At 62.6% G+C, this 55890-nt stretch carries 52 protein-coding genes, 1 tRNA gene and 5 pseudogenes (2 of these 58 running past the window's edge); 26 read left to right on the top strand and 32 right to left on the bottom strand.

From position 1 onward, the window contains the following. The 4 genes from GA0071312_RS04130 to ribB form a co-directional block, all read left to right on the top strand. A protein-coding gene (locus GA0071312_RS04130) for an ArsJ-associated glyceraldehyde-3-phosphate dehydrogenase (protein WP_074444208.1) crosses the window boundary here: on the top strand, positions 1-270 show its 3' portion. It extends 777 nt beyond the left edge of the window; only the last 270 of its 1047 coding nucleotides appear in the window; its start codon lies off the left edge, out of view; its stop codon occupies positions 268-270. Positions 271-272: 2 nt separating this feature from the next. Further along, entirely contained in the window at positions 273-1517 is a 1245-nt protein-coding gene (arsJ, locus tag GA0071312_RS04135) for an organoarsenical effux MFS transporter ArsJ (RefSeq protein ID WP_074443718.1), read from the top strand. 108 nt (positions 1518-1625) lie between these two features. After that, positions 1626-2744, top strand: coding sequence for a chorismate synthase (aroC, locus tag GA0071312_RS04140; RefSeq protein WP_074443719.1), 1119 nt, complete (start codon positions 1626-1628; stop codon positions 2742-2744). Between the two features lie 31 nt (positions 2745-2775). After that, positions 2776-3849 (top strand): 3,4-dihydroxy-2-butanone-4-phosphate synthase, encoded by a 1074-nt coding sequence (gene ribB, locus GA0071312_RS04145; RefSeq protein ID WP_074443720.1) that lies wholly within the window; start codon positions 2776-2778, stop codon positions 3847-3849. A gap of 57 nt (positions 3850-3906) precedes the next feature. On the opposite strand, the gene GA0071312_RS04150 is transcribed toward ribB, so the two are convergent. Then, complete coding sequence (locus GA0071312_RS04150) at positions 3907-5910, bottom strand: acetyl-CoA carboxylase biotin carboxylase subunit (RefSeq protein WP_074443721.1); 2004 nt, start codon at positions 5908-5910, stop codon at positions 3907-3909. A gap of 344 nt (positions 5911-6254) precedes the next feature. Here GA0071312_RS04150 and GA0071312_RS04160 point away from each other — a divergent pair, with 344 nt between their 5' ends. The 4 genes from GA0071312_RS04160 to GA0071312_RS04175 all read left to right on the top strand — a co-directional run bounded on the left by GA0071312_RS04160 (position 6255) and on the right by GA0071312_RS04175 (position 10762). Next, complete coding sequence (locus tag GA0071312_RS04160; RefSeq protein ID WP_074443723.1) at positions 6255-7577, top strand: aspartate aminotransferase family protein; 1323 nt, start codon at positions 6255-6257, stop codon at positions 7575-7577. 75 nt (positions 7578-7652) lie between these two features. Then, positions 7653-8732: a GTPase family protein gene (locus GA0071312_RS04165; RefSeq protein ID WP_083204383.1), complete on the top strand. Its 1080-nt coding sequence runs from the start codon at positions 7653-7655 to the stop codon at positions 8730-8732. Then, positions 8719-10461 carry a GTPase gene (locus GA0071312_RS04170; protein ID WP_074443724.1) on the top strand — a complete coding sequence of 581 codons (1743 nt, stop codon included), beginning with the start codon at positions 8719-8721 and terminating at the stop codon, positions 10459-10461. Before GA0071312_RS04165 ends, GA0071312_RS04170 begins: the two co-directional genes overlap by 14 nt. A 109-nt stretch (positions 10462-10570) precedes the next feature. After that, the gene (locus GA0071312_RS04175; protein ID WP_074443725.1) at positions 10571-10762 is read left to right on the top strand and encodes a hypothetical protein; all 192 of its coding nucleotides are present in this window, start codon (positions 10571-10573) and stop codon (positions 10760-10762) included. A 29-nt stretch (positions 10763-10791) separates the two neighbouring features. Here GA0071312_RS04175 and hppD read toward each other — a convergent pair whose 3' ends face one another. After that, positions 10792-11907, bottom strand: coding sequence for a 4-hydroxyphenylpyruvate dioxygenase (gene hppD / locus GA0071312_RS04180; protein WP_074443726.1), 1116 nt, complete (start codon positions 11905-11907; stop codon positions 10792-10794). 33 nt (positions 11908-11940) lie between these two features. Then, positions 11941-12432, bottom strand: coding sequence for a MarR family winged helix-turn-helix transcriptional regulator (locus tag GA0071312_RS04185; RefSeq protein ID WP_074443727.1), 492 nt, complete (start codon positions 12430-12432; stop codon positions 11941-11943). 112 nt (positions 12433-12544) lie between these two features. Between GA0071312_RS04185 and hmgA the strand changes: the two genes are divergently transcribed. Further along, positions 12545-13861, top strand: coding sequence for a homogentisate 1,2-dioxygenase (hmgA, locus tag GA0071312_RS04190; protein WP_108721794.1), 1317 nt, complete (start codon positions 12545-12547; stop codon positions 13859-13861). An 83-nt stretch (positions 13862-13944) separates the two neighbouring features. Here the strand turns inward: hmgA and GA0071312_RS04195 are convergent, their stop codons facing one another. The 5 genes from GA0071312_RS04195 to GA0071312_RS04215 all read right to left on the bottom strand — a co-directional run bounded on the left by GA0071312_RS04195 (position 13945) and on the right by GA0071312_RS04215 (position 18997). Then, positions 13945-14406, bottom strand: a complete 462-nt coding sequence (locus tag GA0071312_RS04195; protein WP_074443729.1) for a Ros/MucR family transcriptional regulator — start codon at positions 14404-14406, stop codon at positions 13945-13947. A gap of 466 nt (positions 14407-14872) precedes the next feature. After that, complete coding sequence (locus GA0071312_RS04200) at positions 14873-15811, bottom strand: ring-cleaving dioxygenase (protein WP_074443730.1); 939 nt, start codon at positions 15809-15811, stop codon at positions 14873-14875. Positions 15812-15915: 104 nt separating this feature from the next. Further along, a complete protein-coding gene (locus GA0071312_RS04205) occupies positions 15916-17319 on the bottom strand; it encodes a sensor histidine kinase (protein WP_238947089.1) in 1404 nt (467 codons plus the stop codon). A 205-nt stretch (positions 17320-17524) separates the two neighbouring features. Continuing rightward, complete coding sequence (locus GA0071312_RS04210) at positions 17525-18070, bottom strand: adenine phosphoribosyltransferase (protein WP_074443731.1); 546 nt, start codon at positions 18068-18070, stop codon at positions 17525-17527. A gap of 51 nt (positions 18071-18121) precedes the next feature. Then, entirely contained in the window at positions 18122-18997 is an 876-nt protein-coding gene (locus GA0071312_RS04215) for an S-methyl-5'-thioadenosine phosphorylase (RefSeq protein ID WP_074443732.1), read from the bottom strand. Between the two features lie 188 nt (positions 18998-19185). Between GA0071312_RS04215 and gloB the strand changes: the two genes are divergently transcribed. The 3 genes from gloB to GA0071312_RS04230 are packed head-to-tail and all read left to right on the top strand — an operon-like array spanning position 19186 to position 21166. Beyond that, positions 19186-19953 (top strand): hydroxyacylglutathione hydrolase, encoded by a 768-nt coding sequence (gloB, locus tag GA0071312_RS04220; RefSeq protein WP_074444211.1) that lies wholly within the window; start codon positions 19186-19188, stop codon positions 19951-19953. A 5-nt stretch (positions 19954-19958) separates the two neighbouring features. Further along, positions 19959-20417 carry a cupin domain-containing protein gene (locus tag GA0071312_RS04225; protein ID WP_074444212.1) on the top strand — a complete coding sequence of 153 codons (459 nt, stop codon included), beginning with the start codon at positions 19959-19961 and terminating at the stop codon, positions 20415-20417. Then, on the top strand, positions 20414-21166 hold the full coding sequence (locus GA0071312_RS04230) for a GNAT family N-acetyltransferase (protein ID WP_074443733.1): 753 nt from the start codon (positions 20414-20416) through the stop codon (positions 21164-21166). The genes GA0071312_RS04225 and GA0071312_RS04230 overlap by 4 nt, the downstream gene beginning before the upstream one ends. Before the next feature lie 51 nt (positions 21167-21217). Here GA0071312_RS04230 and panC read toward each other — a convergent pair whose 3' ends face one another. Next, positions 21218-22081, bottom strand: coding sequence for a pantoate--beta-alanine ligase (gene panC, locus GA0071312_RS04235; RefSeq protein ID WP_074444213.1), 864 nt, complete (start codon positions 22079-22081; stop codon positions 21218-21220). 194 nt (positions 22082-22275) lie between these two features. Here panC and GA0071312_RS04240 point away from each other — a divergent pair. Next, positions 22276-22352 (top strand) — tRNA-Arg (locus GA0071312_RS04240). Positions 22353-22403: 51 nt separating this feature from the next. Here the strand turns inward: GA0071312_RS04240 and GA0071312_RS04245 are convergent. Further along, entirely contained in the window at positions 22404-23294 is an 891-nt protein-coding gene (locus tag GA0071312_RS04245) for a LysR family transcriptional regulator (protein ID WP_074444214.1), read from the bottom strand. A 59-nt stretch (positions 23295-23353) separates the two neighbouring features. On the opposite strand from GA0071312_RS04245, the gene GA0071312_RS04250 reads away from it, so the two are divergent. After that, complete coding sequence (locus GA0071312_RS04250) at positions 23354-24121, top strand: NAD(P)H-dependent oxidoreductase (RefSeq protein WP_238947090.1); 768 nt, start codon at positions 23354-23356, stop codon at positions 24119-24121. A gap of 15 nt (positions 24122-24136) precedes the next feature. On the opposite strand, the gene ectB is transcribed toward GA0071312_RS04250, so the two are convergent. From ectB to GA0071312_RS04280, 7 genes are all read right to left on the bottom strand, one after another. Further along, positions 24137-25426 (bottom strand): diaminobutyrate--2-oxoglutarate transaminase, encoded by a 1290-nt coding sequence (gene ectB, locus GA0071312_RS04255; protein WP_074443734.1) that lies wholly within the window; start codon positions 25424-25426, stop codon positions 24137-24139. Between the two features lie 123 nt (positions 25427-25549). Further along, positions 25550-25954 (bottom strand): ectoine synthase, encoded by a 405-nt coding sequence (locus GA0071312_RS04260; RefSeq protein ID WP_074443735.1) that lies wholly within the window; start codon positions 25952-25954, stop codon positions 25550-25552. Between the two features lie 38 nt (positions 25955-25992). After that, the gene (locus GA0071312_RS20235; protein WP_238947091.1) at positions 25993-26262 is read right to left on the bottom strand and encodes an acyl carrier protein; all 270 of its coding nucleotides are present in this window, start codon (positions 26260-26262) and stop codon (positions 25993-25995) included. After that, on the bottom strand, positions 26255-26656 hold the full coding sequence (locus GA0071312_RS20240; RefSeq protein ID WP_238947092.1) for an AMP-binding enzyme: 402 nt from the start codon (positions 26654-26656) through the stop codon (positions 26255-26257). Before GA0071312_RS20240 ends, GA0071312_RS20235 begins: the two co-directional genes overlap by 8 nt. Then, complete coding sequence (locus GA0071312_RS04270; protein WP_165603945.1) at positions 26616-27812, bottom strand: class I adenylate-forming enzyme family protein; 1197 nt, start codon at positions 27810-27812, stop codon at positions 26616-26618. Before GA0071312_RS04270 ends, GA0071312_RS20240 begins: the two co-directional genes overlap by 41 nt. Further along, entirely contained in the window at positions 27809-29566 is a 1758-nt protein-coding gene (locus tag GA0071312_RS04275; protein WP_074443736.1) for a hotdog domain-containing protein, read from the bottom strand. The genes GA0071312_RS04270 and GA0071312_RS04275 overlap by 4 nt, the downstream gene beginning before the upstream one ends. Next, a complete protein-coding gene (locus GA0071312_RS04280) occupies positions 29563-30084 on the bottom strand; it encodes a GNAT family N-acetyltransferase (RefSeq protein WP_083204297.1) in 522 nt (173 codons plus the stop codon). The genes GA0071312_RS04275 and GA0071312_RS04280 overlap by 4 nt, the downstream gene beginning before the upstream one ends. Positions 30085-30255: 171 nt before the next feature. On the opposite strand from GA0071312_RS04280, the gene GA0071312_RS04285 reads away from it, so the two are divergent. Beyond that, on the top strand, positions 30256-31905 hold the full coding sequence (locus GA0071312_RS04285) for an IS1634 family transposase (protein WP_074443290.1): 1650 nt from the start codon (positions 30256-30258) through the stop codon (positions 31903-31905). A 311-nt stretch (positions 31906-32216) separates the two neighbouring features. Next, positions 32217-33422 carry an IS256 family transposase gene (locus tag GA0071312_RS04295; protein ID WP_074444054.1) on the top strand — a complete coding sequence of 402 codons (1206 nt, stop codon included), beginning with the start codon at positions 32217-32219 and terminating at the stop codon, positions 33420-33422. A gap of 372 nt (positions 33423-33794) precedes the next feature. Here the strand turns inward: GA0071312_RS04295 and GA0071312_RS04300 are convergent. From GA0071312_RS04300 to GA0071312_RS04310, 3 genes and pseudogenes are all read right to left on the bottom strand, one after another. Then, positions 33795-34424 (bottom strand): annotated as a pseudogene (locus GA0071312_RS04300) (transposase); the annotation flags it as partial. Positions 34425-34688: 264 nt separating this feature from the next. Beyond that, positions 34689-35711, bottom strand: coding sequence for an IS110 family RNA-guided transposase (locus GA0071312_RS04305; protein ID WP_074444170.1), 1023 nt, complete (start codon positions 35709-35711; stop codon positions 34689-34691). An 84-nt stretch (positions 35712-35795) separates the two neighbouring features. Then, positions 35796-36500 (bottom strand): annotated as a pseudogene (locus tag GA0071312_RS04310) (IS1380 family transposase); the annotation flags it as partial. Between the two features lie 108 nt (positions 36501-36608). On the opposite strand from GA0071312_RS04310, the pseudogene GA0071312_RS04315 reads away from it, so the two are divergent. Beyond that, a pseudogene (locus GA0071312_RS04315) lies at positions 36609-36983 on the top strand (ATP-binding protein); the annotation flags it as partial. Between the two features lie 338 nt (positions 36984-37321). On the opposite strand, the gene GA0071312_RS04320 reads toward GA0071312_RS04315, so the two are convergent. The 3 genes from GA0071312_RS04320 to GA0071312_RS04330 form a co-directional block, all read right to left on the bottom strand. Next, positions 37322-38356 carry an MraY family glycosyltransferase gene (locus GA0071312_RS04320; protein ID WP_074443739.1) on the bottom strand — a complete coding sequence of 345 codons (1035 nt, stop codon included), beginning with the start codon at positions 38354-38356 and terminating at the stop codon, positions 37322-37324. Positions 38357-38529: 173 nt separating this feature from the next. Further along, the gene (locus tag GA0071312_RS04325) at positions 38530-39789 is read right to left on the bottom strand and encodes an O-antigen ligase family protein (RefSeq protein WP_083204298.1); all 1260 of its coding nucleotides are present in this window, start codon (positions 39787-39789) and stop codon (positions 38530-38532) included. A 114-nt stretch (positions 39790-39903) separates the two neighbouring features. Next, positions 39904-41055 (bottom strand): glycosyltransferase family 4 protein, encoded by a 1152-nt coding sequence (locus tag GA0071312_RS04330; protein WP_165603946.1) that lies wholly within the window; start codon positions 41053-41055, stop codon positions 39904-39906. A 213-nt stretch (positions 41056-41268) separates the two neighbouring features. On the opposite strand from GA0071312_RS04330, the gene GA0071312_RS04335 reads away from it, so the two are divergent. From GA0071312_RS04335 to GA0071312_RS04345, 3 genes are all read left to right on the top strand, one after another. Then, positions 41269-42549: a nucleotide sugar dehydrogenase gene (locus GA0071312_RS04335; RefSeq protein ID WP_074443742.1), complete on the top strand. Its 1281-nt coding sequence runs from the start codon at positions 41269-41271 to the stop codon at positions 42547-42549. Positions 42550-42615: 66 nt separating this feature from the next. After that, positions 42616-43815 carry an IS701 family transposase gene (locus GA0071312_RS04340; RefSeq protein WP_074443743.1) on the top strand — a complete coding sequence of 400 codons (1200 nt, stop codon included), beginning with the start codon at positions 42616-42618 and terminating at the stop codon, positions 43813-43815. After that, entirely contained in the window at positions 43812-43997 is a 186-nt protein-coding gene (locus tag GA0071312_RS04345; RefSeq protein ID WP_074443744.1) for a hypothetical protein, read from the top strand. Before GA0071312_RS04340 ends, GA0071312_RS04345 begins: the two co-directional genes overlap by 4 nt. Positions 43998-44041: 44 nt before the next feature. On the opposite strand, the gene GA0071312_RS04350 is transcribed toward GA0071312_RS04345, so the two are convergent. The 8 genes from GA0071312_RS04350 to GA0071312_RS04385 form a co-directional block, all read right to left on the bottom strand. After that, positions 44042-44668 (bottom strand): sulfotransferase domain-containing protein, encoded by a 627-nt coding sequence (locus tag GA0071312_RS04350; protein WP_074443745.1) that lies wholly within the window; start codon positions 44666-44668, stop codon positions 44042-44044. Positions 44669-44867: 199 nt separating this feature from the next. Then, complete coding sequence (locus GA0071312_RS04355) at positions 44868-45653, bottom strand: sulfotransferase family protein (protein WP_074443746.1); 786 nt, start codon at positions 45651-45653, stop codon at positions 44868-44870. Between the two features lie 81 nt (positions 45654-45734). Continuing rightward, complete coding sequence (cysQ, locus tag GA0071312_RS04360; protein WP_074444217.1) at positions 45735-46571, bottom strand: 3'(2'),5'-bisphosphate nucleotidase CysQ; 837 nt, start codon at positions 46569-46571, stop codon at positions 45735-45737. A gap of 5 nt (positions 46572-46576) precedes the next feature. Further along, complete coding sequence (locus tag GA0071312_RS04365; protein WP_074443747.1) at positions 46577-47449, bottom strand: SLC13 family permease; 873 nt, start codon at positions 47447-47449, stop codon at positions 46577-46579. Between the two features lie 39 nt (positions 47450-47488). Then, positions 47489-49423 (bottom strand): sulfate adenylyltransferase subunit CysN, encoded by a 1935-nt coding sequence (cysN, locus tag GA0071312_RS04370; protein WP_074443748.1) that lies wholly within the window; start codon positions 49421-49423, stop codon positions 47489-47491. Then, positions 49423-50322, bottom strand: a complete 900-nt coding sequence (gene cysD, locus GA0071312_RS04375; RefSeq protein ID WP_074443749.1) for a sulfate adenylyltransferase subunit CysD — start codon at positions 50320-50322, stop codon at positions 49423-49425. The genes cysN and cysD overlap by 1 nt, the downstream gene beginning before the upstream one ends. A gap of 191 nt (positions 50323-50513) precedes the next feature. Continuing rightward, positions 50514-50699 (bottom strand): hypothetical protein, encoded by a 186-nt coding sequence (locus tag GA0071312_RS04380; protein WP_074443750.1) that lies wholly within the window; start codon positions 50697-50699, stop codon positions 50514-50516. After that, positions 50696-51895, bottom strand: a complete 1200-nt coding sequence (locus GA0071312_RS04385) for an IS701 family transposase (RefSeq protein ID WP_074443751.1) — start codon at positions 51893-51895, stop codon at positions 50696-50698. Before GA0071312_RS04385 ends, GA0071312_RS04380 begins: the two co-directional genes overlap by 4 nt. A gap of 133 nt (positions 51896-52028) precedes the next feature. Between GA0071312_RS04385 and GA0071312_RS20245 the strand changes: the two are divergent. Continuing rightward, positions 52029-52720: pseudogene (locus tag GA0071312_RS20245) on the top strand (IS5 family transposase); the annotation flags it as partial. A gap of 51 nt (positions 52721-52771) precedes the next feature. Here the strand turns inward: GA0071312_RS20245 and GA0071312_RS20250 are convergent. Continuing rightward, positions 52772-52891: pseudogene (locus GA0071312_RS20250) on the bottom strand (IS630 family transposase); the annotation flags it as partial. A 74-nt stretch (positions 52892-52965) separates the two neighbouring features. Between GA0071312_RS20250 and GA0071312_RS19860 the strand changes: the two are divergent. From GA0071312_RS19860 to GA0071312_RS04415, 5 genes are all read left to right on the top strand, one after another. Next, positions 52966-53130: a hypothetical protein gene (locus tag GA0071312_RS19860; RefSeq protein WP_165603948.1), complete on the top strand. Its 165-nt coding sequence runs from the start codon at positions 52966-52968 to the stop codon at positions 53128-53130. Between the two features lie 144 nt (positions 53131-53274). After that, positions 53275-53589: a glycosyltransferase gene (locus GA0071312_RS20560; RefSeq protein ID WP_420819958.1), complete on the top strand. Its 315-nt coding sequence runs from the start codon at positions 53275-53277 to the stop codon at positions 53587-53589. 221 nt (positions 53590-53810) lie between these two features. Next, positions 53811-54848, top strand: coding sequence for a glycosyltransferase family 2 protein (locus GA0071312_RS04405; protein ID WP_083204300.1), 1038 nt, complete (start codon positions 53811-53813; stop codon positions 54846-54848). A gap of 31 nt (positions 54849-54879) precedes the next feature. After that, positions 54880-55452, top strand: coding sequence for a class I SAM-dependent methyltransferase (locus GA0071312_RS20565; protein WP_074443754.1), 573 nt, complete (start codon positions 54880-54882; stop codon positions 55450-55452). Positions 55453-55579: 127 nt separating this feature from the next. After that, positions 55580-55890, top strand: the start of a protein-coding gene (locus tag GA0071312_RS04415; protein WP_074443755.1) for a class I SAM-dependent methyltransferase. The gene runs 316 nt beyond the window's last position; the window shows 311 of its 627 coding nt (coding positions 1-311); its start codon is at positions 55580-55582; its stop codon lies off the right edge, out of view.

A 55890-nucleotide genomic window follows, 5' to 3' on the forward strand; every position in this document is an offset into this window, starting at 1 on the left:
GAGATGGCGCGCGAGACCAGCGCCGAGGAGATCAACGACCTGTTCGCCATCGCCGCTTCCGGCCCGCTCGCGGGGATTCTCGGCTTCGAGGCACGCCCGCTGGTCTCGATCGATTTCGCCGGTGACACCCGCTCCAGCATCATCGACGGGCCGTCCACGCTGGTCACCGACGGCACGCTGTTGAAGATCTATGCCTGGTACGACAACGAGATGGGCTTTTCCTGCCGCATGGTCGATCTCGCCTGCAAGATGCGTGAGGCCGGGATCTGAGCATGAAGACGGGCACCCGCAACTACGCCATCGTCACGGCCTCCTACTGGAGTTTCACGCTGACGGACGGCGCCCTGCGCATGCTGGTGCTGCTGCATTTCTTCAACCTCGGCTATTCTCCCTTCACCCTGGCCTTTCTCTTCCTGCTCTATGAAGCAGCCGGCGTCGTAGCGAATTTCGTCGGCGGCTGGCTCGCCACGCGATTCGGCATCACGCGGATGCTCAGCGTGGGGCTGGTGACGCAGATTACCGGCTTTCTCATCCTCTCCGCCGTCTCGCCGCAATGGAGTGTGGTGCTCTCCGTCGCCTGGGTGGTGGCGGCGCAGGGCGTGTGCGGTGTGGCCAAGGATCTGACCAAGACCGCCTCGAAATCCGCGATCAAGGTGGCGGAGGCCGAGGCCCGCGGTGAGGCGGGGGAGAGTCGGCTCTTCGCCTGGGTCGCCTGGTTCACCGGCTCCAAGAACGCCATGAAGGGTTTCGGTTTCTTCCTCGGCGGCCTGCTGCTCGAGACGCTGGGCTTCCGCCATGCGCTCTACGCCATGGCCGGCGCACTCGCCCTGGTGCTCGTCGCGGTGAGCCTGTCGCTTCCCGCCTTCATGGGCAAGGCGAAGGCGAGCGGGAGCGCCCGGGAGCTTTTCGGCAAGAGCCGCGCCATCAATCTGCTTGCGGCGGCGCGGGTGATGCTGTTTGGCGCGCGCGACGTCTGGTTCGTCGTCGGCTTGCCCGTCTTTCTCTATGCGTCCGGCTGGACCTTCACCATGGTTGGTGGATTCCTGGCTGTGTGGACGATCGGTTACGGCGCGGTGCAGGCGTTCGCGCCGCATCTCGTGCCGCGTTCCGCCGACGGGTTCAGCCGCGAGGTCGGTGCCGCGCGGATCTGGGCGGTGGCGCTCGCGGGTTTGCCCGTCATGATCGCGCTGGCGCTGATCGGCCTCGACCTGCGACCCGACCTGATCCTGGTGACGGGTCTCCTCGTCTTCGGTTTCGCCTTTGCCGTGAATTCCTCGCTGCATTCCTATCTGATCCTCGCCTATGCCGGTTCGAAGAAGGCGGCGGAGGATGTCGGGTTCTATTATGCGGCGAATGCGGCGGGCCGCTTCATGGGCACGCTGCTCTCGGGCCTGCTCTACCAGTATGGCGGAATCCACGCCTGCCTGATCGGCTCCGCCCTCATGCTGACTGCGTGTTTCGCCTTCACGCTCGGTCTGCCGCGCGGACAGGCCGGCCTCTCCGCGCCTGCGGAATGATCGGATTGCGCCTGTTTGCCGGCAGCGGGAGCGATGTTTGCGCGAAAGCGGTTTCTTCGCGGGAGAACATGCTCTAAATACCCCGTTTCGCAATGATCGGGCCCGTCCATGTCCCATAACAGTTTCGGCCATCTGTTTCGCGTCACCACCTTCGGCGAGAGCCACGGGCCGGCTCTCGGCTGCGTGGTTGACGGCTGTCCGCCGCAGATCCCGCTCACCGTCGCGGAAATCCAGGCCGAGCTCGACCGCAGGCGGCCGGGCCAGTCGCGCTTTACCACGCAGCGCCGCGAGCCGGATCAGGTGCGCATTCTCTCCGGCGTGTTCCAGGACGAGCGCATGCCGCAGCAGGTAACAACCGGCACGCCGATCGCGCTGATGATCGAGAATGTCGATCAGCGCTCGAAGGATTACTCCGATATCCGCGACAAGTATCGCCCCGGCCACGCGGACTACCCTTACGATATCAAGTATGGCGTGCGCGATTATCGCGGCGGCGGGCGCTCCTCGGCGCGTGAGACGGCGGCGCGGGTTGCCGCCGGTGCCATCGCCCGCAAGGTCGTGCCGGGTCTGCGCGTGCGCGGTGCGCTGGTGCAGATGGGTCCGCATGCGATCGATCGCGGCAACTGGGACTGGGACGAGATCGCGCGCAACCCGTTCTTCTGCCCCGATGCGCAGGCTGCCGCATTCTACGCCGATTATCTCGACGGCATCCGCAAATCCGGCTCCTCGGTCGGAGCCGTGATCGAGGTCGTGGCCGAGGGCGTGCCGCCGGGTCTGGGTGCGCCGGTCTATGGCAAGCTCGATACCGAAATCGCCGCGGCGCTGATGTCGATCAATGCGGTCAAGGGCGTCGAGATCGGCGCCGGTTTCGCCGCAGCCGCTTTGACCGGCGAGGAAAACGCGGATGAAATGCGCCCCGGCAACGGGGATGCGCCCACCTTCACCAGCAACCAGGCGGGCGGCATTCTCGGCGGCATCTCCACCGGCCAGCCGGTGGTGGCGCGCTTCGCCGTGAAGCCGACTTCCTCGATCCTGACCCCGCGCGCCACGGTGACGCGCGACAATGCCGAGGCCGATATCCTCACCAGGGGCCGTCACGACCCCTGTGTGGGGATTCGCGCCGTTCCCGTCGGCGAGGCCATGCTGGCCTGCATCATCGCCGATCACTATCTCAGACACAGGGGCCAGGTTGGCAAAAGCGCCCCCTGGCCCGCAGGCGGTTCCTGATCGCCCTTCCTCCATACCAATGTGAGCCACCATGCCCCAATCCGTCACAGAAGCCATCGAAGCCTTTGCCGCCGGCGAGATCGTCATCGTCACCGATGACGACGATCGCGAGAACGAAGGCGATCTGATCGTCGCGGCAACGCATTGCACGCCGGAGAAGATGGCCTTCATCATCCGTCATACCTGCGGCATCGTCTGCGCACCGTTGACCCAGAGCGAGGCCCGCCGGCTGCGCCTTGATCCGATGGTGCCTTCCAATGATGCACCGCTCGGCACGGCCTTCACCGTTTCCGTCGATACCCGTCACGGGTTGACCACCGGCATCTCCGCCGAGCAGCGCTGCAACACCGTGCGCGCGCTCGCCAACGGCAATATGGGTGCCGGTGACTTCGTGCGCCCCGGCCATGTCTTCCCGCTGATCGCCAAGGAAGGCGGCGTGCTGATGCGCTCCGGCCATACCGAAGCGGCGGTGGATCTGTGCAGGCTCGCCGGCCTTCCGGAAGTCGGTGTGATCTGCGAGCTCGCCAATGATGACGGCACCGTGATGAAGGGCGAGCAGATCACCGCCTTTGGCGAGAAACACGGCCTCAAGCGCGTCTCCGTGGCCGATCTGATTTCCTATCGGCAGGCGCGGGAGAAGCTCGTCGAGCGGCTCGGCAGTTTCCCGGTCGAGACCAGATATGGCGAGATGACGGCTTATGCCTATGCCACACCCTTCGACGAGGTACAGCATTTCGCACTGGTCCACGGCGCGATGGGCGATGGCGATAACGTGCTCGCGCGGCTGCATCGCGCCAATGTCGTGACGGATATCTTCCAGGGTGGCGCGGGGCTCGATGCGGCTTTGGCGCGGATCGCGCAGGAAGGGCGCGGCGTCGTGGTCTATCTGCGCGAGGGCACGGCGGGTGTGCCGATGACCTCCTTCAAGGAGGATACGACGGGCACCGAGGCGGAGCGCACGCGCACCTGGCGCGAAGTCGGTCTCGGCGCCCAGATCCTGCGTGATCTGGGCGTGAAGTCGATTCGCAATCTCTCGACATCGAAACGCGCCTTCGTCGGCCTCGGCGGGTTCGGGATCGAGATCAAGGGCGTCGAGACGCTCTGACGCCGGATATCGGGCGCGGCGCGGCGGGTTGCGAGACCCGCCGACCTCCCCGGATGCTCAGGCGAATTCCAGAATCACCGCATCGACGGCGAGGCTGTCGCCTTCCTTCGCGACGATCTTCGCGATCGTGCCTTCGCGCTCGGCGCGCAGCACGTTCTCCATCTTCATCGCCTCGACCATGACCAGCGGCTCGCCGATCTTGACCTCCTGGCCCTCGCTCACGAGAAGCGAGCGCACCAGCCCCGGCATCGGGCAGAGCAGCTGCTTGGTGGCGCCGCCATCGCGCTTTTCCGGCATGATCGCGGCAAGATCGGCCTCGCGGCGGGTATAGACCCGCACATCGGAAAAGGCGCCGGCATGCGAGAGCCGCACGCCGTTGAGGAGGGCGCGCACCTGCATCGCCACCGGCGTGCCGTCGATCGTGCCGGCCCAGACCGGATCACCCGGCTTCCAGCCGCTGGCGACGAGGATGCGGGTACCGTCTGCGAAATCCACGGCGAGCTGGCCTTCGGCCTCGCTGATCGTGATGTCGTGGCGTTCGCTGCCCAGCATGACAGAGCGTTCGCGGGTGAAGCGCACCGCCTCATCGGGGCGCATCTGGCCGCTGATGCGGCGCTTGCGCTCGTTGAGCAGGTGATCGATCTGTGCACCCACCGCCGCGATGCGCAGCGCGACGACACCCTCCGGCACGGGCAAGGCGAAACCGTCCGGGAATTCCTCGGCGATGAAGCCTGTCGAGAGCCGTGCCTCGCGCCAGCGCGGATGCGCCATCAGGGCGGAGAGGAAGGGAATGTTGTGGCGGATGCCGTCGATGGCAAACGCATCGAGCGCGCGGGCCTGGGCCTCGATCGCCTGTTCGCGGGTGGGGGCGTGGGTGACGAGCTTGGCGATCATCGGATCGTAATAGATCGAGATCTCACCGCCCTCGGTGACGCCGGTATCATTGCGCACGCTGACACCGTCCATGCCGGAATCCGCCGGCGGGCGGTAGAGCGTGAGCCGACCGGTCGAGGGCAGGAAGCCGCGGGTGGGATCCTCGGCATAGATGCGGCTTTCCACCGACCAGCCGTCGAGCCGGATATCCTCCTGCGCATGACGCAGCTTCTCGCCGGCGGCGACGCGGATCATCTCCTCGACGAGATCGATTCCGGTGATCATCTCGGTGACCGGATGCTCCACCTGCAGGCGGGTATTCATCTCGAGAAAGAAGAAGGACTTGTCCTGGCCGACGACGAATTCGACCGTGCCGGCGGAATCGTAATCCACGGCTTTGGCGAGCGCGACGGCCTGCTCGCCCATCTCGCGGCGGGTTTCCTCGTCGAGCAGCGGGCTCGGGGCCTCTTCGATGACCTTCTGGTTGCGGCGCTGGATCGAGCATTCGCGCTCCGAGACCCAGATCGCATTGCCGTGCTTGTCGCCCAGCACCTGGATCTCGATATGGCGCGGATCGACGATGAACTTTTCCACGAAGACCCGGTCGTCACCGAAGGAGGAGGCGGCTTCCGATTTGGCGCGGGCGAAGCCTTCCGCCACCTCGTCCGCCGAATGGGCGATCCGCATGCCCTTGCCGCCGCCGCCGGCGGAGGCCTTGATCATTACCGGATAGCCGATCTCGTCGGCGATCTGCACCGCGTGTTCGGGGCTCTCGATCACCCCGAGAAAGCCGGGAACCGTCGAGACATTGGCCGTGGCTGCCGCCTTCTTCGATTCGATCTTGTCGCCCATGGCGGCGATGGCGCGCGGATTGGGACCGATGAAGACGATGCCCGCCGCCTTCAGCGCCTCGGCGAAGGCCTCGCGCTCGGAGAGGAAGCCGTAGCCGGGATGTACGGCCTGGGCGCCGGTCTGCTTGCAGGCATCGATGATCTTCTCGATGACGAGATAGGATTCGGCTGCGGCTGCCGGCCCGATATGCACCGCCTCATCCGCCATCTCCACATGCAGCGCGTCGCGATCGGCATCGGAATAGACCGCGACGGTCGCAATGCCCATCCGCTTCGCAGTCTTGATGATCCGGCAGGCGATTTCGCCGCGATTGGCGATGAGAATCTTGTCGAACATGGGCAGACTGAACTCGTGCGGTTGGAACGGGCTGCAAAGGCGAAACTGTCAAGCGTTACGTCCATCATCTCCCGCGCGCTGTCAAGCATGGGTCCGGATCACGAGGCACATCTCCGGGTTGGTGAGCCATGGCGGCACGCATGAGGACCGTGCGTGCATGCGCGCCTGCGCGATCTGCGCGATTTCACGCATGCACCCGCGCGCCCGTCGGATTATGCTCAGGCCATCGCCGACGCGCATGCCATGCTGCCACGAGCCACGCGCAGGCACCCTGCAGCGATGCGGGCGACGAGACTGATACGAGCCGCATCCAACGATCTGCGTGAGATCATCGAGAGACCGACATGACCAGCGTCCTGCATCGCAGCCTGAAAGCCACCTATCCCAGGGCCGCCAGCGGCCACGGCATCCATATCCGCGACACGCAAGGCCGCGATTATATCGACGCTTCCGGCGGCGCGGCGGTCTCCTGTCTCGGCCACATGCATCCCGACGTGCTGAGCGCCATGCGCAAGCAGCTCGAGCAGCTCGAATACGCCCATACCGGCTTCTTCACGACGGAAGTGGCGGAGCAGCTCGGCGATGATCTCGTGGCGCATGCGCCGGAGGGGATGTCGCATGTCTATTTCGTCTCGGGTGGCTCCGAGGCGATCGAGGCGGCCCTGAAGATGGCGCGGCAATATTTCGTCGAGATCGGCCAGCCGCAGCGCGCCCGATTCATCGCCCGCAAGCAGAGCTATCACGGCAATACGCTCGGCGCGCTCGCGGTGGGCGGCAACGAATGGCGCCGGGCCCAGTTCGAGCCGCTCCTCGTCAAGACGCATCACGTCTCCCCGCCCTATGCCTATCGCGACCGCCGCGCCGACGAGAGCGACGCGGAATACGGTGAGCGCCTGGCGCAGGAGCTGGAGGCGATGATCGCCGAGCTCGGGCCGGAGACGATCATCGGCTTCATCGCCGAGACGGTGGGCGGCGCCACTGCCGGAGCGCTCACCGCGCCGGAAGGCTATTACCGGCGCGTGCGCGAGATCTGCGACCGGCACGGCATCCTGCTCATTCTCGACGAGGTGATGTGCGGCATGGGCCGCACCGGCACGCTGCATGCCTGCGAGCAGGAGGGCGTCACCCCCGATCTGATGACCATCGCCAAGGGCATGGGCGGCGGTTACGCGCCGATCGGCGGGGTGCTGGTGCACGAGAAGATCATCGACGCCTTCGCCTCGGGCTCCGGCCTGTTCCAGCACGGCCATACCTATCTCGGCCACCCGGTCGCCTGCGCCGCCTCGCTCGCGGTGCAACAGGTGATCCGCCGCGACAATCTGCTGGAGAATGTGCGCAAGCAGGGCACATATCTGACGCAACGCCTCGAGGCGCGTTTCGGCAATCACCCCCATGTGGGCGATATTCGCGGGCGCGGCCTTTTCCAGGCCATCGAGCTCGTCGCCGACCGCTCCTCGAAGGAGACCTTCGACCCGGCCCGCAAGGTGCATGCGCAGATCAAGCAGGAGGCCATGGCGCGCGGCCTGATCTGCTATCCGATGGGCGGCACCATCGACGGCATCCACGGCGATCACGTCCTCCTCGCCCCTCCCTTCATCGTCACCGAGGCCGATATCGACGCCATCGTCGAGCGCCTCGGTGACGCGGTGGATGCGGTGGTCGGCTGAGGCCGGCGTGACGCCGATTGCGCCGGGCCCGCGCAGACACTAGATTCCGGCTTCAACGAGGCGAATGGATCGGTCGTGCGGGATTATATCGGGCGCATCTTGCGCAAGGGCGCGGCAGTTTCGCCGCCGGTGATCGAAGGCCAGGCGGTTCCGACGCCGACCCTGTGGCTGCTCGGCAAAACCGGGGCGGGCAAGTCGTCGCTGGTGCGCGCACTGACGGGCGAGGCGGATATCGGCGAGGGTTTTGCGCCCTGCACCCGCACGGCCATGGCCTATGATTATCCGGCAGAGCACCCGGTGCTGCGCTTTCTCGATACGCGCGGCATCGGCGAGGCCGGCTATGACCCGCAGGAGGATCTTGCGCAAGCCGAACGCGGCAGCCATGCCCTTGTCGTCGTGGCGCGGCTGGACGATCCGGTACAGGGCGCGGTGGCCGACATCCTGCGTGAATTGCGCCGCCGCCGCGCCGCTCTTCCCGTGCTGATTGCGCATACCGGCGCCGATCTCGCCGAGAGCAATGCCATGCGCGCCCGCGCACAGGCGGCCACGCAGTCGCGTTTCGAGGAGGCAGCGGGTGCCGCGCTGCCCGCCGTGACCCTCGCGCTTCCCGCCGGCGAGGCCACCGGTAAAGGGCTCGACGAGCTGCGTGCGGCGTTGGCGGGTCTCTTGCCGGAAGCGGCGCTGCTGATCATGCGCGAAGGCGCGCGCGACGCGGAATCTGCGCGCTTTGCCGAGATCAAGCCTCTGGTGATGTGGTATGCCGGTGCGGCGGCTGCGAGCGATGTCGCCCCGGTGATCGGTGCCGTCGGCGTCCCCGCGATTCAGGGCGCGATGCTCCACGCCATGGCCGGTCGCTACGGTGTCCCCTGGACCACGCAACGCGCCGGTGCCTTCGCCGGGGCGCTCGGCTCGGGCGCGCTGATGCGCTTTGCCGGATCCCATGCGGCCCGCCAGGTGGCGAAGCTCGTCCCCGTGGTCGGACAGACACTCGGTGCGGCGAGTGCGGCGGCGATCAGCTTCGCCACCACCTTCGCGCTCGGGCGTGCAGCGGCCTACTGGCTCGACCGCGAATCGCGCGGTGAGCGGGCGAGCGCGGCGGATCTGCGCCGTCTCTACGAGGAAGCCTTCGCGAGGGCGCGCGATGCAGCTGGCTGAGCGCCTGCGCCGGGCCTATCTGCGCTGGAGCCGCCTCGGCGCCGCCGGGCTGCTCGTCCTGCCCTTCGCCGCGACCTCGCTCCTCGGCTTTCTCTGGCTGCATGAACGGGGCATGCTGCTCTGGTTCGTGCTCGGCTGTGTCGCCCTCGCCACGCTGATCTGGAGCGGACGGCTCGGGCTCGCCTGGCAGTATCGGCGCCGGGAGCGTGGAAAGGCGCGTGCGCAGGGCGAAGCGCGTGCGCAGGGTGAAGCACGCGAAGCATCGCAGGATGGCGATGCGGGGGCCGGTCTGCGCGAACGGCTCGCTCATCCTCCGATCGATCCGGAATGGAGCGCGCGCGAGACCGCAATCTACGAGGCCTCGCGCGCCGCCATCGCCGAGCGCCTGACCGCGCCGGTCGCGTGGGAGGCGCTCCCCGAACAAGCCGTCGCCGTGGTCGAGGACGTCGCCGCGCGCATGTCTGACGGCAAGCGCGGCGCGCTCGATTTCACCCTGCCGGAGGCGCTGTTGCTGATCGACCGGGTCGCGCTGCGCTACCGGGAGTTCCTGCGCAGCCACGTGCCGTTCTCCGATCAGCTCTCGATGCGCGCGGTACACTGGCTCTGGAGCCGGCAGGATCAGGCGCGCACGGTCTGGAAATACGGCTATCTCGCCTATCGCGGCCTGAGGCTCGCCTTCAACCCGCCGGTGGGCGTGCTGCGTGAGATCGAGCGCGCCGCGACTGCCGGCCTGCAGGACCGGCTCAGCGATCAGGTGGTGCGCGATGCGCAGGCGATCCTGCTGGAGGAGGTCGCGCAGGCGGCGGTCGATCTCTATTCCGGGCGCCTGAAATTCTCCGATGCCGAGCTGATCGAGATCCAGCTCGGCTCCGAATTGCGTGATCGCAACAGCCTCGCGCGGCCCGACGACCCGGTGCGGATCATCGTGGTGGGGCAGGTCTCGGCGGGCAAGTCGACGCTGATCAACGCGCTGGCCGGTGACGGCCCTGCGGAGACCGATCTCGCCCCGACCACGGACCGGCTGACGGCGCACGCGATCGAGATCGACGATATTCCCTGCCGCCTCGTCGATACGATGGGGCTCGACGGCTCGGCAAGCGTTCAACAGACGCTGGCGCAGGAAATCGCCGAGGCGGACATGGTGCTGTGGGTGCTGCGCGCCAATCGCCCGGGACGCGCCGTCGACATCGCCCTGCGCGACGCCGTGATGGCGTATTTCGCCGAAGATGCAGCGCGCCGGCTTGCGCCGATCATCCCGGTGGCGACGGCGGCGGATGCGCTGTTGCCGGATTGGCCCTATACCGAAAACCGCCTGCCCGAGGCGGCACAGGCCGTGATCGGGAAGGCAATCGTGGCTTTGCGCGCCGATTTCGCCGGAAAGCTCGGCGACATGCCGCCGATCCCGGTCTGCGCGCGGGCGCCGTCATGGAACCTCGATACCCTGCATAACGCCATTGCCGGCCAGCTCGGCGAAGCTTTGATGACGCAGCGCAATCGCCGGCGTCTGGGAAGTCCCCAAGGGCTGCGTTTCGGCGAGAATCTGGGCCGCGCCGGACGCGGTGTCGCCAAGGGCTTCAAGGTCTTCGGCGGGCGCTTGTGGCAGGCCGCGCGCAATCCGAAGGAGGATCTTGCGGCACCGGTGCCGCAGACCACGCCACAGTCCGCGCCGCAGCGCCCGGTATCGCCCGCAAATTCCGGGACGAAGCCCGGTTCTGACGGTAAATCCTGAGGGCGCATTCGTCAGAGCTCCGCGCGAATACGCATCAAGCGCGTAACGCAATGGCAAGCACTGTTGCGCGAAGATGGGATCTCGCCATTGATCTCAGCGAGGTATTGGCATGGATGCGCTTTTCGCAATGCTGCGTGAAAACAGTTTCTTCTTTCTCGCGGCAGGTGCGTGTGCGGGCATCATGGTGATCCTGCACGCCTTCGGTCTGCTCGGGCACTGGTATCTGGCATGGTGCGGGGGCGATCACGGGGCCCAGGGCAGCGGCGGTACCGATGGCGGGGATTGCGGCGGGGGCGACTGAACGCCCCGCGCCGCCGCTTCGCGCGCTGATCAGCCCGCATCTTCCCTGATCACGCCACGGCGGATCTGGTCTTCCTCGATCGATTCGAAGAGCGCCTTGAAATTGCCCTCGCCGAAGCCGTCATCCCCCTTGCGCTGGATGAATTCGAAGAAGATCGGTCCGACCACGGTCTTCGAGAAGCGCTGCAGCAGGCATTTCGTATAGCCGCCTTCGACCACACCCTCGCCGTCGATGAGGATGCCGTTCTTCTGCAGGCGCTCCAGCGATTCGCCATGCTTGGGCAGGCGCTTGTCAATGCGCGCATAATAGATGTCGTTGGGTGCGGGCATGAATTCGAGCCCGCTCTCGGTCAGCGTCTCGATCGAGCGATACAGATCCGTCGAGCCCAGCGCCACATGCTGGATACCCTCGCCCTTGTACTGGTCGAGATATTCCTGGATCTGGCCGGATTCGCCGGCATCCTCGTTGATCGGGATGCGGATTTTATTATCCGGGCTGGTCATGGCGCGCGAATGCAGGCCGGTCAATTTGCCGGCAATGTCGAAATAGCGGATCTGGCGGAAATTGAACAGCCGCTCGTAGAACTCTGCCCACTCGTTCATGCGTCCGCGATGCACGTTATGCGTCAGGTGGTCGATATAGTGCAGGCCCACACCTTCCGGATGCGGATCGCGTTCGCCGAGCCATTCGAAATCGACATCGTAGATCGAGCCCTTCGCGCCGTAGCGATCGACGAGATAGATCTGCAAGCCGCCGATCCCCTCGATGGCGGGGATGTTGAGTTCCATCGGCCCGACCTGCGTCTGCGCCGGTTTGGCGCCAAGCGAAAGCGCGCGCTCATAGGCGTGGCGCGCATCAACGACGCGAAACGCCATGGCCGGCGCAGAGGGTCCGTGCTTCTGGGCGAATTTCGCGGCGAAGCTCTCGGGTTCCGCGTTGAGGATGAAGTTGATGTCGCCCTGACGGTAGAGCGTGACGTTTTTTGAGCGGTGCCGCGCCACGGCAGTAAAGCCCATCACCTTGAACAGGCGGTCGAGCGCATCCGGATCGGGATGGCAGAATTCGACGAATTCGAATCCGTCCGTGCCCATGGGATTGTCCTCGGAAATCTCCGGGGGTGGGGCATCGTGGGGGAAAGGACCCATTGGTTCCTCCTGTTCTGATGGGTGCCCGGGCGTTCAGGCGTCCGGGTCCGGATCGGGTGCGAGGTTGCGCGTATGCGCGTCGAGCTTCTCGATCAGCCGGATGAATTCCGCGCGCTCGCCCGGTGCGAAAGCCGCGGTGATCTCTTCCTCGAAGCTGCGTGCCTGCGGCACGACGGCTTCGTAGATGGCCCGGCCTTCTTCCGTGAGGCGCAGATGCTCCTCGCGCATGTCGAAGGCATTGGGCTCCTTGCGCAGAAGTCCGCGCTCGACCAGCGCTGTCACCGCGCGCGATACCGTCGATTTATGCATCATGCCGTGCCGCGCGATGTCGCGCGCGGTCCGCACCGGATACTGGCCGAGCGTGGCAATGACCCGCCATTGCGGAATGGTGAGCTGGAAGCGCTCGGCATAGATGCGTGCCAGCGCATTCGATGTGCGCGCCGAGAGAATGACCAGCCGGTAAGGCAGGAATTCTTCCAGCTTGAGCAAGGTCCGGCTATCATTGGCCGCTGCGGAAACCGACATGCGCCCTCGCAGGGGTTCGTTGACAGTGCAACCAATCTGCCACAGAATTCGTTCCACAAGCAACCAAATTCTGTCCGGCGCCAGCGCGGGCCGGCGCGAGGGGAGGTCCATCATGGCAGCACGCTACATGTCCGGATTCGGCAACAGCTTCGAGACCGAGGCCCTGCCGGATGCATTGCCGATCGGGCGCAATTCACCGCAGAAATGCAATTACGGCCTCTATGCCGAGCAGCTTTCAGGATCGCCCTTCACCGCGCCGCAGGCGACCAACCAGCGCTCGTGGCTCTACCGCATCCGCCCGACGGTGAAGCATTCGGGGCGCTATCGCAAGGTCGACAAGCGTCATCTGCGCACCGCGCCCTGCCGCGAGGATGCCGATACGCCGATCGGCCAGATGCGCTGGAGCCCGGTGCCGATGCCCGACGAGAAGATCAGCTTCGTCGAAGGTCTGTGCACGGTGACGACGGCGGGCGACGCGGATACCCAGGTCGGCATGGCCGCGCATCTGCTGTTCGTCACCCGCGCCATGCAGGACGAGTATTTCTTCAACGCCGATGGCGAATTGCTGATCGTGGCGCAGGAGAATCGCTTGCGCCTGTGTACGGAGTTCGGCGTGATCGAGATCGAGCCCGGCGAGATCTGCATCATCCCGCGTGGCGTCATCTTCCGCACCGAGCTCGTCGACGGGCCGGCACGGGCTTATGTCTGCGAGAATTACGGCGGCGCCTTCACCCTGCCGGATCGCGGGCCGATCGGGGCCAATTGCCTGGCCAATCCGCGCGACTTCCTCACGCCGGTTGCCGCATACGAGGATCGCGAGGTGCCCTCGAAGCTCTATGTGAAATGGGGCGGCGAGCTCTATCTCTCCGAGATCGGCCAGTCCCCGCTCGATGTGGTGGCCTGGCACGGCAATTACGCGCCCTACAAATACGATCTGCGGCATTTCTCGCCGGTGGGTGCGATTTCCTTCGATCATCCCGACCCGTCGATCTTCACGGTGATGACCGCGCCGTCGGAGACGCCGGGTACGGCCAATATCGACTTCGTCATCTTCCCAGAGCGCTGGATGGTGGCGGAGAACACCTTCCGCCCGCCCTGGTATCACCGCAACATCATGTCGGAATTCATGGGGCTGATCTACGGTGTCTACGACGCCAAGCCGGAGGGCTTCACCCCGGGCGGGTTCAGCCTGCACAATTGCATGCTGCCGCACGGACCCGACGAACAGGCCTTCGAAACCGCCTCCAACGGCGAGTTGAAACCCGTCAAGCTCACCGGCACCATGGCCTTCATGTTCGAGACGCGCTTCCCCCAGCGGATCACGCGCTATGCGGCGGATCTGCCGGAATTGCAGGAGAATTACATCGATTGCTGGGACGGGCTGAACAAGCATTTCGACCCCGACCGCAAGGATCCGTGGGATCGCTGAGCGCATGACAGGCACAAACCCTGCAAAAAAGGCCGCCCCGGACAGGGCGGCCTCTTCGATTCAGGCAGTATGCCTTGCGCGATTCACGCAACCTTGCGCGAACGCCGTCCGCGCGGGGCGGTTTCGCCCTCCGGCGCCTTGCGACGCTGGGCGCCGAGACCCATGGCCTTGGCCAGCTCGGAACGGGCCGAGGCGTAATTCGGTGCAACCATCGGATAATCCGCCGGCAGGCCCCATTTGGCGCGATATTCTTCCGGCGTCATGTCGTATTTCGTGCGCAGATGGCGCTTGAGCGACTTGAACTTCTTGCCGTCTTCAAGACAGATGATGAAGTCCGGCGTGATGGACTTCTTGACCGGCACGGCCGGAACCGGCGCTTCGACCTGCTCTTCCTGGGCGCCTGTGGCGATTTTCTGCAGCGAGCCGTGCACGGCCTCGATCAGGCCCGGAAGCTCGGCCGTAGGCAAAGAATTGTTGCTGACGTAAGCAGATACGATTTCGACCGCCAGCTCGATATGGGCGTTGTCCTGCGCCGTTTCACTCATCGTTACGAACCTCTTTCAAAGTTAGACCCATGTTCATTTACCGGTTATCAACCGATGGGTGATGTTGCGCTGTCAAACAAGGCTTGAATCAGCGCGAATTGACATGTTGCTCCGACAAGTATGTCAAAAAATATTTTTCATCAAGAGGAGTAAAATAAAAATCTCTTGAAATTTTCCATCATGGCCATGCTCTGCCGTAGTAAATTGACTGATCCCAAACTCAGACCGTCCGGCTCCAAGCGTCGCGACGCCCTTGTTTGCAAGGAATTCATTGTCGCATGCGCTGAAGCGCAGATATTTCCCACGCCTTGAAAATTCAAATCGCGCTTTGCGGTATCGCGCGAAGCAGTGTCGTCGTGACGACAAGCAAAACGCCCCGGAAGCTTGCCGCTCCGGGGCGTGGAGAATCATTGCGACAGGCGGGTGCCCGTTGTCGGATAAAATGATGCGCCGAATCAGCCGCTGGTCACAAGGGTTTCAGCCCGGCCTCGATCTGCGTGCGGCGCTCTTCCAGAAAGGGTGGCAGGGCGAGGCGCTCGCCGAGTGTCTCCATCGGCTCGTCGACATCGAAACCGGGACCATCGGTCGCGATTTCGATGAGGATGCCGTTCGGCTCGCGGAAATACAGCGAGCGGAAGTAATGGCGGTCGACCGGCCCGCTCGAGGGCAGCCGAAGCGCGGCGAGGCGCTGGGCCCAGGCCTCGTATTGCGCGCGATCGGGCGTGCGGAAGGCGATATGGTGGACGCCGCCCGCCCCCTGGCGCGCCGGCGGCAGATCGGGCTCGGCGACGCGTTGCACTTCCGCATCCGGCCCGCCCGCGCCCATCTCGTAGACCTGCACCTTGCGCCCGTTTTCCTCGAATGCGCGCACCGGGCGCATGTCCAGAACCCGCGTCAGCACGAGATCCGTCGGCGCCGGATCGGGTACGCTCAGGGTGATCGGGCCGAGCCCCCGGATCTGGAATTGCGCCGGTACCGGGCTTCTCTCCCAGAGCGCGCCGGCTCCCGCGCCGCCGTCATCGACCAGGCTCAGGCGCTGGCCCTCGGGATCCGCGAAATCGAGGCTTTCGCGCCCGTCGCGGGTGATGATGCCGCCATGCTGCACATTGTGCTCGTCGAAGCGCCCGAGCCAGTATTCCAGCGCCGCGCGCCCGGTGACGCGCAAGGCAGTGCGGGTGATGGCCCGGGTCCCGCGCTCCTCGCGCGGCACGGGCCATTCGAAGAAGGTAATGTCGCTGCCGGGGCTGGCGCGCCCGTCACCGTAGAACAGGTGATAGGCGGAGGTGTCGTCCTGGTTCACGGTCTTCTTGACGAGGCGCATGCCGAGCACCTGCGTGTAGAAGGCGTGGTTGCCCGGCGCATCCGCCGATATCGCGGTGAGGTGATGGATTCCGGTGAGTTGCATGACGGTTCACTCCTGCTGTCATCATGCAGGAAAACTTGCGCATTCGCAAAACACAACGCCAGAGCCGCAAGGTCAACTCGTCAGGAATGCAAGGTCGATCGTGATCAATGCGCTGGTTGCGCAGCGCGCTCCGCCGCCGCATCCGGCAGTGTCACGGTAAACAAGGCCCCTTCGCCCGGTTCGCTCTCGATGCTCAGCCGCCCGCGATGGCGCGCCACGATATGCTTGACGATGGCGAGGCCCAGTCCGGTACCGCCCTTCTTGCGACTCGTCGCGATATCGGCCCGGTAGAAGCGCTCGGTGAGACGCGGCAGGTCGTCGCGTGCGATGCCGGGACCGTAATCACGGATATTCAGGGTCCAGGCCCGCCCCGCCGCTTCCGGGGGCGTGAGGGCGATATCGACGCGCCCGCCGGAGCCGCCGTATTTCACCGCATTCTCGACGAGGTTCTCCACGAGCCGCAGCAACTCGTCGCGATCACCGCAGACCATGGCGGGGCCATCGGGAAAGCTCTGGTTAAAGACCACACCCTCCTCCTTCGCCAGTGGTGCGAGCGTGTCGAGGATCTGGCGGATCACCGGCATCAGGTCGATCGCCTCCGTCGGTGCCAGATGGGCGCGCAGTTCGATGCGCGAGAGAGACAGCAATTCGTCGATCAGCCGCGTCATGCGCAGGGCCTGTTCGCGCATGATGGCGAGAAAGCGCGCGCGCCCCTGCGGATCATCACGGGCCGGGCCTTCAAGCGTCTCGATGAAGCCGAGCACGGAGGAGAGCGGGGTACGCAATTCATGGCTGACATTGGCAATGAAATCGACGCGCATGCGCTCGATCCGGTGTGCATTGGTGAGATCGCGAAAATACAGCATCACCGCTTCCTCGTCCTGCTCCGATCCGGAGGCGATGTCGAGCGGGCCGAGCAGCAATTCGAAGGCCCGCTCGGTGGGCAGGCGCTGGGTATAGCTCACCCGGGTCGGCGCGCGGGTGCGCAGGACCTGCTCGATCCCGCCCAGCACTTCCGGCGCGCGCAGGGCATAGGCGATCGGCGCACGACGGCGCATGGCGGGAAAGAGATTCTGTGCTGCGGAATTGGCTTCGCGCACGCGCGCCGCGCGATCGACGAGAATCACCGGATCGGGAATATTGGCCAGCAGAGCCTCTGCGACGGCAATCCGCTGATCGGCGGAAACGCGCAGGCGTTTGCGGGTCTTGCGTGCGCGGGTCACGGCAATGGCGAGGGCCAGTGCCGTTGCAGCAGCAGCCACGGTGAGAAGAATCCAGCTGAACCCGTAGAACAATGTCGCAGTCGCGACCAGCGCCGCGCTCGCCACCGCCGCACCGATCGCCGCGCCGCGCCAGGCCGCGCGTTCCAGCGCGCGTGTATCGAATCCGCCGGAATCCGCGCCGGTCGCGGGCCCGTCAGCGCCATTGCTCCGCCCGACCGTGCCGGAAGGCAGGAAGGGTGGCGGCGTATACTGGTTCATCGGCTCACCCGGTTCCCGTTCGTGCATGCCGGTTCCCCGCCTCGTCGCTATCCGGATTCACCTGCGCGTATCACCGCACAGGCAAGCCGAAGAGGCAAACGTGATTCGGGGGGCGAGTATGCAACGATGAAACCACGGCGATACGACAGTATTGCGACAATCGCCGGCAATCCGCGGGAAATCGTCATGATTGTCATCATGGCGTCATCCCGCGCGCCTGGTGCAGGCCGGGTCAGTGTCCTTCATAGGATATCAGCGTGCGCACCTCGACATCCATCGCCCGCAGCCGCTCAGCGCCACCGAGTTCCGGTAGGTCGATGATGAAGCAGGCCGCGACGATCTCCGCACCGAGCCCGCGCAGGAGCTTCACAGCCGCTTCCGCCGTACCGCCCGTGGCGACGAGATCATCGACGAGGACCACCTTCTCGCCGGCGACGAGCGCATCGGCATGCATCTCGATCTCGTCGGTGCCGTATTCGAGCGCATAGGCGACGCTCACCGTGCGATGGGGAAGCTTGCCTTTCTTGCGGATCGGCACGAAGCCGGCGGAGAGCTGATGCGCCACCGCGCCGCCCAGGATGAAGCCGCGCGCCTCGATCCCGGCGATCTTGTCGACCTTGCCGCCGACATAGGGGTGCACCAGCGCATCCACCGCCCGGCGAAAGGCGCCGGCATCGCCGAGAAGGGTGGTGATGTCGCGAAACATGATTCCCGGCTTGGGATAATCGGGAATGGTACGCACGGCATTCTTGAGGGCGGCTTCGAAGCTCGGATCCATTTCGCTTCCTCTTTCGCGGGTGGTCTGTTTCAGCAATGGCGACGTGCCGGTTCAGCCTTGCAGGACGCGCCCGGCGACGGCGTCGAGCTTGCCCATCAGCTCCGGATCGCGCGCCTCCGGGGCGGTGATGATCGCCACCTCGAGAGCATTGTGCGAGCCGTTCGGACAGGGCTCGCGCTCGGTGGGGAAATCGCGGGCCATCCGCGCCACGAGCCGCGCGGCGTTCTCGGCATTGGCGCGCAGCACCTTGACCACGGCGGCGACATCGACCGCGTCGTGACCGTCATGCCAGCAATCGTAATCGGTAACCATCGCGACGGTGGCATAGGTGATCTCGGCCTCGCGGGCGAGCTTGGCCTCGGGCATGTTGGTCATGCCGATTACATCGTAGCCGAGATTCTTGTAGGTCACGGATTCCGCATAGGACGAGAATTGCGGCCCCTCCATGCAGACATAGGTGCCGTTCTTCACATGGGCGATGCCCTCCGCCTCGGCGGCGGCGGCGAGGCGCGCCTGCAGGGCGGAGCCCACCGGGTGTGCCATCGAGACATGCGCCACACAGCCCTTGCCGAAAAAGGAGGATTCGCGCTTGTGGGTACGGTCGACGAACTGGTCGACGAGAACGAACAGACCCGGATGCAGCGCCTCGCGAAACGAGCCGCAGGCCGAGAGCGAGACGATGTCGGTCACGCCGGCGCGCTTCATCGCGTCGATATTGGCGCGGTAGTTGATATCCGAGGGCGAGACCTTGTGGCCGCGCCCGTGGCGGGGCAGGAAAACGATCTGCGTCTGGCCGATGCGGCCGAAGCGCAATGCATCGGAAGGCTCGCCCCAGGGCGAGGCGATGTGCTCCTCGCGCACATCCTCCATTCCGGGCAGGTCGTACACACCCGAACCCCCGATCACCCCCAGTACCGCCTTCGCCATCACCGCTCTCCCTCGCTGCGTGGAATGCCTTCATTTGCCTGCAAATGCCCGGCTTCGCAAGGCCGGGACCGCGCAAGCCCGCATCAGCTGTGAGTACAGTTTCCAATTGCACTGGACGCCAGCCCGGGCTTGCGCGAGAATCGCAGGTCAAGCATGCGCATCCCGGGAGGATGTCACAGGAGGACGCCATGGCCGCACAGATCCATCTCTTCCGTTGTCTGGAAGACAATATCGGCGCGCTGATCCGCGATCCCGCCAGCGGAGCCTGCGCCACGATCGACGCGTCCGACGAGCCCGCCATTGCGCGAGCGCTCGCGGAAACCGGCTGGGAACTCACCGATTGTCTCGTCACCCATAGCCATTGGGACCATGTGCAGGGGCTCGAAGCGCTCAAGGCGCGCACCGGCTGCCGCATCGTCGCCCCCGCTTCCGCCGGCGAGATCGCGGAAATGGCCGATACCATCGTGCGCGAGGGTGACAGTGTCTGCGTCGGCGAAATGGCCGCGATCATCTGGGAGACGCCGGGCCATTGCGCCGATCACATCGTCTATCATTTTACCACCGACCACCTCCTGATTGCCGGCGATGTGCTCTTCGTGATGGGGTGCGGGCGCGTCTTCGGCGGTGATTTCGACGCGCTGCACCGGGCGCTGGAGCGGATACGGGCCCTGCCCGACGAGACGGTGGCGATCGTGGGCCACGACTACACCCTCGCCAATGCCCGTTTCGCGCTCAAGGTCGAGCCGCACAACGCCGCGCTGGTCGAGCGGGCCCGCGAGGCGCAGGAGCGGGCGCAGGCCAGGGATCTGTTCGGCATCACCACGATCGGCGAGGAGAAGGCGACCAATCCGTTCCTGCGTGTCCACGAGCCCGCCGTCGCGGAAGCGGTCGGGCTTGCCGGCGGTGCGCCCGACGCTGTATTCCGGGCTCTGCGTGAATGGAAGAACAGGGGTTGACGGATATGGCGCATGGCATTGGCGGTCTCACCGCGCAAGACGTGATCAGGCGGCTTGATCTGAAGCCGCATCCGGAAGGCGGCTATTTCCGGGAGACCTTTCGCGATCCGCTCACCGATGCGAACGGGCGTCCGGTCTCGACCGCGATCTATTATCTGCTCGGCCTCGGCGAAGTCTCCGAATGGCATCGCGTCGATGCCACCGAGATCTGGCATTATCATGCCGGCGCGCCGATGGTGATCACGCTCTCGCCGAATGGCCATGACGCGCAGGCGCGCCATCTCGGGCCCGATCTGATGAACGGGCAGGAGCCCCAGATCATCGTGCCGGCCAATCACTGGCAGACGGCGACGTCACTGGGTGCCTGGACGCTGGTGGGATGCACCGTTGCCCCGGGCTTCGATTTCGCCGGTTTCGAGATGGCCCCGCCCGGCTGGCGCCCGATGCCGCGCGAGGGGGGGTGACGGCTCGCCCGCCCGGCCCGGCGGGCATCGAGGAGCGTGCGCTCAATGCCTGGCCGGCCTTGCAGAGCCTCGTCATGGACGGCTGGCTGGTGCGCTTTGCCGACGGCTATACCAAACGCGCGAATTCGGTCTGTGCCCTGCCCGCAGGCGCGGCGCCTCTCGGAGCGGCAGGGGCGGCGATCGAGGATCTCTATCGCCGCCACGGCCAGACCCCGATCTTTCGCCTCACGCCTTTCGCGACGCCCGGTGACGCAGCCTGGCTCGACGCGCGCGGTTATGAGCGGATCGAGCCGACCAGCGTCATGCTCTGCCGCGATCCCGCCGCGCATGCGCGTCCGGAGCCCGGCCTGCGCATCGCAGCCACCCCCGACGAAGCCTGGCTCGCCGGCTTCATCGCCGGCAACCGCCATGGCAGCAGCATCCGCCCCACCCTCACCGCCATGCTCGCCGCGATCCGGAGCGAGGCCTTCTACGCCACGCTGGTGCAGGACGGCGCGCCCTGCGGCTACGGGCTCGCGGTGATCGAACGCGGCTGTGTCGGGCTGTTCGATATCCTCATCGAAGCGCGCCTGCGCGGGCGCGGTTTGGGGCGCAGGCTCGTCGCCGGCATGCTGGACGAGGCGCTGCGCCGGGGTGCGGGCGCTTCCTATCTGCAGGTTCTGGAGACGAATGCCGCTGCCATTGCGCTCTATCGCCGGCTGGGCTTTGCCGATTCCTATGGCTACGCCTATCGCATCCCGGCGGCGTGAACAGGGGTCGCCCCGGACCGGCAGTGCTCGCCGTTCCGACGGATTGATGCGCTATACCGCGATATTGTCGATCAGCCGCGTCGCACCGAGTTTTGCCGCTGCGAGCAGGCGGCGCGGGCGGGCCGGGTCGGGCTCTCCGAGCGATTCGGCATCACGCAGGGCGAGGTAATCGACGGCGAAACCCGCCTGTACGAGGGCTGCCTCTTCGCGGGTGAGGACGGTGGCGGGATCGTCGCCTGCCACGATCGCCTTTGCGCAGCGTTGCATGGCCGCATACAGCTGCGGCGCGCGCGCGCGCTCGTCGGCGGCGAGATAGCGGTTGCGCGAGGACAGGGCGAGGCCGTCGGCCTCGCGCACCGTCTCGCCGCCGAGGATCGTGACGGGCATGAAGAGATCCGCGACCATGCGCATGATCACCTTCAATTGCTGGTAATCCTTCTCGCCGAACAGCGCGATATCGGGGCCGCATTGCAGCAGCAGCTTGGCGACGACGGTGGCGACCCCGCGAAAATGACCGGGCCTGAACGCATCCTCGAGACCGGCTGTGGCGGGGCCTTCCAGCGAGATCATGGAGGACGAACCCGGCGGATACATTGCCTGCGCCTGTGGCGCAAAAACCAGGTCCGCGCACGGCGCCAGCGCCGCGCAATCGGCTTCGAAGGTGCGCGGATAGCGCGCGAGATCCTCGCCGGGGCCGAACTGGGTGGGGTTGACGAAGATCGAGACGACGACCCGGTCGGCCTTGGCCCGTCCCTGCCGCACCAGCGAGAGATGGCCCTCATGCAGCGCCCCCATGGTCGGGACCAGCGCAACGCGCTCCCCCGCCGCGCGCCATTGCCCGACCCTGGCGCGCAGGGCGGCCACGTCTTCCGCGATCGGCGGCGCCGGGCGGGTCGTGGCGGTTTGATCGGACATCTTTTCCTTCCTCTGACGCCCCGCCAGCCGGGGATCTGCGTGCCGAAGCATCGGCATGCCCATGCCTTATCAGAGCCACCCCCTTGCGCAAATCCCCGATGGCGAACCCGGCATTCACCGCCTGCGCAACTTCGGCGCGAATCCCCATGATCAAGCTGGCCCGCAGCCCGGCTTCATGCTAAACGATCCGCAACGGCCCCGTAGCTCAGCAGGATAGAGCATCAGATTCCTAATCTGAGGGTCACAGGTTCGAATCCTGTCGGGGTCGCCATATCATGAATGCACGATCCGAAAGCCGCCTCGTTCGATCGGCCCGCCAACGCTATCGCCTATCCAGTCGCTGGCTGATCAGGCTGCATCGGCTGAAATATTCGGCGACCGTGCGGATACGCGCGGTGTGGCGCAGGTCCGGGTGGGTCAGCATCCAGAGTTCGACATCGAGGGCGGCGATAATGGGGCCGATGCGGGTCAGGGCCGGATCCGCTTCGGCCAGATAGGTCGGGAGAACGGCGATCCCGGCGCCGGCGCGTACGGCGGCGTGTTGACCGAGGATGCTGTCGGACCAGATCCGGCACTGTTTGTCGTAGCCCTGAGCGGCCATCCAGCCATGCAGCGCGGGATAGGCCATCGAACGGCTCGGCCCGATCCAGGGCGCTTCATGCAAGGCCTCGCGCCCCCCGGTACCCGCCGCCATCGCCGACGGCGCGTAGATCGCCTGCCGGATCAGGCCGAGCTTGCGACCGACGAGATGGGGGTCTGGCGTCGAAGTCGGGCGGATCGCGATATCGGCTTCGCGAAAGGCGAGATCGGAGATCTCGTTCGAGACGTTGATTTCGAGGGTGATATTCGGCTCGCTCTCGCGCAGGCCGGCCAGTGCGGGCGCGAGCAGGCCGAAGAGCAGACCGTCCGTCGTGGTGATACGGACATGGCCGGAGGGACGCAGATCGCGCCCGGCAAGGCGTCGCTCCGTATCATGGGTGAGTTCGGTAATTTTGCGCGCCGTGGCGATGATCTCCTCGCCGGCGGCGGTCGGACGGTAGCCGGTCCGCAAACGTTCGAACAGGCGCACGCCGATCTTCTTCTCGACCGCGTTGATGCGCCGAAACAATGTCGGATGGCTCGTCACCAGCCGTTTGGCCGCGCCGGTCAGAGAACCGGCCTCGGCGATGGCGAGAACGATCCGGTAGTCGCCCCAATCGAGCATGTCGTTCATATTTGAAAGGCCAGCTTTCTCATTCATCGTTTTCATACAATTCACTTGAACGATAAGAGATGGCAACGGCCAATTCTTCCGCCATTGACGGGTCCGAAACCATGCATGCGCATATTGTCCACGCCCATCCCGAACCGGCATCCTATAACGGCGCGCTCACCCGGACCGCCTGCGACGCCCTGAGCGATCAGGGCGCCTCTGTCAGCGTGAGCGATCTCTACGAGGCGGGTTTCGATCCGGTGGAGCGCGGCATGCATTATGACGACAGGCTGGACCCGGACACCTTCGCTCCCCTGGCCGAACAGCGCCACGCCTCTCGTGGGGGCACACTCGCACCAGAGATCAGGCGGGAGATTGCCGCATTGGAGCGGGTGGATCTGCTGATCCTGCAATTCCCGCTCTGGTGGCACGGGCCACCGGCCATCCTGAAGGGCTGGATGGATCGCGTCTTCGTCAATGGCGGCCTCTATACGAGCCGGATGCGTTATGATCGCGGCTATTTCCGGGGGCGGCGCGCTATTGTCTCGATGACCACCGGCGCGCCGCGCGAGGCCTTCGGTCCCGGCGGGCGCGGTGGCGATATCGGGACCATGCTTTGGCCGATCCACTACTCGTTGCACTATCTCGGCTTCGCAGTCCTGCCGCCCTTCCTTTCACACGGAATACAGGGCCACGGCTATCGCTATGCGGAAGACGACGCCCTGCAGGCCATGCTCGCCAATAATCTCCGTAGCTGGCGTGCGCGTTTGCAGGAGCTTGACGCGGATGCACCGCTCGCCTTTCCCGGATGGGACGATTGGGGTGCGCTGGGTGAGGCGATCCGCTGACGATCGGCTTCGCCGTTACTCCGCAGCGATCAGCGGGGTCGTTTCCGTTTCCGCGCGTATCGCCGCATCAAGGATCGCGAGGCCCTCTTCGAGCACCGGGATCGGTGTCGTCAGCGGTGCGAGTACCTTGACGACCTCGTCCTCGGGACCCGACGTCTCGATGATCAGGCCGTTACGCCACGCCGTCTCGCAGATTCGCGCCGCGCGTGCGCCGGAACCGACATCCAATCCACGCATCATGCCGCGACCCTTGAGCCGGACCCGTCCGATCACGTCGCCGCTCGCCGCAAGGCGTGATGCGACGATATTGCCGGCTTTTCGAATCTGGGTTTCGAGCCCGTTATCGCTGCAGAATTTCTCGATCGCGACCCGCGCGGTGACGAAGGCATGGGTGTTGCCACGGAAAGTCCCGTTATGCTCGGCCGGTTTCAGCACGTCGTGCTCCCGGTTGATGAGTACGAGGCTCATGGGCAGGCCGAAGCCGGAGATCGACTTCGCCATGGTCACCATGTCGGGGATGATCCCGGCCTCTTCGAACGAGAAAAAGCTTCCGGTGCGACCGCACCCGGCCTGGACATCGTCGATGATCAGGAGTGCGCCGTGATTTCGCGCCAGTTCCGCGACCTTGCGCAGCCATTCCGGCCGTGCGGCATTGAGCCCGCCTTCACCCTGTACCGTTTCCAGCAGGATCGCGGCCGGGGCATCGAGCCCGGACGACGCGTCTTCGAGCATCCGTTCGAGCAATGCGGCGCTGTCCAGACCTTCGAGATAGTCGTCATAGGGCAGGCGCGTGACCCCGGACAATGCGATGTGCGCTCCGCCGCGATGATAGCCGTTCCCGGTGGCGGCGAGGGCTCCAAGGGTGACGCCGTGAAAACCGTTTGTGAAGGCGATGACGTTGCTGCGCCCAGTCGCCTTGCGCGCGATCTTGAGCGCCGCCTCGACAGCGTTGGCGCCGGTCGGGCCGGGGAACATTACCTTATAGTCCAGCCCGCGCGGGCCGAGGATATACTGCTCGAATACATCAAGAAATGCACCCTTTGCTCTGGTGTGCATGTCGAGCCCGTGGGCGATGCCATCCGAGGCGATGTGTTCGATCAGAGCAGCCTTCATGTCGGGATCGTTATGACCGTAGTTCAGGGACGCACAACCCGCGAGAAAGTCGATGCGGCGGGTCCCGTCCACATCGAAAATCTCGGCGCCGCGGGCCGATGCGAAGACCGCACCGAAAGCGCGGCAATAGCTGCGTACCTCCGATTCACGCCGTTCGAATAGCGTTTCCGTGTCAGCTTGTTCGGACATCATGGTGTTTCCTCCTGGATAGCGCCTGACGATGGGGCGTCGACTGCCGAGCAAGCCCTGCAGTCGATCGCACCGCATGAAGCGCCGCAATGCGGGTTGACTCGAAAGGAGTCCGACCGGTGTCGATCAGGCCTTGGCCAGGGTCTTCGGCGCCGGATAGGCGCCATCGGCATCGTGGTCTTCACGCCCCGTCACCGGTGGATTGAAGACGCATATCGCCCGGAACAGCGTCTTCGGGCGCAGGGTATGGCGATCATGCTTGTCGAGGAGATACATATCGCCGGGACGGATCATGTGAACTTCTCCGGTATCCCGGTTCGCGACTTCGCATTCTCCCTCGACACACAAGACCGCCTCGTAATGGTTCTTGTACCAGAGATCGGTCACCGTTCCCGGATAAACTGTCGTCTCATGCAGCGAAAAACCGACATTATCGTCTTCGAGGATGAGGCGTTTGCTCCGCCAGGTGCCGAGAGCGCCCTTGACGTCGCGATCCGTGTCCGTGATTTCATTCAGTGAGCGGATGATCATTGCAGTTTTCCTTAGTTCACGATTTCGAATAATAGGGATCAGGCAGCGGCCTTGATATTGACCAGGAATGTTGAATAGCCACCGACGGTCTCGAAATCTTTGATGTCTAGTTCTTCAGGGTCGACGTTGAATCCCAGCATGTCTTCCAGCTCCATGAGCGTTTCGAGCATGCTCATCGAATCGAGCCGGAATTCCTGAAACAGGTTCATCTCGTCGTCGAGAGGGGGAACCTGTTCTTCGAGGACTGTGGCGAGCGCCTTGCGCAAGTCCTGCCGCGCTTCGTTGATCGTGTAGAGTGATTCAGACAAGGGAGACTTCCTTCTTTTCGATTTGCGCCCGTTCGGGCATGGCTTCGTATTCGAGCAGTCGCACGAGGGCTTTGCGGTCGAACTTGTTGTTTGCCGTTCGCGGCATCTGGGCGAGATAACGAATTTTTTCGGGGACCTTGTGCGGCTCGAGTCGGCCAGCGAGGAACCGGCGCAGTTTCGCCCCGGCATCGGTATGATCGCGGAGATCCGCACTGCCCGGAGAGACGAAGAGGGTGCCCGTTCGCCCGGCAGTCGGCGGGACCATGACCGCATGCTGAACATCTTCCGCTTCAGCGCAGGCCGCTTCGATCTCGGTACAGCTGACCCGAAAACCGCGCACTTTGAAGATGTCGTCACGCCGCCCTTCGCAATAGAGGTAACCTTCGGCATCCATTCGGCCGTAATCGCCGGTATGCAGGCGGCGCAAGGTTGCGTGGCGGGGTACGATAGGTGGCGTCCGTGAGTGCCTGCGCATTCCAGTAGCCGGCCATCAGATGCGGCCCGGAGACGACGAACTCGCCGGTCTTGCCCGGAGGCAGCGCCTGCCCCGCCTCGTCCACGACCTCGACACGCGTGCCGCGCAGCGGCACCCCGCAGGTACCGGGCCTCGCCAGATCGGCATCAACCGGCGCAATGCTCACCCGCTTGCACTCGGTCAGCCCGTACATCAGCTGGAAACCTAGGCCCGGGAACGCATCACGCAGGACCCGGATTGATTTCGGAGAAGGCGCTGCACCGGTATTCGTGATGAGCCGTAATGCCGGCAATTCTCCGGGCTTTCGCCTGCCCAATACGGCGAGCGTTTCGATCATCACCGGTACGGCGGCAAGCACGTCGGCACTGCTTTGCTTGAGCGCCTTGAACAATCCCAGACCGCCGATGCCGGGATCCTCGAGACAAAGCGTACAGCCGGATGCCAAGGCCAGAAACACTTGGTACAGACCGTAATCGAACGATAGCGGTATGGCGCAGAAGATCCGATCGCCCGCGCGGTAGTCGAGGGCCTCGGCAATTGCGCCGACTGCAAACACCGCCTGGCGATGCGGACAGGTGACGCCTTTCGGACGGCCCGTCGATCCCGACGTATAGATCATGCAGGCGAGATCTTCGCCGATCAGGGTCGAAGCAGGCAGCAACCCGTTGGCGATAGCCGCATTCTCGGATCTGAGATCGGCGAGATCGGGCACAGCGACGCGTCCTGAGATGGTCTCGGCAGTCCAGGTCTCGGATTTTGCCGACAGGATCAAGACCGCGCCGGCATCTTGTGCGATATATGCCCGCTGCTCGGTCGGTGTGGATGGATGGACCGGGATGAAACAACCGCCGGCCATGTTGACGGCATGGATCAGCACCACAGTCATTGCCGAGTTCGACGCTTCGACGACGACCCGGTCGCCATGCTTCACGCCCTGCGAGGCCAACCACGCGGCTGCAATGCGCGATGTTTCCGCGAGCCGAGCAGTCGTGAGCCTTGTTTCGCCGCATTCGATTGCTACATGTTCGGGAGAGGCTGCGGCGGCTGCTTCGAGAAATTCGTGCAGATATTTCACGTCATCGACTCCTTGCGCGCTCTGCTTCGGTTCGGCATGGGCACGACAAACAACCCCTGCGCGGATGCGATCTTCTCCGGTGGGTCGACTTTCTCGACCGCCGAGCTTCCCGGATCGCATGCCCTTACGGTTCGCAAGGCTTCGACCTCGACGAAACGGCGCAGTCGGCTCTGTCGGTTTATTCTGGCGCGCACGGTGATGAAGTCGCCCGGTCGTGCCGGTTTGAGGAATTCGACTCCCTCCCAACGCTGCAAGAGGCTCTCGTCCCCATCATGGATCGCGGCAAGGCCCGTAACCGCATCACCGAACAGCTTCATGATGTGCGCGCCATCGACAAGCGCGCCACCGTAATGGGCATCGGAGGCCGACAGTCGTACCGAGATCGAGAAGCTTTTATCGACCGGCGGAAGCGGCAGATCGTCAGGGAGGCGATAGCGACCGACGATATCGTTCGTGTCGTCACCCGCGCGCACCAGGTGCAGTTCATCACCATCGACGAGTACTTCGTTCGGGTAGCCGTGACTGAGAAATCCGGTGGGTGAGGCACTGGGCCCGTAGGCGCCCGAGCACAGTACCGCCAGCACGTCGCCCTCCGCGACATCACCGAGATCCGCCTTGCGCGCGAGTGTGTCGCTGGGCGTACACAATGGCCCGGTGACAGTCGTTTTGGTGAGGCCCTGGCAGCCGTCCCGCGAGAGGTTGAGAATAGGGAAAGAACGTTTGGCAAAGCCGCCGACGCCGACAGCCGCCATGTGCAGGTTCGTGCCGCCGTCGGCAATCGCGAAAACTTCACCGCGGGATTCCTTGGTGTAGTGCACGCGTGTGAGCATCGCGCCGGAGCCCGCGGTCAGATAACGGCCGAGTTCTATGATGACGCGGGTATTCGGGCAGGTCTCGCGGAAGCGGGAGACGGTCTCATTGATGCCGAGCGCGAGTGTTTCGAGGTCCAACGCGCTTTCATTGTCGAAATAGGGAATGCCGAAGCCGCCCCCTACATCAACCGCTTCGACCGGTATGTCGAGCAATGCGCCGAGGCGCCGCGCCATATCGAGAATGTTGACCGTATTTTCGATGATCGGTCCGGCTTCCAGAAAACGTGTGCCCATATACACGTGGAAGCCCATTACCCGCACGCGCGGTAGCCCGGCCATGACGTCTCGCAGATCGGGGACCTGCTCGATATCGATGCCGAACTGTCGCGGCTTTCCGCTCATCGTCAGCCCGGAGCCGCTCGTCGTGAAATCGGGATTGATCCGAAGCATGACGTCGACGGGCCGCTGAAGACCCTGCTCGCGCGCCAGCTCGTCAATGATTTCCAACTCCCGTGCAGATTCGGCCACGATCGCGAATATGCCGAAGCGCAAGCAGTCTCCGATTTCGTCACGGGTCTTGGCCGGCCCGACGAAGATGATGTTGCTGGCCGGAACGCCGACACGTATCGCGGTATGCAGTTCGGCGCGGGAAGAAACCTCGGCTCCGGCGCCGCAGGATTTCAAACAGTCTACGATGGCTGCGTTCGGATTCGCCTTCAGCGAATACAAGATGTCGATGGTCGGAGACAGCCGACGCCGCAGCTCTGCAAAGTTTGCGCGTATGTAATCTGCGTTGTATACGAATGCGGGTGTCCCGAACTTTACTCCGACGCGCTCCGCAAGCTCGCGATTCGGCAGCCAGGCTCCCGTGGCATCGTGTATGTCGAAGCTGGCGCGCGGCGCGGACATTTCTCCGGTGACCGGCATGTGTGCGTTGTTCATGCGGAGACCTCCGAAGACGTGCGCGCCGGTGCCGGCATGGCGCGCGCCGACATATCCGACATATCCGGTGCATCCGGTCGGTCCAGGCATATCCGCATCAGAATTTCGTCGTGATGGTCATGACCTTCGCCGGCAAGCAGACTTCCCGGATAGAGAAGCTCCTCCTCGATCCGTCCGCCGAAACGCTTGGCCAAGGTCTTCATCAGGACGCGAATGGCTTTGTTGTCCTGGTCGACGGAGGCTTCGATCCGATCCGCACCGCGCGCGATCTCGCGCTCCACGGCGTGGGCAATCATGTCGACGCCCAGTCCGGCCACTCCATGGCGAGGCCGGGTGGCCGTCTGCCAAAGGAAATACGTGCCGGGGTTTCGCGGCGAGCGGAAGCCTGTCAGGAATCCGATCACCTCGCCATTCGCAATGGCTACAATGGATTGCTCAGCGAAGTGCGTGCACCACAAGGCGTAAGCGTATTGGCTATTCGCATCGAGGCGCTGCGTTGTGTTGACCAGGCCAAGAATATCCTTGGCCCAAGTTGAACAGTTGAATTGGACGAAGCGGGAACATTTTTCCGTAAGCCATTGATGTTATTGAGGTGGGGTCGGTGGGCGTCAGTTTGTGTGGTGCTAAATAATGTAAGAATAGGCGTTTCATTGCTTGACGAATGGAGGTTTCTGAGATGCTAATTCGGCATGTTCGTGCGCGAGAAGACCATCAATGGCTACACCTACATCTACCTTGTGGAGAATGTCCGCGAGGGTGGCCGCACGAAGCAGCGCATCATCCGCAATCTCGGACGCAAGGAAACGGTTCTCGCCAGCAAGGATCTCGATCGCCTGGCCGCCTCGGTCGGACGGTTCACGGAACGGGCCATGGTCCTGGATGCCATCAACAACGGTGATGTGGCGCGATACGAAGCTCGTCGCATCGGCGGGCCGCTGCTCTTCGGGCGCCTGTGGCAGCAACTCGGCATCGATCAGGTGATCGCTGATCAGCTTGGGGAACGCGGCTTCGAATTCCCGGTGGAGCGGGCCGTGTTCACCGCGACGCTGCACCGTCTGTTCGTCTCCGGCTCGGATCGCGACTGCGCGTCCTGGATGCAGGATTACGACATTCCCGGTGCCGACGATCTGTCGCTGCACCATTTCTATCGGGCCATGGCCTGGCTCGGAGAAGATCTGCCAAAGGACGAGCAGAAGGATGCGACGCCCTTTTCGCCGCGTACCGTCAAGGACGTGATCGAGGAGGCGCTGTTTGCGCGCCGGCGCGACCTGTTTACCGATCTCTCCATCGTCTTCATGGACACGACCTCCCTGTCCTTCCACGGCGAAGGCGGCGAGACGCTGGGGGCACGGGGCTATTCCAAGGACCATCGCCCTGATCTCAACCAGATGATCCTCGCCGTCATCGTCGATGCCGATGGCCGCCCGGTCTGCACCGAGATGATGCCAGGTAACACCGCCGATGTCGCCATCCTGCTGCCGATCGTGCAGCGGCTGCGCAGCCGTTTCGGTATCACCCGAGCCTGCATCGTGGCGGATCGGGGCATGATCTCGCAGGCCACGATCACGGCGCTAGAGGAACAGGGTCTGGAATATGTGTTGGGTGTGCGCGAGCGCACCGACGCACGCATGCGCCGGGTTCTCGACGATCCGCAACCCCTCACGCCGCTCCTCGTCGAGCGCAGCCAGGGCGAGACGCAGCTCTTCGCCAAGGAGGTCGTCGTCGACGGGGTCCGCTACATCGTCTGCCGCAACGAGGCGCAGGCCGAGAAGGACCGCGAGGACCGCCAGGCCATCATCGCTGCCCTCGATACGCAGTTGAAGAAGGGCGACAAGGCCCTCGTCGGCAACTCCGCCTACAGGCGTTATCTCAACACCACGACGCGTGATGCCTTCGAGATCGATGCCGGCAAGATCGCCGAGGAAGCCCGCTATGACGGGATCTTCGTCCTGCGCACCAACGCGAGGATTTCTCCGCTTCAGGCGATGCTGCGCTACCGGGACCTGCTCACCGTCGAGACGCTGTTTCGTGTCGCCAAGGCGACGCTCTCGACACGTCCGATCTTCCATTCATCCGATGCCGCCATCCGCGGCCACGTCTTCTGCTCCTTCCTCGCCCTGATGCTGCACAAGGAGCTGTTCGACCGCTGCACCGAAGCCGGGATCAAACCCGAGTGGCGCCCGCTCCTGCGTGATCTCGACCGCCTGCAGAGCGGCAAAATCGAAAAGGACGGACGCAGCATTGCCATCCGTACCCCGGTAAGCGGTCAGGTCGGGCCGGTATTCCGCGCCGTCGGCGTGGCGCTGCCGCCGAACATCGCCGAAACCGAAGCTGCTTGACCGCACGACCCTCCGACCGTGGTGCTAAAAGCGCGAAGGCGCCCCCTATCCCATTGAAAATTCATAATTATCGGAAATCAGGTGTTTAAGTTGGGTTAGGATGGAGGGTAATCGTCGTCTGGGAGTGCGAGTTGAGGTCCGCAAATCAGGTGGCTGGGGCTGTGCGCAGAGTCGCGGATGAAATTTGCCGGTAGCGTCCAAGGAGCTGGTGTAATTTCAGTGCCGTCAACGGTGTGATCCTGGGTGGCCATCGAGGTGTATGGTCGAGGTGGAGTTTGCTGACTTCAACCCCGGACCACATGGAGACCCCGATGACCAAGACGAACATGGACCTGTCCGAACTTCTGGCCAAGCACGATCAGGGAGACTTTCTGCGCAGCGTTGCCGAGGCCGTCCTGCAGCTGATCATGGAGGCGGATGTCGAAGGCCTGATCGGCGCTGGCAAGCACGAGCGCAGCGGCGAACGCACGACGTGGCGTAACGGGTATCGAGAGCGCGCTCTCGATACCCGTCTGGGCACGCTGAACCTGCGGGTTCCCAAGCTGCGTCAAGGCAGTTACTTCCCGGGCTTTCTCGAAGCGCGCAAGACCTCGGAACAGGCGCTGGTGGCCGTCATCCAGGAGGCGTGGATCAGTGGTGTCTCGACCCGTCGCGTCGATGAGCTGGTGCAGGCCATGGGGCTGAGCGGCATTTCGAAGAGCACGGTGTCGAAGCTGTGCAAGGACATCGACGAACGTGTCGGCGAGTTCCTGAACCGCCCGCTCACCGGCGAATGGCCCTATCTCTGGCTCGACGCCACCTATCTGAAGGTGCGCCAGGGCGGACGGATCGTACCAGTCGCCGCAATAATCGCCGTGGCCGCCAACACCGAGGGACGCCGTGAGATCATCGGCCTCGGTATCGGCCCGTCCGAGGCCGAGACATTCTGGACCGAGTTCCTTCGATCCCTGCGCGTTCGCGGCCTGGGGGGCGTCAGACTGGTCATCAGCGACGCGCATACAGGCCTCAAAGCCGCCATCGCCCGGGTCTTCGAAGCAACCTGGCAACGCTGTCGCGTCCACTGGATGCGCAACGCCCTGGCCCATGTCTCGCGTGGTCAGCATACTGTCGTCGCCGCTGCCATCCGACAGGCCTTCGATCAACCCGACCGCACCCATGCCGGCGAAACCTGGCGCAAGGTCGCAGAGCAACTGCGCCCGCGCTGGCCAAAACTGGCCGATCTCATGGATGCCAGCGAGCACGACGTGCTGGCCTACATGTCATTCCCGCGCCAGCATCGCACCAAACTGCACAGCACGAACCCAATTGAACGTCTGAACAAGGAGGTCAAGCGACGCGCCGACGTCGTCGGGATCTTCCCCAATGAAGCATCCATCATGCGTTTGATCGGCGCCGTGCTCTTCGAGCAGAATGACGAATGGCAGACATCAAGCCGCTACATGATGGTCGAGGCATTCGCACAGATCGACAAGGAAGAGATCGATCCCATCCTCAGCATAACCACAAAAGCCGCCTGATCATGACCTCAGGCCATCCAGAAAATTACACCAGCTTGACGGACGCGACCAATTTGCCCTGAACGATTCGTGGGAGCTCCGCCGGGAAACTAAGCCGTATCCATCTGAATGGCCCCTGAACCCCAGGCCTCGGCTAGGCGCGGGCTGCTCGCTGCTCCCACCAGTCCAATGGAAACGGTTCCAACATCCGTGCTAGCCGCCTTTATGCATCGCAGCCTGATCATGGGCGCGTGTCGCCGGGTGGTTGGATTTTTCGAGAAGCCGGCGCAGGGTGACCCGCCCCGCCGCTTTTCGGTGGTGGAGATGGTGTAAGGGGCGGGGTTTGCAGGTTGCGGTCGCGGGGTTCAAAAGGGGCGCCAACGTCCCCGGTGGCTACATGGCGAGACGTGGTATCCGGCTCAGCACGATGCGCAGGATCGCATGGTCGGGACATGATGTCGGCAGATGCAGGCAGATCCGCGTCTTCATTTCGACCACGCGGGCGGCGATCTTGATGAGGCGCACACGCAAGGTGTCGAACTGCGCCAGGCGCAAGGCCGCACGTTTCGGCATCGCCGCACGCAGCCCCCACATGAGCCAGTAGGCCCCCGCATGCAGGAACAGCCGGAACTGGTTTGCCGTCGCCTTGCTGCACGAGGTGCGGTCGGCGGCGAGATGGGTCTTCCAGGACTTGATGTGGTTCTCGGCCATGCCGCGACGGCAATAGACGCGCTCATACAAGGTCCTGGCGCGTCCACCCGGGAGATTGGTCACGATGAAGCGCGTGTCGCAACCCTGCGACCCGACCTCGACACGCGCGATGATCCGCTCGGTACGGCTCCAGCTCGCCGCCCCGTCATGGAATTCCTTGAAGCGTCTGACCTTGGTCTGTGTCTTTGCCCTCTCGAAGCGCCGGGTCGTGCTGGCCTCGACAGTTGCCACGCGTTTGCGCAGCGTGCTGGTGGTCGCCACGCCGAAGATGAAGGCAATGCCGTTCGCCCGGCACCAGTCGAGCACCTCGGGAGCGCATGTTTGGATGCCCCCTTTGATGCAAGGATTTTTTTGCCTGTCTGAGCGCGTGATCGGGTGCGGTCATGTTTCAGGCCTCACAAGTGCGGCTTTCGCACGCCGCGGGCCGGGATGGTGATACGCGGATCAGGTACCAAATCAATAGGGCGAGCTCGAGGCTCGTTGCACTCCACTGGTTTACCCGACCCGGATCTGATCGATCATTTGCCCATTCAGGTCATTGCCCTCCTCACATCCCCGAGGCTCCGACAGCCGCGTTCAGCAGATCGCGCCGGTCGGATCCCTGTAATCAGTCTCGCCGGCGAGCATGGCCCAGATCATACGCGCCATTTTGTTCGCCAGTGCGATGGCGACCAGTTTGCGTGGTTTGCGTGCGAGCATGCGCGATAACCACGATCCCGGTCGGCCACCGTGCCGGCCCCTCCAATGCACGACAGACATGGCGCCGATGATCAGCAGGCGTCGAATATCGCGCTGACCCATCTTGGAAGTGCGACCAAGCTTTTGCTTGCCACCGGAGGAGTGCTGTCGTGGAACGAGGCCAAGCCACGCCGCAAAATCGCGCCCACGGCGGAATTCCCGCATCTCCGGTGCAAAGGATGCGATCGCCAGGGCGCAGACCGGGCCGATTCCCGGCATCGTCTGCAGCCGGCGTGCTGTGCTGTTTTCCCTGGCTGCAGTTGCGATCCGCTTATCGAGCTTGTCGATCTCGTCGCTGATTTGAGCAATCTGATCGAGGTAAAGCCGCCCGAGATCGCGAACCAGGTCCGGAAGCGTGTCCTGATCGAGGCAGGCAGCAAAGCGAGCGATATTGCCAACGCCTTGACCGATTATGATGCCGTGCTCAGCAAGATGCCCGCGTAGGGCGTTCACCAGACGGGTTCGCTGGCCGACCAGCAGATCCCGGGTGCGGAACAACATTGCCCGTGCCTGTTGGTCCGCCGTCTTCACCGCCACGGTACGCATGGTCGGACGCTGCGCAGCTTCGGCCACGGCCTCAGCATCAGCGGCATCGTTCTTTTGCCGCTTGACGAATGGCTTCACGTAAATGGGCGGGATCAGCCGCACTTCATGACCCAGACGGGAGAGCTCACGACCCCAATAGTGCGCCGTTGCGCATGCCTCCATCGCCACCACACAAGGCGGCAGCGACGCCATGAACTTCGCAAACTGCGCCCGTGACAGCTTCTTGCGGAACAGCACCTGTCCATCGGCCGCTGCCCCATGAACCTGGAGAACCTGCTTTGCCAGGTCGACGCCAACGATGCTAATCTCACCCATGGATGCCTCCTCCTTCTGTGATGACTTCAGCATCACCATTTTGGCACATTGCGATGCCGTCGGGTGGGGGCATCCACTCCATCAATAGTGACTGTCACCCCTGATCAGGATCCGGGTATGGGGCCAGTGTTGGCGGATCGACCGGACGAGACGGCGCAGATGAGCACGGATCTCGCGGCCACGCGGGCGTTTGGCCGGGCGCAGGACAGCGGCAACGAAACGACCCTCGTCGTCGAACACCACGATCGGTTGAAAGCCGTATTCATCGTGATGCGCGTTGAACAGCCGCAATTGCTGCTCCCCGTGAACGGTATCGAAGGTGTCGTCGAAATCGAGCACGATCTGCGACGGCACTGTCCGGAACGAGCGGCAATACAGGCCGATCATGGCATGACCCATGGCCAGAAGCATGCGCCGATCGGGCAGGTTCTCCAGCCGGCAGAGCGTCGATTGGGAAGCCAGATCTTCATCGCAGGGAAGTCTGCCGCCTGCCATCTTGAAGAGGGGATCGGTCCGCAGGCGGGAGGCGTCATTGGCATCTTCATAGCCGGCTGCGATCATGCACATCCGGAAGCCGATCATCTCGTCGAGCCTGTGCGAGACCATCTCGGGCCGCCGCGGATCATCGATACATGCAGCCAGCGTCGCGGCAACACGCAAACGCTTTTCCACCTCCGCCAAAGCGATCAGGCCGCTATCCGATGACAGGCTGCCGCCGTCAAACCGGGCGACGATGGCCTTGCCATTCACGGGTGACAAACCCTCCAGCGGCAGCGTAGGATCATTCATGGCGGATGTGGCCTCCGTGAAACTGCAAGATTCGGCGTTAGCACCCAAATCTTACGCTATTTCAACGGCTTGCGCTACATCCGCCAGACCTCCGTGCATAATGCGGGCGAGCTCGTCAATGCCCTCGAACAGGAAAAGGCAAAGGGCAAGGCCGGTCAGATCGCCGAAAGCCTCACCCGCCTTGATCTCGTGATCCTCGACGAACTCGGCTACCTGCCGTTCAGCGCCTCCGGCGGCGCGATGCTCTTCCATCTCCTGAGCAAACTCCATGAGCGCACAAGCATCGTGATCATGACAAATCTCGGCTTCAGCGAATGGGCGACGGTCTTCCTCGACGCCAAAATGACGACCGCCCTGCTCGATCGCCTGACACACCGCTGCCACATCCTCGAAACCGGCAACGACAGCTTCCGCTTCAAAACAAGCTCAGCAGCCGCAGCCCGTAGCGGGAAGGAGCCGAACCATAACTTGACGCCCGTCTAACCCTCAGAACATAACCTTAAACCGGGTCAACTCTCGATGGAAATACCGGCTCACTTCTCGACGGAAATCAACATTCTGGGTCCTTCCCTTTCAGGGACACGGACTGGTTAGGTCGTCCGGGTTGGCTACTACCAGCCTCGTCGACCGCCTTCTCGTGTGGATACGCCGCACTATGCGACGTCTACAATCAATAAAGATAATCAATAAGACTGAATAATCAATAGTGAAAATTTACGGTGTGTGATTATGATAAATAATAACTTTAAATTTGACAGATGAATGCCTGCCAACGCTTTGAGCAGTGGTGGCCAGCTTCGTTGCGTGCAAAGTAATCTTGCTCATTTGTTCTCGCCCGTCGTCCATTGCGCCGTTGGCCGCGAAAACCGCATCAGCAATGCCATCACGATACCAAGCCCGAGCGCGATAGTGAGAACCTGCACTGCCGGATACGGCAAGATCAGTGTCACACTCGCGAGCGCGATCAGACCGAGATTGACGGCAAAAACATGACCGGCCACCTGCATCGCGGTGAAACCGTTATCAGTGGCGCGCTGGTAGAAATGGTTGCGATGGGCCTCGAAAAGGCGCTCACGGCGCAGCGCACGCCGGATCAGGGTGATCGTGGCATCAGCGCAGAAATACAAGGGCAGCAGGATGGCGGCAGCGACGTATCCATTCGTCGCCAGCAGGTAGAGCAACCAGGCCACCATCAACCCGATCGGCAGTGAGCCGACATCGCCCAGAAACAGCCTGGCGACCGGTTTGTTGAACAGCGCGAAACCGCACAGCGCCCCGCAGAGCGACGCTGCCAGCAGGGTGGCGAAAGGATCGAGGAAGCCGAGCCAGCCGAAAATCGCCAGCGCCGCGGTAACCGGCACCATCTCCGCGACCGTGATCCAGTCGAGGCCGTCCATGAAATTCACGAGGTTGACGAACCAGAGGCCCGCGAGCAGCGCGATCGCAAGGCCGAATGCTGCCGGCCAGTCTTGCGGAAACAGCCCCGCCTCGACGGGGGCGAAGCCTATGAGCAGCGCCACGCAGCCGGCCTGCAGGGCGAGGCGCGGGAGTGCAGCCATCGGGCGAATATCGTCCCAGGCCCCGGTCAGAGTGAGAAGGAGCGTTCCGGTCGCGAGCGAGAGCGCGGCGGGCATGCCTGGTGCCACATCGAGAAGGGACGCAGCCCCAAAAGTGGTCACCAGCACCCCCGCGACCACCGCGATGCCACCGCCCTGCGGCGTCGGGATGCGATGGCTCGATCGCGCATTCGGTCGTGCCAGGGCGTAGCGCTGCAAAAGCGGCATGCTCATCGCGATGATCGCCACGGCGAGGGCGAACGCGATCAGAAGGGCGCAGATGAGCAGGATGGTGAGCATGGTTATGGCGAAAGGTTTCAGATATCGGCAGTGGCGTGGTGTCGGTTCAACGCAGTATCGGCGCGCGTGCATAACACCGGCATGAGTGGTCGGCCAGCGGAAAGCCGCGATTCGCAGCAGCGCGCCTAAATCCGAGATGCGTTGAAGAACGCGGACCTCATGTCTGGCGGCAATCAGGCGGAGGCATCAACGGTCGGGCTTACCTTCGGCCTTATCGCCTCGGGCAGGTATGTGGCGATCGCCATCGCGTAAGCTGCTGCGATCAATCCGAGCAGCGCCCACCACCAGGCCTGCCAGGCTCCATGGCTGACGCAGGCGATCGCAAACGCGGCCACGACGGTCGTCATGGCATAGGGCAGCAGCGCCGGCGGCAGGACACGCATGGCGCGAAGCCCGAAATACAGGGCCGCCGCAGCCAGCGCCGCACCGACCATTCCGAGTTCCAGCCATATCTGCAAGGGAGCGTTATGCGTGTGGCCCCAATCCAGAAGGCCGCGCTGCATATCTGTCAGGTGTGCGGCTTCCGGGAGGCGGGCCAGGGCATGCGAGGCCTCGATCCCCCAGCCGAAATACGGTTTCTCCCAGATGAAGGGAAATGTTTCCCGCCAGATCTCACCGCGGATGGTCAGGCTGCCATAGCCGACCGCATCATGAATGCGACCGGGAACGAGAGCGTTGGCGACGGATGCGATCCAGGGCATCGACAAGGTGATGAGGGGCAGAACGATCATGCTGGCCCGGTGCAACAGATTCGGCGCAACCAGCGTGAGCGGCAGGATGAGCAGGAACAGGCCGAAGGCGAGCTTGGCGGAATAACTGGCTGACAGAAGCACGGCCAGAGCTGCCGCGATCCACAGCACCACAAGCAGAACCAATCGCCTTTCCATCAGGAGCAGCACCGTCGCCAAGGGAAGCAACAGCGTGATCGCGACCGCGGCCCGGTTGAGGCGCGAAGCCCGTGTCGAGAGGGAGAGCCCTTCACGCAAGGCGCCCGACAACCACATGTCCATCGCCACGATGATCGCTGCTATGCTCAGGATCAGAGCAAAGATGAATGCATTGAACCCGGGACGAAGCCGCAGGCTCGTTGTGATCGCGATCGCACCGAGGACGACCCCGCCCGCGAAATGCAGCGCATGGTTCGCTCCGCGCTCTGCCACAGGCGACCACATGAGCGACGACGCCATGAGCAATACGAGTCCCCCAAAGACAAGTCCGGCGGGAGTGCACAGCGTGGAGGCCAGATCAACAAGGACCGCACGAACGCTTCGCGCGCGATAGGCAGCGACCATGAGCAACACCGTCGCAATGACGAGGATAGTCGGCGGTACCTCGCGCGACGCGACCATCAGGATCGGGGTGAGCATAAGCAGGCCGGCAGAAGCTTGCAGCAGCATTCGATCTGACCGCCCAAAGTCGCCGGGAACATTCATTCTAGGTGTTTCCAATCGATTCGGGGGGCGCCCGAACTGGTCCGTTCACACGAAGGCTCTACCCGAGCCTGAAGGATGGAACAACGGTCTCATCCGCTTGAATGCCGAAGGCACTCAACCGCTCTCCACCCGTGAGAGAAGATTGCGATACAGTTGCATCGTCTCTTCGGCAATGATCGTTTCGGCAAATTCCGCCTCCACGCGCCGGCGGCCGGCTTTTCCCATGCGGGCCCGGGTCTCGGGATCTCGGGCGAGGCGTTCGAGGGCTCCGGCGAGTGCCCGGCTGTCACGGGGCGGCACCAGTAGCCCGTTCCCGCCATCATTGCAGACAGCACGACAGCCGGGCACGTCCGTGGTCACGATCGGACGCGCGCATGCGGCCGCTTCGAGCAGCGATTTCGGCAGGCCTTCGCGATAGGAGGGCAGTACCGCGATATGCGCCTGGGCGTATTCCCCGACGATATCGCGCGAGGGCCCTGCAACATCGACGATCCCCTCCTGTTTCCATGTCTCGAGCAGGGCCGGTGCGATGCTGGCCGGGTTTGCATCCGTTCCACCCACAAGCCGGATCCGGATCGCCACACCCTGCTCGCGCAGAATCCGCGCCGCATCGACGAGTTCTTCGATCCCCTTGTCGCGCAACATCCGCGAAACACAGACCGCGACCGGCTCGCCCTCCGGCTCCGGAACCGGCTTGAAAAGCGTGGCATCAACGCCGGAGCCGGGAATCAACGCAATCTTGCCCGCATCGATTCCTCTTTCGACGAACAGGGCAGCGTCATCGGCGTTCTGAACTATGAGAGCGCTGCCGGATCTGCGCATGCCGATGCGGATGACCGCTTCGAAGACCCTCCGAAGCAGACGCGCCTTCATGCCTTGTGCGATATACAGAAATCCCATGCCGGCCATTGCATTGACGACTACCGGGACGCGAGTCAGCGAGGCCGCGATCTGCCCCAGCAAAACCGGCTTTGCCGCGACATGATGAACGAGATCGGGCCGGAAACCACGGTAGCAGTCGATGATCGCACGCAATGTCGCGAAATCGCGTAGCGGGTTCAGGCCGGATCTGTCGAAGGGAATATGGACCGGCTCGAATCCCTCGGCCGCGATTCGCTCACGATCGGCATCGAGCCTCGTCGCGACGACGATACGAGCGCCGGCATCTTGTGCGGCCCGCGCCACTGGCAGGCGATGCGAGCAGAAATACCAGTCTTCCGAGACAAGGTAGACGAGTGTTCGTCCTGCAAGCTCAGCCTTCGCCAATTCCCGATCTCCCTGCATCCGCCGCACGATCAGGCTTTAGGTGAGTGTGGCGGACTGTGCAAGGCGTGCGTGACAATGCAAGGCGCGGCTGGCCGCCCTGGCCAAGCCGCGCGGCGATCGCCCGGATTGCCTTCCGGCGCCTGCCGCTGTACCGGAGCAGAAGCGGCTCCCGGCGAGAGCGGGCGCCGGACAGACGCGCACAGGAGAATCCGGATGCCGGACAAACGCAGGATTTCCGTCATCGGGCTCGGTTATGTCGGCCTTCCGGTCGCCGTCGCGTTTGCGCGGGCGGGTTTCGATGTCACCGGCTTCGACATCAATGCGGACCGGATCGCGGAATTGCGTGCGGGGCACGATCGCACGCGCGAGGTACCGGACGCGGAACTCGAAGCGAGCACGATCCGCTTTACCGGCGATGCCGATGATCTCGCGCGGGCGGATTTTCATATCGTGACCGTGCCGACGCCGATTACGCCGGGCAAGCAACCCGATCTGACGCCGCTCATGGCCGCGTCGCGGACGGTCGGCAAGATTTTAAAGAAAGGCGATATCGTCGTCTACGAATCGACCGTTTACCCGGGCGCAACAGAAGAAGACTGTATCCCTGTGCTCGAAAAGGAGAGCGGTCTCGCCGCAGATCGCGACTTCGGTATCGGCTACTCTCCGGAACGCATCAACCCCGGTGATCGCACACACCGGTTCGAGAGCATCACCAAGGTCGTTTCGGGCTCGACACCGATCGTCCTTGACATCGTAGCCCGCACATATGGTGCCGTAGTCGCGGCCGGTATCCATCAGGCACCATCGATCAAGGTGGCCGAGGCGGCGAAAGTGATCGAGAACACCCAGCGTGATCTCAACATCGCCCTGATGAACGAACTCGCGATGATCTTCGCGCGCATGGGCATCCGCAGCCGCGACGTCCTGGCGGCGGCGGCGACGAAATGGAATTTCATGCCGTTTTCTCCCGGCCTCGTGGGCGGCCACTGCATCGGTGTCGATCCGTATTATCTGACGGCGAAGGCCGAGGCGCTGGGTTTTCGCCCCGAAGTGATCCTGGCCGGGCGGCGCACGAATGACGGTATGGGCGCCTATATCGCGGGTGAGGTGGTCAAGGCGCTGGTACGCTCCGGGCGGATCGGCGAGGCACGCATCGGCATACTCGGCATCACTTTCAAGGAGAATGTCCCGGACTTGCGCAACAGCCGGGTGCCCGACATCATCCGCGCCCTGTCCGAATACGGTCTCACCACGATGATTCATGATCCCCTCGCCGAACCGGCTCAGGTCACGCGCGAATACGGCCTGACGCTTTGCAAACTTGAGAGACTCACTGAGATCGATGCCCTAATTGTCGCAGTCCCGCATAGGGTATACCGAGATATGGGCGCTCGCAAGTTGACAACACTACTGCGCGAGGGCGGCGTGATCTTCGATATTCGATCATGCCTCGATCCGGAAGAGATCGTAGGGCATGAATATCGGTGCTTGTGAGCCTAGTACTACAGTTGCGTATTCCTTTGCATTCTAATTCTGTGTCCGAATCATGGAGGTTCGGGCATGAGTATTTCGGACTGGTTGGGAACATCGGTGAACTGGGCAGCGGCGTTGGTGGCTTTCAAGCAAGCGCTGGCGCCGATTTTTCCGCGTGTGGAAACATGGCGATCGGCAGGGGCCTTCATTGATGGTGTGCTGTCCGGTGTCGAACGCAAGACGGGCTGGATGCTGGCGGAGCAGGCGGGTCTTGAGCGTCCCTACCGGATCCAGTCCCTTCTCGGTCGAAGCAGTTGGGACAGTGATCAGCTTTGCACCCTCATCCGCGATCAGGCAGTCGATGCGTTGGGGGACAACGGCGTTCTGGTCATCGATGAGACCGGTTTCGTGAAGAAGGGCGATCGCTCGGTCGGGGTGGCGCGTCAGTATTCCGGAACTGCCGGCCGGATCGAGAACTGCCAGATCGGCGTTTTCTGCGCCTATGCCAGCCGCTACGGCCAGACATTGATCGACCGGCGGCTGTATCTGCCGAAGGCTTGGGCGGAGGATATCGAGCGTCGTCGGCGTGTCGGGATTCCCGACGACATTGCCTTCTCCACGAAGCCGGCCATCGCCCGCGAGATGATCGCAAGCGCTCTCGATAGCGGCCTGCAATGCGCGTTCGTACTCGCCGATTCAGTTTATGGAAGCGATTACACGCTTCGCCGAATGCTGGAGGATCGCGGGCAGCCGTATGTTCTCGCGGTCCGATCCAACCAACACCTGCGCTTCCTGCAGGCCGACTGGGGCCTGATCCAGACAGATCCGGCAACGATTGCGGCGGAACTTCCCAAGAAAGCCTGGACGGCGCTCAGTGCGGGCGAAGGTGCCAAGGGCCCCCGTTTGTATCATTGGGCACGGGTCTCATTGGGCTGGGCCACGCCGGAGGGGTTCGAGAGGTGGCTTCTCATGCGCCGTAATCTGCGCAATCGCGATGAAATCGCCTACTACTTCGCTTTCGTCCGAGAGGGAACGAGCCTTGCCGACATGGCAGGCGCTGCCGGGTTGCGATGGACCATCGAGGAATGCTTCCTGCGTGCCAAGGACGATCTTGGCCTCGATCATTGCGAGGCCCGCTCCTGGCATGGTTGGCACCGACACATGGCCCTCGTCATGGCCGCAGCCCTGTTCCTCGCACAGATCGCCGCAGAACAACGAAAGACCGCCTACGCCACCGATGCTGAGAGCAAACGGGACAAAACGAGTCCGGACCGAACAGCCGCATGATCGGCGCCATTGCCGGGCTGATGTCCACCTCGGAAATCCGCCGCCTGATCGCACGCCTCATCCTGACCGAACCTATCGCCACCGCATTCATATGGGCATGGTCCCTCTGGCGAAGGCAGCATCAAAAACAGGCGGCCATCAGCCACAGGAAACGACGCAGGAAGAATAAAAAGCAACTGTAGTACTAGTTGTCAGTGCTTGCCAAGTTATTGGTATATGCCACGGTTTAGGTCGTACTCTGGACGCCCCCTTTGCCAAAACGCCCAATCACGGCATCACAGTACACGATATCCTCCGCACTCAACTCATCTCGATAGCCACCGACCTTGCCTTTTCGCACTTTGAAGCTGTTCGGATCGTCCGGATCGGTGGGGCGAAGGGCCTTGCCATATTTCGCGACATAGGCGCCACTGGCTTCGCGATCGCGCATTTTGTCGAACGTGTTGGCGGTCATGACTTCGGCGACTTCATCAGGGTCGCGGTCCTCACCGAGAAATCGCAATATCGCCTCAAGCACGTGAAAGGTGTTGGCATGGAGATCCTCGTATGAGACCGCTAGAATATTCGCGTCTTGGGAGGCATGCTCGAGCCAGAGGCGGTTGAACCGGCAGATTTTTTCGACACCATGAAGCGGATCTCGTAGAAACGACGAGATATCGCCGTCATAGCCATCACGCCGCTTCGCTTTTTGATAGTAGCCCGAAACGGCAGTGTCGCGCGGGTCGCGGTGGAGAAAGACAACCCGCTCGTAATCATCCGCAGTAGCAGTCGTGATCTGCTCAATTGGTTTCGGGCGCGCATGCCCGCTACCGGCATGAGTGTATTCCAGGCTAACGCCCAGATCATCAAGCATGACTCTCAACCAGGTCCGTCCAGATTTCGGAAACGAAATGCATGCATTCTTTTTGACGGACGACACCAGCTGTAAATCCTCTATTTGGCGCGATTCGGTCGGGATAGTAGGAGCTGCGCACCATCGTCCCGAAAGTGCTTCGAGGAATTGGCGTAACACCGTTCACCCACCTTCTTTGCTTCCGCACACACCCTCATCCTCACGAATACCCCAGCGCATCCATGATCGCTGCGCATTTCTCCTTGATCTCGGCGATTTCGCCTCTGCTCAGGGTCGCCCGGAAATCACCGATGCTCGCGGTGGAGGGAGGAACCTCCTCAAGTTCGCTGATCCACGTCTGCTTGTGCCGTGCACCGGCTTCCAGCCAGCGTAGCGCGCCGCCGTCATAATGCAACGGCAAATCCAGAGCCTTTCCGATGCGCGCGATCTCCGCGACGGGGCGGGCGACGATGTCCTCGTAACGCACTGCGCAGCCGCGCGGCGGCAGGCCGAAGCTGAGGAACTTTTCGTAGGAGGCGTTGATCTTGCCCGCGATGAAGTTGATATCGCGCCGCGCGTACTTATTGCGCTTGTCGGTTTCGCGCTTGCCGATCTTGATGAAGGATGCCGCGATGTCGCGCGGGTCGCGCACACACATCACGAGGGGCGCATCGGGCATAACCCGGGCGATGATGTCGAGCGTGGCGGCGAAGTTGGGATCCTTGAGGACGACATGCGCCGCATCGGGATAGCGCCGCTCCAGCCCGGCGAGATGCAGTGCGATGATCTCGCGCGTATAGGCGAAGAGCGCGTCATCCGTTTCGTAGAAGTAACGTGTCTTTTCCGGCTCCGACAGCGCCCGCCCGCAGGTCTGCACGAGCCCGTGGAGAATGTGCGATTCGGGCAGAAGCACCGCGCCCTCAAGGGCGTTGCACAAAAGCGTCTGAACGAGCGTCGTCCCAGAACGCTGCGGTCCGGCGACCAGAATGGGGTTCGCTTTCGGCATTCATTCACTCATTGCATCAAGATGGGGTCAGAACGACGCACGCTGGCCTTCCTGCACGACATTCATGCCGCATGCAAGAAGTCAATGGTTGTCACCGAAAGGAAAAACGGCGTTGCCGTAGGCAACGAAATAAGGGTTGGCAAAGTCTGTATCGTTGGGCTGACTCCATTTGCCGTAGCGCAGCGGCGCGCCATCCGTCAGCGTGATCCGCCCACCCCCCGCGGTGAGCACCGCGTGTCCGGCTGCGGTGTCCCATTCCATGGTACGGCCCATGCGGGGATAGACGTCAGCCTCGCCGGCGGCAATCAGGCAGAATTTCAAAGACGACCCCGCCGAGACGCGCGCAGCGATCGGGAAGCCCGCCAGGAACGCCTCTGTCTCGGGACTGGAGTGGGAGCGGCTCGCGACGGCGGTCAGCCCTTCCGCCGGCGGGGTGCGCACTGCAATGCTGCGCCATGCACCAAGCTTGCCGTTTTCGACCCGGGCTTCGCGCGCGCCGCTTTGGGCGATGCCAAGAAACATTCTTCCGATCGCGGGCGCATAGACCACACCAGCGACCGGTTCACCATCCTGGATCAATCCGATGTTGACCGTAAACTCACCATTGCGCGCGATGAACTCCTTGGTCCCGTCGAGCGGGTCGACCAGGAAAAAACGACGCCCGGTTTCGGGCACCATTCCCTCCGACACGGATTCCTCTGCGATGACGGGGATGTCAGGTGTTTGTTGCGCCAGCAAGGTGAGGATTGCCGCTTCTGCAGCTTCGTCAGCAGCGGTTACCGGGAAATAGTCTGGCTTTTCGCGCACCTCGATTGGCCCGTCATAAATCGGCATAATCGCGGCGCCGCCGGCAAGGGCTGCTTCAACAAGCACCTCGGCGATCGCATCAATGTCGGTCATGATGTTCGTTGTGTTCATGGCGGTCATCTCAGATAGAGGTGATTGATCATGATGATGCTCGTTGTCCCATAAGCCAGCAACACGATCAAACCCAGTCGCATAAAATCGGCGAGTGAATAGCCGCCGGGCGTCATGACCATGAGGTGGGTCTGGTAGCCGAAGGGCACGAGGAAGTTTGCGCTGGCGCCAAAGGCCACGATCATCACGAAGGCTTCCGGCGGTGCTCCGACGAGGCGGGCGACCTCAAGGCCAATGGGTAATGCCACGAGGGCAGCGCTGACATTCGACAGGACTTCGGTCAGTGCCCAGGTGGTGAGGAAGACGAGAGTCAGAGCAAGGGCAGGCGTGATCCCCGGTGTGACCTGGACGTTCGTATCAGCAACCCCCGTAGCGAGCCCGGATTGAGCGATCACCGTCCCCAGTGTCAGCGATCCCCACAGGATCACGACGAGTTCGAAGGGAAAATTGCGCTTCACGTCCCGCGAGGAGAGAAAGCCCCCCGCGATGGCAAAGACGATGAGCATCATGGCGGCGAGTGCGAAGGGAACGATGCCGCTGAAGGCAAGGACGAGAAACACGGCAAAACCAATACTCACGGTGATCGCCGCACTCAGGCCAAGGAAACGGGCCATTATTCGATGCAAACCCGTCTGTCCGCGTACGAAGAGCAGGCGTCTGAGCCAGTCCATGCGGGCAACGACGGCGGAGAAGAGAACGAGACATACCACGGCGACCAGGGCCGGTTCGGCGAGCAGTCCCAGCAATGCGGGAAACGGCATTGTCCCCAAGAGCGCAATCGCCAGAATGAAGCCGACGAAGGCCGCGACCGGTGACATTCGCCCGCTGATGAGCGCTGCGATCAGCAGGCAGACGAGAACGATCTCGATTATGGCCATGGCCGGCAATCACCCTTTCCGGATCAGCACGCATGTCGTTCAAACGACGATCTGCCGTGTCCGCAGGTATCGGACGATCTCGTCGGCCAGAGCCTCGGGGGTCTTGCCCTGTGTACCCAGATGCATCTCCGTCGCGGTGGGGGTCTCATAGGGTGAGTCGAAGCCGGTGAAGTTCTTGATCTCGCCGCGCTGCGCTTTGGCGTAGAGACCCTTGGGGTCGCGCTTGATGCATTCCTCCAGCGGCGTATCGACGAACACCTCGATGAATTCGCCGTCTTCCACCATCTCGCGCACCATGCGCCGCTCGGCCCTGAAGGGCGAGATGAAGGAACACAGGACCAACAGTCCGGCATCCGTCATCAGCCTGGCGACTTCGCCGACGCGGCGGATATTCTCCACGCGATCAGCCTCGGTAAAGCCGAGATCGCGGTTGAGGCCGTGACGGACATTGTCGCCGTCGAGCATGATGGTGTGGCAGCCCTTGGCAAAGAGCTGGCGTTCCACCAGGTCTGCGACTGTCGACTTGCCGGAACCCGACAACCCGGTGAACCAGATGACGGCCGGCTTGTGACCCTTCAGGGAAGAACGCGCCTCCTTGTCGATGGTTGTGCGCTGCCGATGAATATTCGTCGCTCGGCGCAGTGCGAAATCGATCATGCCGACCGCGACGGTGGCGTTTGTAAAGCGGTCGATCAGGATAAACCCGCCGGTCTCGGGGTTGTCCTGATAGGCATCGAAAGCGACCGGGCTGGAAGCTGACAGGTTGCAGACACCGATCTCGTTGAGCTCAAGCGCGTCAGCAGCGAGTTTGCCAAGATTGGTCACGTCGAGCTTGTGGCGGATCGCGGTCACTGTCACCGGGACATAGCGCATGCCGATCCGCATCAGATATTGACGCCCCGGCAGCATGGCCTCCGGCGCCATCCAGACGAGATGGGCGGCAAACTGGTCTGCCACATCCGGTCGGGTGTTTGGCGGACACAGGATATCACCACGCGACACGTCGATGTCGTCCACAAGCGTGATGGTGACAGCCTCGCCGGCATGTGCCTGTTCCACATCTCCATCCGGGCCGAGAAGGCGCGCGATCGTGCTCTCAAGCCCCGAGGCGGCCACCACCACCGGATCACCGACCTTGATCTTGCCTGACCCGACCGTGCCGGCATAGCCGCGAAAGTCGAGATTGGGGCGGCTCACCCATTGCACTGACATGCGGAATGGCACTGCCTTGCGATCCACATCGACATCGATGGTCTCAAGCGTGTGCAGCAACGTATCGCCTGTATACCATCCCATATTGCCCGAGGGAGCCGCGACATTGTCGCCATAGCGTGCCGAGAGCGGAACCGGGGTGATCGATGAGAATGAGAGTTTGGCGGCGAATGTGGTGAAATCCGACACGATCCGGTCGAACACGGCCTTGTCGAAACTGACGAGATCGATCTTGTTCACCGCCAGAATCACGTGCCGGATCCCCAGAAGCGAGCAGATCGTGGCGTGTCGACGGGTCTGGGGCAAGACACCCTTGCGGGCATCGATCAGGATCACCGCGAGATCGGCATTGGAGGCGCCGGTGGCCATGTTGCGGGTATATTGCTCGTGCCCGGGGGTATCGGCGACGACGAAAGCCCGGGCGGCGGTCGTGAAGAAGCGATAGGCGACATCGATGGTGATGCCTTGCTGGCGCTCATCCTCCAGCCCGTCGACGAGAAGTGCGAGATCGATCTCTTCACCGGTCGTGCCGAAACGCCGGGAATCCTTTTCCAGGGTCGCCAGCTGATCCTCGTAGATCAACTGGCTCTCGAAAAGCAGCCGCCCGATCAGCGTGGACTTGCCGTCATCCACCGAACCACAGGTGAGAAAACGCAGCAGGTCCCTGGAATGGTTCGCGACCATGCGGGTGACGAGCGAGCCGTCCTGATCGCGATGGTTCCCGCGATAGAGCGCATCGGAGTAAAAAGCGTGCCGGTTCATCAGAAATACCCCTCCCGCTTCTTCTTCTCCATGGAGGCGGCCTCGTCGGTATCGATCAACCTTCCCTGACGCTCGGATGTGCGCGCCGCCATCATCTCGGCGACGATCGCCTCGACCGTATCGGCATCAGATTCGATGGCTCCGGAGAGCGGGTAGCAACCCAACGATCGGAAGCGCACCTTCTTCATGACGGGTTTTTCGCCCGGTTCGAGGCGCATGCGCTCATCATCGACCATGATCCAAGTACCGCCGCGCTTCACGACCGGGCGCTCTGCAGCAAGATAGAGCGGAACGACCGGGATGTTCTCCGCGAGCGTGTAGAGCCAGATGTCGAGCTCCGTCCAGTTCGACAAGGGAAACACCCGGATCGATTCCCCCTGGCGCATTTTGGTGTTGAACAGCCGCCAGAGCTCGGGGCGTTGATTGCGTGGGTCCCAGCCATGCCCTTCGGAGCGAAACGAAAAGATCCGTTCCTTGGCCCGGCTCTTCTCCTCGTCGCGCCGCGCCCCGCCAAAAGCCGCGTCGAAGCCATGCATGTCGAGCGCCTGCCGCAAAGCCTCCGTCTTCATCACCTGTGTATGCAGCGACGAGCCGGAATCGAAAGGATTGATACCCCGCTCGATTCCTTCCGGATTCGTATGCACATGCAAGGTCACCCCGAGCGAACGCGCGAGCTCGTCACGGAAGGTGATCATGTCGCGGAATTTCCAAGTCGTATCGATATGCAGAAGCGGAAACGGCGGCTTGCCCGGCGCAAAGGCCTTCATCGCCAAGTGCAGCATCACGCCCGAATCCTTGCCGATTGAATACAGCATCACCGGATTGCGAAACTCAGCCGCAACCTCGCGGATGATGTGGATCGATTCAGCCTCAAGGCGTTGGAGATGATAGCTGAGCATGGCAGATCACTTTTCTGAACCTTTCAAGGGCGGGTTCCTTGAACCAAATCTGGGTAAAGATTTGAGTAGACTGTCCGGTAAGTGGTGTGAATTGGAGGGTCAAGGAAAAACATACCGTTGGTGGCCACATGTGCCAGGATTACACGATCACGCCCCGAAGATCACGCTGCGAATGCGGCCTCACGTTAGTACTACAGTTGCTTTTTATTCTTCCTGCGTCGTTTCCTGTGGCTGATGGCCGCCTGTTTTTGATGCTGCCTTCGCCAGAGGGACCATGCCCATATGAATGCGGTGGCGATAGGTTCGGTCAGGATGAGGCGTGCGATCAGGCGGCGGATTTCCGAGGTGGACATCAGCCCGGCAATGGCGCCGGTCATGCGGCTGTTCGGTCCGGACTCGTTTTGTCCCGTTTGCTCTCAGCATCGGTGGCGTAGGCGGTCTTTCGTTGTTCTGCGGCGATCTGTGCGAGGACCAGGGCTGCGGCCATGACGAGGGCCATGTGTCGGTGCCAACCATGCCAGGAGCGGGCCTCGCAATGATCGAGGCCAAGATCGTCCTTGGCACGCAGGAAGCATTCCTCGATGGTCCATCGCAACCCGGCAGCGCCTGCCATGTCGGCAAGGCTCGTTCCCTCTCGGACGAAAGCGAAGTAGTAGGCGATTTCATCGCGATTGCGCAGATTACGGCGCATGAGAAGCCACCTCTCGAACCCCTCCGGCGTGGCCCAGCCCAATGAGACCCGTGCCCAATGATACAAACGGGGGCCCTTGGCACCTTCGCCCGCACTGAGCGCCGTCCAGGCTTTCTTGGGAAGTTCCGCCGCAATCGTTGCCGGATCTGTCTGGATCAGGCCCCAGTCGGCCTGCAGGAAGCGCAGGTGTTGGTTGGATCGGACCGCGAGAACATACGGCTGCCCGCGATCCTCCAGCATTCGGCGAAGCGTGTAATCGCTTCCATAGACTGAATCGGCGAGTACGAACGCACATTGCAGGCCGCTATCGAGAGCGCTTGCGATCATCTCGCGGGCGATGGCCGGCTTCGTGGAGAAGGCAATGTCGTCGGGAATCCCGACACGCCGACGACGCTCGATATCCTCCGCCCAAGCCTTCGGCAGATACAGCCGCCGGTCGATCAATGTCTGGCCGTAGCGGCTGGCATAGGCGCAGAAAACGCCGATCTGGCAGTTCTCGATCCGGCCGGCAGTTCCGGAATACTGACGCGCCACCCCGACCGAGCGATCGCCCTTCTTCACGAAACCGGTCTCATCGATGACCAGAACGCCGTTGTCCCCCAACGCATCGACTGCCTGATCGCGGATGAGGGTGCAAAGCTGATCACTGTCCCAACTGCTTCGACCGAGAAGGGACTGGATCCGGTAGGGACGCTGAAGACCCGCCTGCTCCGCCAGCATCCAGCCCGTCTTGCGTTCGACACCGGACAGCACACCATCAATGAAGGCCCCTGCCGATCGCCATGTTTCCACACGCGGAAAAATCGGCGCCAGCGCTTGCTTGAAAGCCACCAACGCCGCCGCCCAGTTCACCGATGTTCCAGACCAGTCCGAAATACCCATGCCCGAACCTCCTTGATTCGGACACAGAATCAGAATGCAAAGGAATACGCAACTGTAGTACTAGGTCACAAACTCATAAAGGGGATTCCCTTCGGAGGCGAAGGATGATTCAAACTCCTTGAAGGAGTTTGCAATGAGCCCGCGTCGTTACGAATTGAGCGATTTCGAGTGGTCGATTATCGAGCCGCTGTTGCCGAACAAGCCTCGCGGGGTGCCCCGCGCCGATGACCGGAAGGTGCTGAACGGCATCTACTGGCGCCTGCGGACCGGCTCGCCCTGGGCCGACATCCCGGAGCGGTACGGCCCGGCGACGACGTGCTACAACCGCTTCGTCCGGTGGCGGAAACTGGGCGTCTGGGATCGTATTTTCGACGCGGTTTCAGCCGCTTACGACGGTGACCTGCAAATGATCGACTCCTCGTCGATCCGTGTCCACCAGCATGCCGCCAACGTGAAGCGGGGAGACGTGATCAAAAAGGGGGCCTTGCGGAGACGAACACCTCCCTTGGGAACCAGCCTCACGCCCGATGCATGGGGCGCTCGCGGGGCGGATTGACGACGAAGATCGATGCCCTCGTCGATGCCAACGGCCTGCCGATCCTGCTGAAGCTGACCGAAGGCCAGGCTCATGACGGGCGCAGCGCTGCCGATATGCTGGACGATATCGGCGAAGGCCAGATCCTGCTGGCCGACCGCGCCTACGACAGCGACGGCTTGCGTCGGACGCTCACGGAACGTCGCGCCTGGGCCAACGTGAAGCCAATGCCCAACCGGAAAAATATCCCCCCGTTCAGCCAATTCCTCTATCGCTATCGCAATCTCGTCGCTGGCCACCCGGCAGCTACACCACGCCTCGGGACATGATCCGGGGGGGGTGCTCAGCAGCACGATCCGGGCGCGCCAAACATGCTTCTGCGGCGCGTTGCGGTCTGCGGTGATGGCCTCAGGACGGCGTCTGTCGTCATCGCTGAGCGTGATGGAAATTCCTGTTCGCATGCCGCAGACTCGCACGCGACACGCTCAAATGGATTCCTGATTCAGGACGCATATGTATCGGTCAATCCACTCTTATGACCGTGGTCAAGGGTAAAGATCAAGCGGCTCGTGCCCCCGTCCCTGCGCAGGATCTGATCGTCGTTGATCGGCAATTTTATCCTGCGCAAGGCATGGGCGAAAACAGCGCGTTCTTCATTCTTGACCACGGGCATAAGAGTGGACATCTTGTCATTGTGTGAACTGTTACTCGCATTGACAGAACGCACGTTCAGAGCCTAGTATTAGGAATTCGACACTCTTGGTGACTACCTCCGGGCAAGTCCGACGCTCTTCGGCACCCGCAACAATGATGGCGCAATATGGGGCTGAAGAAAATCGTTGTTATGGTGCCTGCCTTCAATGAGGCGGAGACTATAGCCGATACGGTCGGCGGGCTTCGAAGGATATCGTCCCAAATCGAGGCTGTGGGGCTCTCGCTCAGCATCTATGTCATCGATGACGGTTCAGCAGACGGAACGGGAGATCTGGCGCGCGGCGCTGGCGCGGATCGGGTGCTGGCGCACAGGGTCAATCAGGGCCTCGGCGCGGCGGTTCGTACCGGTCTGCGCGCTGCGCAGCCACACCGGGGGCTGCGAGCACATCTTCGTCCGCCTTGTCGCGCAGATCAGAACGATGCCGGAATTGCCCATGCAGTATAACGTCGGCATGCTATGCTGAATCAAAGTTGGCCCGTGACGAACGGTGACATGGATCAGCCAATTCTACGAGGGCCCTCCACTGCGAAGGCGGGCAAGTTCTGCCCGTCCCGAGCAGACTGGTAACGAAGAGCACCTTGGCCATCGATGATCGAGCGTATGCATGTGAGCTGACGTTCGCAGCTGGCGCCCATCTACAGATCTTGGTATAAGAAAGTAGCAATATGAAGCTGATTATCCAAATACCCTGTTTCAACGAAGAGCAAACGCTGCCTGCAGCTTTGTCGTGCTTGCCGCGTACCATCCATGGAGTTGATGCAGTAGAATGGCTTATAATCGATGATGGAAGTGCGGACAATACTGCTGCCGTGGCCAAGGCTAACGGCGTAGACCACATTGTAAGGCACATACAAAATAAAGGTTTAGCCGCAGCATTCATGACTGGAATAGACGCCTGCCTTGAGCGCGGGGCCGATATAATCGTCAATACTGATGCAGATAATCAGTATGAAGCCGCTGATATACCGGCGCTTATTAAGCCAATACTTGAGAATAGAGCGGAATTAGTTATTGGTGCTCGACCGATTGATACTATCGAACATTTCTCGCCAATAAAAAAATTCCTCCAGAAGCTTGGTAGTTGGGTTGTACGCTCGGTGAGCCGTACCAAGGTTCCTGATGCTCCAAGCGGATTCCGCGCAATGTCTCGCGACGCGGCCTGCCGGATGGTGGTATTCAGCAATTACACCTACACACTTGAGACGATCATTCAAGCCGGGCAAAAAAATATCACGATTGCATCTGTGCCGGTTCGCATTAACAAGGACCTGCGACCATCGCGGTTGTTCAAGAGCATTCCATCCTATATCTGCCGCTCCATCGCGACAATGCTGCGCATCTTTGTAATCTACCGACCATTCCGTTTCTTCGCGACGCTCGGTATGACTCTTTTCGCGGTTGGCTTCCTGATCGGTTTGCGGTTTGTATATTTCTATCTGACCGGCGACGGATCTGGGCACATACAATCTTTGATCTTGTCCGGGGTCCTGCTCGGCATGGGCTTCCAGACAATTCTCGTCGCTTTCCTCGCGGACTTGATCGCTGCTAATCGGCGGATCTTGGAGGATTTGCGGTATACCGCGCGGCGAGGTAGCGTTTCGTTAGCGAGCGAAAAACACGCTTCACAGACTGGTGCGGCGCACTCGCTAGCGCGGTCAGTCGATTTCGCGCATGAATTGTCTAAACAGCGTTCTCCAGGATGAACCATTTCTGACAGATCCGAGGTAAAGCAATATGGCAGATCAGGGAAGCGAAGGCCTCTTCTCCCCCTTCCTTAAGAATCAGAGGATTCGTGCAGCGCGACCCCATCTTTCGGGTCGTGTGCTCGATGTCGGCTGCGGATCAGGCTCCCTAGCCGAGTTGGTAGAGCCCGACCGGTACCTCGGAGTAGAGATCGACTCGGCCTCCATGACGATTGCGCGGCAACTGTTCCCGGCGCATCGCTTTGTTGGAGAACTTCCGCCGCCCGGCGAGAACTTTGATACCGTCGTAGCTCTGGCCGTTATTGAGCACGTGCCACATCCTGGACAATTCCTCTGCGAGTTGGCGGGCCGGTTGGCCGACACAGCGGCGGCGAGGATCGTGTGCACGACTCCGCATCCCTCCCTCGAATGGGTTCACACCATTGGAGCTCGCATTGGACTGTTCAGCCGCGCTGCAAATGAGGAACACGAGACACTTCTCGACCGGAGAGCCCTTGAGCGTGTCGGACGAGAAGCGGGCCTTACCTTGGCGACCTATCAGCGCTTCCTCGGAGGCGCCAATCAGCTCGCTGTATACGCCCGAGACAGGGAACTGCAAGATTGAATTGGAAAAACTATTGTCTAGTATCCATTGATATCAAACCGACAAGAAAAGTCAGCGGCGGCGGGCTTTGCTGCGTCTGTTTTTGAGATCGATCGATATCCCTAACTGGGTTGCGGAGAGTCAGTCAATGGTCAAAAAACAAGCATACGATAACGTTCCTGGAAATCTATACGATAAGTATAATACGCCCAACCCAATTGCCCGGCGAATGGTTGCCGGCTTTCGGGCAAGTTTTGTTGACTTAGTCTTGCGGACTCATGTCAAGCAAGTTTACGAAATTGGGTGTGGCGAGGGCGAGCTAAGCATGGAATTGTTGCGGCGCGGCTTTGATGTTTTTGGAAGCGACTTGGAGTCGAGTGTTATAGATATTGCAAACGACCGAAGTATCGCCGAAGGCTTTGGTAAACGCTTCATAGTTGCGGATATCTACGACGTGAA

It is taken from the genome of Saliniramus fredricksonii, assembly GCF_900094735.1.
Lineage (GTDB): Bacteria > Pseudomonadota > Alphaproteobacteria > Rhizobiales > Beijerinckiaceae > Saliniramus > Saliniramus fredricksonii.

What these genes read in the sequence shown, in the direction of transcription:
- gloB (WP_074444211.1), top strand. Translation starts at nt 19,186, where the DNA reads ATGGCCGCACAGATCCATCTCTTCCGTTGTCTGGAAGACAATATCGGC.
- GA0071312_RS04285 (WP_074443290.1), top strand. Translation starts at nt 30,256, where the DNA reads ATGTTCGTGCGCGAGAAGACCATCAATGGCTACACCTACATCTACCTT.
- panC (WP_074444213.1), bottom strand. Translation starts at nt 22,081, where the DNA reads ATGTCCGATCAAACCGCCACGACCCGCCCGGCGCCGCCGATCGCGGAA.
- GA0071312_RS04325 (WP_083204298.1), bottom strand. Translation starts at nt 39,789, where the DNA reads ATGAATGTTCCCGGCGACTTTGGGCGGTCAGATCGAATGCTGCTGCAA.
- aroC (WP_074443719.1), top strand. Translation starts at nt 1,626, where the DNA reads ATGTCCCATAACAGTTTCGGCCATCTGTTTCGCGTCACCACCTTCGGC.
- GA0071312_RS04205 (WP_238947089.1), bottom strand. Translation starts at nt 17,319, where the DNA reads ATGCACGAACGGGAACCGGGTGAGCCGATGAACCAGTATACGCCGCCA.
- GA0071312_RS04355 (WP_074443746.1), bottom strand. Translation starts at nt 45,653, where the DNA reads ATGCCGAAAGCGAACCCCATTCTGGTCGCCGGACCGCAGCGTTCTGGG.
- GA0071312_RS04405 (WP_083204300.1), top strand. Translation starts at nt 53,811, where the DNA reads ATGAAGCTGATTATCCAAATACCCTGTTTCAACGAAGAGCAAACGCTG.
- cysD (WP_074443749.1), bottom strand. Translation starts at nt 50,322, where the DNA reads ATGCTCAGCTATCATCTCCAACGCCTTGAGGCTGAATCGATCCACATC.
- GA0071312_RS04160 (WP_074443723.1), top strand. Translation starts at nt 6,255, where the DNA reads ATGACCAGCGTCCTGCATCGCAGCCTGAAAGCCACCTATCCCAGGGCC.
- GA0071312_RS04195 (WP_074443729.1), bottom strand. Translation starts at nt 14,406, where the DNA reads ATGAGTGAAACGGCGCAGGACAACGCCCATATCGAGCTGGCGGTCGAA.
- ribB (WP_074443720.1), top strand. Translation starts at nt 2,776, where the DNA reads ATGCCCCAATCCGTCACAGAAGCCATCGAAGCCTTTGCCGCCGGCGAG.
- cysQ (WP_074444217.1), bottom strand. Translation starts at nt 46,571, where the DNA reads ATGAACACAACGAACATCATGACCGACATTGATGCGATCGCCGAGGTG.
- GA0071312_RS04335 (WP_074443742.1), top strand. Translation starts at nt 41,269, where the DNA reads ATGCCGGACAAACGCAGGATTTCCGTCATCGGGCTCGGTTATGTCGGC.
- hppD (WP_074443726.1), bottom strand. Translation starts at nt 11,907, where the DNA reads ATGGGTCCTTTCCCCCACGATGCCCCACCCCCGGAGATTTCCGAGGAC.
- GA0071312_RS19860 (WP_165603948.1), top strand. Translation starts at nt 52,966, where the DNA reads ATGACCGTGGTCAAGGGTAAAGATCAAGCGGCTCGTGCCCCCGTCCCT.
- GA0071312_RS04210 (WP_074443731.1), bottom strand. Translation starts at nt 18,070, where the DNA reads ATGGATCCGAGCTTCGAAGCCGCCCTCAAGAATGCCGTGCGTACCATT.
- GA0071312_RS04380 (WP_074443750.1), bottom strand. Translation starts at nt 50,699, where the DNA reads ATGACCGGCGCCATTGCCGGGCTGATGTCCACCTCGGAAATCCGCCGC.
- GA0071312_RS04170 (WP_074443724.1), top strand. Translation starts at nt 8,719, where the DNA reads ATGCAGCTGGCTGAGCGCCTGCGCCGGGCCTATCTGCGCTGGAGCCGC.
- GA0071312_RS04275 (WP_074443736.1), bottom strand. Translation starts at nt 29,566, where the DNA reads ATGAACAACGCACACATGCCGGTCACCGGAGAAATGTCCGCGCCGCGC.
- GA0071312_RS04250 (WP_238947090.1), top strand. Translation starts at nt 23,354, where the DNA reads ATGGCAACGGCCAATTCTTCCGCCATTGACGGGTCCGAAACCATGCAT.
- cysN (WP_074443748.1), bottom strand. Translation starts at nt 49,423, where the DNA reads ATGAACCGGCACGCTTTTTACTCCGATGCGCTCTATCGCGGGAACCAT.
- hmgA (WP_108721794.1), top strand. Translation starts at nt 12,545, where the DNA reads ATGGCAGCACGCTACATGTCCGGATTCGGCAACAGCTTCGAGACCGAG.
- arsJ (WP_074443718.1), top strand. Translation starts at nt 273, where the DNA reads ATGAAGACGGGCACCCGCAACTACGCCATCGTCACGGCCTCCTACTGG.
- ectB (WP_074443734.1), bottom strand. Translation starts at nt 25,426, where the DNA reads ATGATGTCCGAACAAGCTGACACGGAAACGCTATTCGAACGGCGTGAA.
- GA0071312_RS04345 (WP_074443744.1), top strand. Translation starts at nt 43,812, where the DNA reads ATGATCGGCGCCATTGCCGGGCTGATGTCCACCTCGGAAATCCGCCGC.
- GA0071312_RS20240 (WP_238947092.1), bottom strand. Translation starts at nt 26,656, where the DNA reads ATGGATGCCGAAGGTTACCTCTATTGCGAAGGGCGGCGTGACGACATC.
- GA0071312_RS04185 (WP_074443727.1), bottom strand. Translation starts at nt 12,432, where the DNA reads ATGTCGGTTTCCGCAGCGGCCAATGATAGCCGGACCTTGCTCAAGCTG.
- GA0071312_RS04260 (WP_074443735.1), bottom strand. Translation starts at nt 25,954, where the DNA reads ATGATCATCCGCTCACTGAATGAAATCACGGACACGGATCGCGACGTC.
- GA0071312_RS04215 (WP_074443732.1), bottom strand. Translation starts at nt 18,997, where the DNA reads ATGGCGAAGGCGGTACTGGGGGTGATCGGGGGTTCGGGTGTGTACGAC.
- GA0071312_RS04350 (WP_074443745.1), bottom strand. Translation starts at nt 44,668, where the DNA reads ATGCTTGATGATCTGGGCGTTAGCCTGGAATACACTCATGCCGGTAGC.
- GA0071312_RS04365 (WP_074443747.1), bottom strand. Translation starts at nt 47,449, where the DNA reads ATGGCCATAATCGAGATCGTTCTCGTCTGCCTGCTGATCGCAGCGCTC.
- GA0071312_RS04150 (WP_074443721.1), bottom strand. Translation starts at nt 5,910, where the DNA reads ATGTTCGACAAGATTCTCATCGCCAATCGCGGCGAAATCGCCTGCCGG.
- GA0071312_RS20565 (WP_074443754.1), top strand. Translation starts at nt 54,880, where the DNA reads ATGGCAGATCAGGGAAGCGAAGGCCTCTTCTCCCCCTTCCTTAAGAAT.
- GA0071312_RS04175 (WP_074443725.1), top strand. Translation starts at nt 10,571, where the DNA reads ATGGATGCGCTTTTCGCAATGCTGCGTGAAAACAGTTTCTTCTTTCTC.
- GA0071312_RS04385 (WP_074443751.1), bottom strand. Translation starts at nt 51,895, where the DNA reads ATGGGTATTTCGGACTGGTCTGGAACATCGGTGAACTGGGCGGCGGCG.
- GA0071312_RS04305 (WP_074444170.1), bottom strand. Translation starts at nt 35,711, where the DNA reads ATGGGTGAGATTAGCATCGTTGGCGTCGACCTGGCAAAGCAGGTTCTC.
- GA0071312_RS04295 (WP_074444054.1), top strand. Translation starts at nt 32,217, where the DNA reads ATGACCAAGACGAACATGGACCTGTCCGAACTTCTGGCCAAGCACGAT.
- GA0071312_RS20560 (WP_420819958.1), top strand. Translation starts at nt 53,275, where the DNA reads ATGGTGCCTGCCTTCAATGAGGCGGAGACTATAGCCGATACGGTCGGC.
- GA0071312_RS04245 (WP_074444214.1), bottom strand. Translation starts at nt 23,294, where the DNA reads ATGAACGACATGCTCGATTGGGGCGACTACCGGATCGTTCTCGCCATC.
- GA0071312_RS04200 (WP_074443730.1), bottom strand. Translation starts at nt 15,811, where the DNA reads ATGCAACTCACCGGAATCCATCACCTCACCGCGATATCGGCGGATGCG.
- GA0071312_RS04320 (WP_074443739.1), bottom strand. Translation starts at nt 38,356, where the DNA reads ATGCTCACCATCCTGCTCATCTGCGCCCTTCTGATCGCGTTCGCCCTC.
- GA0071312_RS04225 (WP_074444212.1), top strand. Translation starts at nt 19,959, where the DNA reads ATGGCGCATGGCATTGGCGGTCTCACCGCGCAAGACGTGATCAGGCGG.
- GA0071312_RS04340 (WP_074443743.1), top strand. Translation starts at nt 42,616, where the DNA reads ATGAGTATTTCGGACTGGTTGGGAACATCGGTGAACTGGGCAGCGGCG.